This is a genomic window from Streptomyces prunicolor NBRC 13075 (assembly GCF_000367365.1).
GTDB lineage: Bacteria > Actinomycetota > Actinomycetes > Streptomycetales > Streptomycetaceae > Streptomyces > Streptomyces prunicolor.
In genome coordinates, this window is the sequence record NZ_BARF01000085.1 from 113,297 (window position 1) to 169,881 (window position 56,585).

A 56,585-nucleotide genomic window follows, 5' to 3' on the forward strand; every position below is an offset into this window, starting at 1 on the left:
CCTTGCTCGGCCCGTCCACGACGTCCACGGTGAGTTCGAGAGGCAGACCGGGGGTGGTCTTCACCCCGGAGGCCGCCGAGAAGGAGTTGGTGACCTGGAGACACACGGTCTCCGCCGGGGCGTTGTCGTCGTCGCTCTCCGCCTTCGGGTAGCGCAGCCCGGTGGAGACGACGTCCGTACGGCCGTTGCCCGTGCCCTCGCCGCGCACGATCTCGCGGCCGTGCACGGTGACCGCCCGCAGCAACACCCCGTAGTCCGGGTTGACTTCACGGTCGGCGCCCACGCTCACCGAAGCGCGCAGCTCCTGGCCGGGGTTGACGTCCACGCGGTAGAAGCGCTGCTTGCCGAACTCCTCGCGGTCCGTGTACAGACCGGACTTGAGGGTCGGGGCGCTGGTGCATTGGGCGGTGCCCTCGGTGGCGACCGGGGTCACCACCGGGTCGGCGGCGCGGTCCACCAACTGGCCCACGCGGTCGGAGAGTTCCTCCTTGTGCTGCACGGAGGTGTACGTGCCGCCGGTCGCGTCCGCGATGCAGCTGAGCTGGTCGCGGGTCTTGGCGTCCGGCACCAGGCCCAGCGTGTCGATGGTCAGGCCGATGCCCTTGGCCGCGATCTCGCGGGCCACCTCGCACGGGTCCAGCGGCTGGCAGGTGTCCTCGCCGTCGCTGATCAGGACGATACGGCGGGTGCCGTCACCGCCGTCGAGGTCGTCCGCCGCCTTCAGCAGCGCGGGACCGATCGGGGTCCAGCCGGTGGGCTGGAGCGTCGCGACCGCGGTCTTGGCCTCGGTGCGGTTCAGGGTGCCCACCGGGTAGAGCTGCGCGGTGTCCTTGCAGCCCGTCTTGCGGTCGTTGCCGTGGTAGTTGGCGCCCAACGTGCGGATGCCGAGCTGCACTTCCTCGGGTGTGGCGTCGAGCACCTCGTTGAACGCCTGCTTCGCCGCTGCCATCCGTGAGCCGCCGTCCATGTCCTTGGCGCTCATGGATCCGCTGACGTCCAGCACGAGTTCGACCTTGGGGGAGGCCGTGGAGTCCGTCTCGTCGGCGACCGCTCCGGCAGGGAAGGCGACCCCGGCCGTGAGGGTGGCGAGCAGGGCACAGATCCCCGCCGCCAGCCGTTGTCTTGTGATCATCGCCGGATCCTATTGATCAGATGGACCGGGCTCCAAAACGAGCGGGTTCGGCAGCCCGGTCCACTGGTCCCCGGGCAGCTCCGGCGACAGCCGCATCAGCGTCAACGCCTTGGCCGGCAGCGGCTGTTCGAGCAGCGCCAGGAGGTCGGGCGTCCGCGGCAGATCCGGTACGACGGCGGCCAGCGTCGCCCTGAGCGCCGTACCGGAACCCGCCGTACCCGCGAGTGCTCCCGCGACGAGAGATCCGAACAGCTTGCGGCGGAGGGTGACTTCGTCGTCGGTGACGATGCGTCCGCTCAGTTCGGGGATCGGAATGCCTTGCTCCGCAAGGCGCTTGGGGCTGACGCGAATGTCGGCGAGATCGCGGTAGACCAGGCGCACGGGGGCACCCGTCCGGTCCAGCACCACCAGCAGGTTCTGACCGTGCGCCTCCAGGGCCACACCGGACTCCAGCAGCCGCAGACAGACGACGAGGGCGAGACGCGTGAACTCGGCCAGCCAGGCGGGCGATCGGGGCAGGTCGGTGACCGCGAGGGCGGCCACCGGCAGGACCCGCTCGCCCGCTTCCGTGTCCGCGTACGTCTGCGGCGACTCGCGCAACACGGCGGCGAGATCGGGGGAGTCGGCGGTGGCCGCGCCCAGCGTGCGGGTGACGTGCAACAGGCCGTCCGAGCGCGCCGCCAGTGTCTCCCCGAACGCCGACAACGTCGCCGACAGCCCGATCGAGTAGACGGAGATGTCCCGTACCGAGGAGGTCAGCCGGGCGCTCAGCGCGGTCTTGATGTGCGATCCGGTCGGCAGGGCGAGGGTGCGCAGGGACATCAGCGGATGCGCGCCGACCGGGGCGTCCCCCGTCCGCTTCAGCACATGGGCCGCCTGCCACGGGTGCACCGGGATCAACAGCCGTCCGGCGTCCCGCAGTTCGTCCGGCCACACCCCGGTCAGCAGGCACTCCTCCGCTCGCACCGGCACCGACCCGAGCGCCACCACGGGCCGGTGCTCGGGGCCGTACGCGAGCTGCTCGGCCACCGAGAACCCGGGCCGGGAGCGGCAGTTGGGGTGGAAGGGATGCCCGTCGACGATCCGCTGCTCCCACTCCCAGTCGTGCACCGGCCAACCCTCAGAGCGGGCAGGCTGGTTGGCCCGCGACAGCGCCAACGAGGCGACGCTGTGCCCGAGTTCGGCCGCGAACGCAGTCCCGTGCGGCACGGCGAGGTCGGTCATCAGGCGCGCCGGATCGTCGTGGGCGAGGTCGTCGAGGTGGACGACGGTGACGTAGGCGTCGGTCGCGTACGGGTCCCCGCGCGGCCCGCGCAGCCGTCGGCCGTCGGAGAGCCGTAGGACCGGGCCGGGCGCCCTGTCGACGATCCACGGCAGCGGTTCGAAGGCCAGCGCCCGCCACAGCCGGGTGAGCACCGCCGCACGGGCGCCGGGGAGTTCGGCCGCGTACCGTTGCACGAGGTCGGGCCGTACGGCGGCGAGTTCCTCGGCGACCTCGGCCTCGGGAAGCGGGGTACGGTCCACGGTCGACTCCTCGGGTGCGGACGGGGCGTCATGGTCGGTGACGACGAGAGACGGAGCGGGGAAAGGCGGAGGGGCGAGAGACGGGGCGGCGGGACACTGTGCGACGAGAGACATACTGATCGCGATCGCAGGACACGGACTGAGGGAACGTATGGATCGCGTCGACTTCACACCCCCGGGCGACGACGTGGCGGAGCGCGCCGACGCGTACGCGGCCGCGCCCCTGCTCAACTGTCTGCTCCGGGAAGTGGCCCAGCCGCTCCCGGACCCGGGGGAGCGACCCGTGTACCGGCTGCCGGGCAGCGGCCGGCTCCTACGGGTGCGCGGCGAGCGGCGGCCCGCCGAGCCCGAGGTGTACGCGGACGGCGACTGGCGGCGCGTCGACCACACCGAACTCGTGAAACTCGTCGCCGAGGAACTGACCCGGCACACCGGGGTGTCCAACCACGAGCTGCCCGCCGAGATGACCGACAGCCGCGACGCGGTCGCCGCGCTGCTCACCGCGCGCGAGGGGGCGACGGCGCCGGACGACCCGTATCTCCGCTCCGAACAGTCCTTGATCACCGGCCATCCCTACCATCCCGCGCCCAAGGCCCGCGGCGGCGGCCCCGTCGCGGGCTGGCTGCCCTACGCCCCGGAGGCGTACGCCCGTTTCCCGCTGGTGCTGCTCGGGCTGCGCGAGGACGCGGTGGTCGAGGAGGGGGACGTCTCGGCGCTGGACGCCTTCGGGGAGGCACCGCCCGGTTATCGGCTGCTGCCCGCGCACCCCTGGCAGCTGGACCTCGTCGGCACCGGCCTCGCGGACGCCTTCGCCGACGGCCGGTTGATCCGGCTCGGCACGACCGGGGCGGAGGTGTGGCCGACGGCCGCGATCCGCACGGTGTACGACCCCGTTGAGGATCTGTTCCTGAAGTTCAGCCTCGATGTGCGCATCACCAATGACGTACGCCGACTCTGGCGCCACGACCTGCTGAAACTCCAGCGCACCGACACGGCCGTCCGGGACGCCTTCGCCGCGATGGCCGGCCCCGCGGCCTGGCTGAGCGACCGCGGCTACCGCACCGCCGACTTCGCCTTCGAGGAACTCGCCGTCCTGGTCCGCGACGGTCTGCGCGACCACCTCCTGCCCGGCACGACCCCGCTGCTCGCCGCGGGCCTGGTCGAGGGCTTCGCGGGCGACCCGCTCGACGGTACGGCCGACCCGGCGGCCTGGTGGGAGGCGTATCTGCGCCAGGTCGTACCGCCCGCGCTCACGGCGTTCGCGGACCACGGCGTCGTACTCGAAGCGCATCTGCAGAACACGCTGGTCGCCGTCGACGCGGACGGGATGCCCGCGCAGGCGCTGTACCGGGACGCGGAGGGCGTGAAACTGCTGACGGACGTGGACTGGGGCGCCGGGTGGGAGCGGCTGGTGTACTGCCTGGTCGTCAACAACCTCGTCGAGATCGCCGGAGCCCTCGCCGAGCGCCACCCGGAGCTGGACCCGTGGCCTTCGGTTCGCGCCGAACTCGCCCGGCACGACCTCCCCGAGGTCGCCGAACTCCTCGCCTCACCCACCCTGCCCGGCAAGACGAACCTGCTGCTGCGCTGGACCGGCGCGGACGGCGCGGACGCCCGCTATCTGCCGTTGCCGAACCCGCTGGTGAACCCGCCGGCGAGGTGACGGGAACCGTCCTTCGAGGAGCCGGAGAAGTTCGCCCGCGTCCGGTGCGTTCGCGGGGATCGACGGTCGCCCGAAGACAAGAAGTAGGCCTGGGCGCAGGGGACTTGAGGCCGCAGCTATTCGGACAACTCCTGCCGCCTCCGGAACCGTCCGTCCTCGCCTGCCCGTCTGCCCCAACGGTATGTCCTGGGGGCGGACGTACCACGGGGAGCGTGGGGACATGCTGCGTATCGGCTTCGGCACGGACGACCTCAGCCGGCTGCGGGTGGCGGCGGGCAGCGACTTCATGTGGGAGGTGGTCCTCAGCCTCCACCTGCTCCAGAACCGGCACGCGGCCCTGGTCTTCGACCCCTGGCGCAGACAGGTGCGCGAGGATCTCGCGCGAGCGGGGCTGATCCGGACGACCCGGGCGCTGATCGAGGTGAACCCGTGCGCCTCCTACTTCCCGGACTTCCTCACCCCCGGCATCGGCAACCCCGACCCGGACACCGGACTGGACGCGGTGCTCTCCACACCCCGCAGACGCCTGCGGTACGAACTCGCCCGGCTCTACCCGGACCGGCCGATGCCCTCGGGCGCCCGACGGCTCGCGGAGGGCGGGAGCGAGGCACTGCACCGGCTGGGGCGGGCGGTGCGCGCGTATCACGCGGTGGCCGTGGCGCCGTACCGGACGGTCATCGACCGGGCCGTCGACGCGGACCTGGCCAGGCGCGCCGAATCGGCGCTGGCGGCGGGGGCGGAAGGGCTGCTGGGCAGCTACCAGCCGGACCTGCTGTCCTGGCGGGACGGCCGGCTCGAATGCGGCTACCCCTTCGACCGGGGCCTGGAGCTGAACGGCCGCCCGCTGACCCTGATCCCGTCCTTCTTCTGCGTCCGGCGGCCCGTCGCCCTCACCGCCCGCGAACTCCCTCCCGTACTGGTGTATCCGCTACCGCGCGCGCCGGGCTGCCTCGCGGTGGCCGAGCCCGGCGGCGCATCCGGCCTGCACCGGCTGCTGGGCCCCACCCGGGCCCGCGTGCTGGAACTGCTCGGCCGCCCGATGTCCACCAGCGGCATCGCGGCCGCGCTCCACCTCTCACCGGCCAACGCCAGCCGCCACGCCACCGTGCTGCGGGAGGCGGGTCTGGTCGGCTCGTTCCGGGACGGGCACCGGATGCTGCACCGGCGCACCGGGCTGGGGGAGGCACTGCTGAACGGGAATTGAGGAGTGTGAGGGGGCACGGGAGCGCCCGCCGCGGGCCGGTGTGCGGCCGTGCGGCGGGCGCTGTGTGGTGCGTTGTGCGGTGCGGTGTGTGGGTCAGCAGTTCTTGATCTTCCAGATCGGGCCCCAGTCCCACCCCGCGGGGGCGATGCCGTACGCGGTCGAGCTGTAGACGACTCCGCCGCTCTGGTTGTAGAACCGGGCCACCGTGCCGGTGGTCTGGTTGTTGAAGAAGCCGCCGTCGGTGCCGTTCCAGTAGGACAGCGAGTAGGTGTGGCAGGCATACAGGTCGAACACCTTGTACGAGCCGACGGTCGGGTCGTACACGCGGACGCACAGCCGCTCGTACGGGCAGTCGTAGCTGCTGCCGGACACGTACCGGACGCGCTCGGCGGCCGGCGAGATCCCCGGCGAGTTCGCGAGCGCGCTCGCCTGAGCGTGCTGTGCGGTGGAACTGACCGCCGGGGAAGCCGAGTCCGCCGCCTGCGCCGCCTGCGCGGGTGCCGCGCCCAGCCACATGGTGAGCACCAGACCCGCCCCCGCGACGAGTCCCGCCAGCTTTCTGGGGATCAGATGTGTTCGGGGTAAGGGCATAACTGTCCTCCGTGTCCTGGTTGCGCTCCGCGAAGCGAACGGCCGTCCGCTTCGCGCCCCATGGTGGGGCGGTCGGCACCGGGCGGACGAAACATTCGACGGATACGCAATCAAGGCGGCGGCGGACACGAGGCCGTCGACGACAATCGGGGCACTCCTCGCCGGTGATCACCCTCGCTTACTATGCTCACTTCGAGCCGAAGGGCCGGAAGGGCTGAAGAGTGAGGTGGCCCGAGGACATGCTGAGAGAGGTCACGGCAACCCGCTACGTCGCCCCCCTGCGCTCCGGCGGTTCCGTCCCCGGAATCGTCGAGGCCGACGACCTCGGCACCTACGTCGTCAAGTCGTCCACCATGCGGCCTTGACCTGCGGAGGCGTGGTCGACTGTGTCTCTGGCCTGCGTAGGTGGATCTTTCAGCGCCTATCAGGTTCGTGTCGGTTTACGTCGCCGATCCTCCCCACGCGCTCCCCAGCGGCCGCGGTACCCCCCAGATTCTCCCCAGGGAGCGCCTCCGCTATGGGCAGCGGTGATACGAAGGCCACCGCTGTCCATCGCACGCTGAGTGACCATCGTGGGTGGGTGCTCTGAAACAGCCAGCTTCGCCATGGTCAGTTGTCCCGGAAGAGACCCGGCGGCCTGGTGAGTTGGCACACTGGGCAGATTCGCGTTCCTGGCCTGAGTAGATGGCCTTTCGGCTGTAGGCCCTGGAACCTGGGTGTCGAGTGACTGGCACTCGGCCGGTGCCTTGCGGGATCGTGGGCTCTTGATGATCGACGACGATTCTGCGGTCGTCGGCGGCAGTGAGCCGGTGGTGCCCGCCAAGCCTCGGACCCCTTACAGCGAGCGGCCCGTCGGGCCGCTACGTGGCATCGGTGGACGCCCGCGGAGGACGAGGGACACTGCCGTGACGTGCCTCAGGGTGTGTGAATCGCGGACGTCCGGCGAAAACCGCGATCACACTCTGGGCGAGGGCGACGGTCACGACGGCCAGGACCACCGGGGTCCAGCGACCTGTGGCCTGGGAGAGCAGCCCGGCGCCGCTGGGCCCGGTCGCCGCGAGCAGATAGCCCGCCCCCTGTGCCATCCCGGACAGCCGACTGGTGTCGGCGGCGGTGCGAGCGCGCAGGCCCACCAGGGTGAGCGCGACGACCAGGGCGCTGCCGGAACTGAGGCCGGACAGGATGACCCAGAGCAGGGCCAACCGGGGCTCGGCCAGGAGTCCGAGCATCGAGGTGGCCATCAGCAGGCCGGTTCCGGCGCCGATGAGCCGCAGATCGGCGCGGCGGCGCATGAACGCGGTCACTCCCAGACCGGCGAGGATGCCGCAGCCCTGGAACGAGAACAGGTGCCAGCCGGCCGCGACAGCCGGCACGTCGACGCTCGTCTCGATCGACGGCAGCCAGGTGACGAGGAGGTAGAACGTGGTGGACTGCGCGCCCATGAACAGAGCCACCTGCCAGGCGACGGGCGATGTCCACATGGCGCCTGAGGGACGGGACGCGAGGCCCTGCGAGTCCGGTGCGGCGGGAGCGGCGGGAGCGGACGGGGCCGGATCACGGAATCGGGTGGCCCAGAGCGCTGCGGCGATGACAGCGGGAACGGCCCACACACCGAGGGCGGCCGGCCAGCCCGCCGCTGTCGCGATGGGCATCGCGAGGCCGGACCCCAGGGCGGCGAAACCGCTCATCACGGTGGTGTACGCCCCTGTCATCGAGGCGATGTTGTGCTCGAACTCCCGTTTGACGAAGGTCGGGACCAGGACGTTGCAGACCGCGATGCCCACTCCGACGAGCGCGGTGCCGATCCACAGGTGGAGCCCGGAGCCCGGCCAGGACCGCAGGGCGGTTCCGGCGATCAGCGCCAGCAGGGCCTGGAGGACGGCCCGTTCCGCGCCGACCCGGCGGCTCAGGATGTGTACGAAGGGGGAGACCGCGGCGAAGGCCAGCAGCGGCAGCGCGCCGAGCACACCGAGTTCGGCGGCGGAGAGGCCGGTATGGCGGGCGATGAGGCCGACGACCGGTCCGAAGGATGTGATGGCCGGGCGCAGGTTCGCGGCGACCAGGAAGATCGTGCCCGCCATCAGGGCGCCGGAACGGTGAGGACGCGATATCGCGGGGCTGGTGGTGATGCTCGGCTCCGTTCTTCTGCTGGCACTTCGCCGGGCGACCGATGTGACACGGCTGAGCATCCCTCTCGTACCACGTCACACCGGCCGCCGTCGGGATCAGACAGAAACAGCGCTCCTCTGAAGGCTGAGCTTGTCGACGATCGTCGCGGCGGTCGCGACCTGCGCGAACGCCATGGCCAGCGTCGCGCAGACGGACTGCTGGATCTGCTCGGCGGTGACCTCGGGGAGGTCGAAGGTCGCCGTCGCGTCGCTCGCGAACAGGACCTGGAGGTCTCGCATGTTGGCCTCGCGGGCGGTGGTCTCGCAGCAGACATTCGTGGTGATGCCGGTGACGATGACGGTCTCGATGCCGCGGTTCTTGAGGATGACGTCGAGTTCGGTCCCGTAGAAGGCCCCGTAGCGCGGCTTGTCCATGATCACGTCCGCAGGGGCGACGACCACGTCCTTGTGCAACTCCGCGGCGGGGTTGCCCTTGAAGAGCAGCCCCGCCTTGATTGCGGCGTTGAACTCGCCCATCACTCCCGTCGTGCTGCCGTCCGGCCGGACGACGTGCAGGGTGTGTACGACGAGCCCGCCGTTGCGGCGCACGGCCTCGGCGATGTCGTTCACCAGGGGGATGATGTCGGGGCCATGCTTGGCGGCCACCGGCGAGTTCTCGACGAAGCAGTTCTGGACGTCGACGTTGAGGAGGGCGGTGGTGCGGGGGTCGATCGTGAAGTCAGGCATGGCTACTCCTGTTGTGCGGGTTTTGGATGGGTGTTTCTGCGCCGAGGGGAGCTGTCTCGTACGTCATCGACGCGAGCGCGACAGCGACAGTCGGCCGTCCAGCGCGAGGGCGCCGATGATGATGGCGCCCTTGATGATCCCCTGGTAGTAGGAGTTGATGTGGAGCAGGTTGAAGCCGTTCTGCAGGGTCGCGAGGATGGCGAGGCCCACGGCCGTACGCCAGATCGCCCCGACTCCACCGGCCAGGGAGGTGCCGCCGACGACCACCACGGTGAGGACGTTGAACACCAGGTCTGAACTGGCGTTGGCCTGGGCGTAGCTCAGCTGGGAGGTGGTTATGGCGCCGCCGAGGGCTGCGCAGAACCCGGAGATGACGTAGGCGCTCACCGGCGTCCAGGTGACGCGCAGGCCGGCCAGCCTGCTGGCCTCCGGGTTCCCGCCGACGGCGTAGACGGACTGGCCGTACGCGGTGTACGCCAGTGCCGCACCGGCGATCAGCATGAGCGACACCAGCAGGATTCCCGAGTAGGGGATGCCCGCGACGCGTCCGGCGCCGAGGATCCTGAACGGCGGGAAGTCGACCACGAACGGTTGGTTGTCCGTGATCACCAGGCCGATTCCGCTGAAGACGAGGGAACTGCCCAGAGTGGCGATGAAAGCGTTCACCTTGAGGACCGTGATCACGACGCCGTTGACCAGGCCGGCCGCGATCCCCACCGCGAAGGCCGCGAGGAAGGCGACGACCGGAGCCTGCGTCGATCCGAGCGCGGCCGCGGTCACTCCGGAGACCGCGTAGATGGAGCCCACCGACAGATCGAACCCACCGGTGATCACGACGTACGTCATGCCGATCGCCATCACCCCGACCGGCGCCCACTGGGACAGGATGTTGGCGATGTTGCCCGGGGCGATGAACTCCGGCTGAAGGACAGTCACCAGGGCGATCAGGGCGAGAGCCACGAAGACGATGCCGTACGACTGCGCTCGGGCGAGCCACCAGCCGGACCGGATGCGCAACGCTGCCGCCGTCGGCGACGGGGCGACGGGGGAGGTTGTCATGAGCTGAGGGCTTCCTGTCGGGTGGGAGGCAGGTCGAAGACCGCTCTCAGGATCGATTCGACGGAGTCGACCGCTTCGGCCGGCTCGACGAGCTGGTGGCGCGCCATGAGCACGACCCGGTGGCTGTGGGTGACCACCTCTTCGAGTTCGCTGGAGACCCACAGGATGGAGACCCCCTCGGCGGCGAGGTCGGACATCAGCTCGAAGATCTCCGCCTTCGCGCCGATGTCGATGCCGCGGGTGGGTTCGTCCAGCAGCAGCACCGGCGACTGCGCGTGGATCCAGCGGGCCAGCATCAACTTCTGCTGATTGCCGCCGGAGAACGTGCCCGCGCCCGATGCCAGCCGGGACGGCGGGAAGTTCACCCTTCCGGCCATCGGCCCGGTCGCGCTCAACAGACGGCGGGCGCTCACCACTCCGCGACCGAGCGACGGCAGCGCGATGTTCCACGCCGCGGACCGGCCCAGGACCAGTCCTTCCGTCTTCCGTTCCTCCGGCGCGAATCCGAAACCCAGCCGCTTCGCCGCGCGAGGTGAAGCCGGCCACCTCACCGGGCTGCCGTTCAACCGCATCTCGCCGCTACTGACCGGATCCGCGCCGGCGAGCGCACGGAGGAACTCCGACCGCCCGGACCCGACCAGTCCCGCGATGCCGACGATCTCGCCCTTGCCCAGGTCGAAGCGGGGTACATCCACCGTGCCCGATCGCACACCGGAGACGCTGAGGGCGATCTCCTCGCCCTGGTAGGCGGGGAGGCGACGCCGATATCGCCGCGCCTGGGCGGCGGGACCCAGCATGGCGTCGACCAGCGAACCGTTCGTCCAGTCCGACACCTCGGCGGTGCGCTGCACCGCTCCTTCCCGCATCACCGTGACCTGGTCGGCCAGTTGGAGGACTTCGGCGAGATCGTGCGAGATGATCACAACGGTCCTGTCGGCCTCACGGAGCCGGCCGATCACCCCGTGCAGGTTCTCCCGGTCGCGGGGGCCCAGCGAGGCGGTGGGCTCGTCCATGATGATGACGTCACTTCCCCGGGCCAGGGATCTCGCGATTTCCAGCAGTTGCTGTTGCGCCACCGAGAGCCGACTGCATCGGGCGTCGGCGGGAACGGTGCATCCGATGAGTTCCGTGGCCCGCCGGTAGGCGTCGAGCGCTGCCCGGCGTCGCACCACGCCCGCCCGGGTGGGGAGATTGCCCAGCAGAACGTTCTCCAGGGCTGATCGCTCGGGGACGATCGTCAACTCCTGGTAGATCATCGCGATGCCCGCGGCGGCAGCCTGGCGTGGGTTGTGGGCGGTGGCCTCGGTCCCCCCGATGAAGAGCCGGCCCGTGGTCGCCTGGACGGCGCCCGAGGCGACCTTCATCAGGGTGGACTTTCCCGCGCCGTTCTCTCCGACGAACGCGTGCACGGTCCCCCGCCCGATCGAGACGGTCACCCCGGCGAGGGCTCGGGCTCCGGCATAGTCCTTGGTGATGTCCACGAAGGAGAGTGCTGCGGTGGTGGTCATGGGGTGTCCGTTCTCCTTCGTCACCACTGCGGCGTGAACCGCGACACCTTGTCGGAGGTGATGAACACCGTTCCGGGGCCGTCGACGATCGCCGGGGCCTTCGCCAGGTAGGCGAAGCCGGGGGTGTCCTTGCCGGTGTCGAGCTTGCGCATCAACTGCGTCACGCCGTAGTACGACTCGTCGTACGGCAGCAGTGCGGAAGTGCCGTTCCAGGTGCCCGAGGCGACCCGCTTGACCGCCTTGGCCGAACCTCCGACGCTGTAGATCTTCACCTTGTCGCCCGGGGTGAGTCCGGCTTCCTTGACGGCCTGTTCCGCCCCGAAGGTCATGTCGTCGTTCGCGGACAGAATCATGTTGACCGACGGCGTCGCGCGCAGGGCGTCCTGCACCACGCTCAGTGCCTGGCTGGGGTTGAAACTCGCCGGCTGGGCATCGGCGATGGTCACCTCGGGGAATTCGGCCTTGACGGCGTCGAGCGCCTTCTTCCAGCGTCCGTAGAGATCGGATCCGAGATAGCCGCCGACCGCGACGACCGTGCAGGAGCCGTCGCAGGTCTTGAACGCGTTCCGGAACGTCTGCTTGAAGTAGTCGGTCGTCTGCATCCCGACGAAACCGACCGTGCCGGTCGTGTAGTCGGGGTTCCCGCACATGGGGCTGTTGATCGTGGCGACCGGCTTTCCGGTCGCCTTGAGGAGCTTCCAGTCCGAGCACCCCGAGGCGTCGGTCACGGGGGAGAAGACGTACCCGTCGTATCCCTGCTGGATGGCGTCCTGCACCTGCCGAAGCTGCGCCGCCGAGTCGAAGTTCGCGTCGAACAGCTGAAGGTCCGCGCCGAAGTGGGAAGCGGCTTTACGGGCACCCTTCAGGCGTGCCTGGCAGTAGGCGAACGCCGAGGCGCACTCGGCGATGTACGCGATCTTCGGCTTGTCCTTCGCCGCCGAGCCCTTCGTCGCGTAGCCGACGGTCTGGGTCATCGCGTCGTCGGATGCCTGTGCGGACGTGGACGACTTGGCGGTGGACGTGCTCGTCGCGGACGGGGCGGAGCAGCCGGCCAGGAACAGCGCCGTCAGCGCGGCGAGAAGGGTGGGAGAGTGTCTGTGTCTCATGTGCGTGGTCCGCTCAGTCAGATGTACTGTGAGGGTGGAACCGAACGTCTAATGTTGGACATTAGGATCCCGGTGTTACCGGCGATGAGCGGATGCTTTTCGTACTCATTACGGCGTGGGGGACGTACATGACAGCGGACTGGAAGGCGGCCAGCGCCTCCTTCGTCCTTCGGCACCATGACGCGGCCGGTCAGATCGCCACCCATCTGCGGCACCTGATTTCGAGCGGGGTCTGGCAGCCCGGCGAGAGGCTGCCCTCCGAAGCCGAACTCGCCGCAGGGTTCTCCGTCGCCCGCGGGACGGTCCGCGAAGCCCTCAAGAACCTGAGTGCCGCCGGGATGGTGCGTTCCGTCCGCGGCAACACCGGCGGGACCTTCGTCTCCCTGCCCACTGTCGCCCGGCTCACCGAGACGTTGAGCGAGAGCATCCGGATGCGTCAGGCGTCCGGCCCGATCACAGTCTCCGAGATCGACGAGGCCCGCCTCCACCTGGAGAGATCCTGTGTGGCACTCGCGGCCGACCGCCGCACCGACGAGGATCTCGAGCGCATGCGGGAGTGCATCGACCGATCCCGGGACCTGTCGATCAGCAAGGCCGAACGCCTTGAGCTGGACACCATGTTCCACTCCGCGGTCGCCACGGCGGCCAGGAACGAAATCCTGGACATCGCGATGACGGCGGTGCACATTGCCCGCGGTTTCGCCGACTCCACCCTGACGGAGGCCGCGTTCGAGCCGGAGCACCGGCTGCACGCCATCGACCAGCACATGGCGATCCTGGAAGCGATCGAGAACCGCGCCCCGGCGTCGGCGATCAAGGCACTCGACGACCACGTGAAGTTCATGCACTCGTTGAGGATCGAAGAGTCGCCCGAAGACGCCTGAGGAGTGGGTGGGGAGCTCGCCGCCCGGCATGTCATCCGGTCCGGTAGGGCCGGCCGACGGCGGCGGGTGGACGGACCCGGCCGACGAAGCTCGCGACGGCGACGATGGTGGCGAGGTAGGGCGCCATCAGCAGGAGGTTGGGGTCGATCGGGGGGCCGGCCTGCGCCAGCAGATACTGGAGTTCGGTGGCGAAGCCGAACAGCAGGGCGGTCAGGACGGCGCCGCGCGGGGTCCAGCGGCCGAAGATGACGGCGGCCAGCGCGATGAAGCCGTTGCCGGCCGACATGTTCGGTGAGAACACGCCCTGTTGCCCCACTCCGATCACCAGCATCGCTCCCGCGAGACCGGCGATCACTCCCGCGAGGAGGACGGCAAGACCACGGGTGCGGTTCACCTTGATGCCGACGGTGTCCGCCGCGCGGGGATGTTCCCCGACGGAACGCAGGCGTAGACCCCAGCGGGTGTGGAAGAGCGCGAAGTGCACGACCGCGACAAGAGCGTAGGTGAGGTAGAGGAAGAAGGTCCCCTCGAACAGCACCGGGCCGACCAGAGGGATGTCACCCAGCAGCGGAACCTTCCAGACGTGGAAGAACGGGGCGGCGTTGTATCGGTCGGAGGCGGGAGCGATGATCTGCTTGAACAGGAAGTTGGTCATGCCCAGGACGAGCACATTGAGCACCACGCCCACGATGACCTGGTCCACGAGATAGCGGATCGCAAGCACCGACAGCAGGACGGCGACCAGCACCCCGGCGGCGGCTCCGCCGATCAGCCCGCCCCAGACGCTGTGGGTGAGGGAGCCGACGAACGCGGCGGCGAAGGCACCGAGGAGCAACTGCCCTTCGAGGGCGACGTTGACCACGCCGGAGCGTTCACCGATGACGCCGGCCAGCGCGCCCAGGATCAGCGGGACGGCGGAGGGGAACAGCGTGCCCTGCAGCAGGGAGACGATGTTCATGCCGGTGGGGTCCCCGGCGATCGACCAGGTGATGAACGACAGCAGCAGACAGAAGATCGCGACGGCCGTGCACCACCGCGCCGGCAGCCGCTCGGTGAGACAGAGCACCCCGGCGGCCAGGACGACGGCGCAGAGCACGATCACCAGCGGCCGGGACGGGGCCGACCAGGCGGCGCCGTCTCCGGAGAGAGAGAAGTGGAACAGCGCGGGTCGTGCCGTACGGCCGCTCAGTGCGAAGCCCGGCAGTGCGAGCAGACCGAGTACGACGATCGTCACGCCGGCGGCCACATGCCGCGGGTAGCGCGCCCGACGTACGGTGGTCGCCGTGACGGCGAGGCCGTTGGACAGACCTGACCATGCGGAACGCCCGCGGTCCTTGAGCCGGAAGATCGCCCGGGTGAGCCGGGGCGCGGCGACGAAGATGACGATGAGCGCCTGGATGACGGTGACGATGTCGCCCGAGACGCCCGCCTGGGCCTGCACGGTGGGCGCGCCCTGACGCAACGCGCCGAGCAGGAGCCCGGCCGCGACCGTCCCGGCCGGCGAATTCCGCCCGAGCAGCGCGACGGTGATCGCGTCGAAGCCGACGTTGTTGTCGATCTGCGGTGTGACCGTGTACTGGGCGGCGCCCCCGAGCGCCAGCAGGGTTCCGGCGAGGCCGGTGAGGGATCCTGCCAGGGCCATCGCCGTCATCGTCGTCCGGGGGACGTTCATGCCGGCGGTCCGTGCGGCCGCCGGGTTGGCGCCGACCGCCCGCAGCCTGAAGCCCAGTCCGCTGTGGGCGAGCAGCCACCACACGCACGCCGTGGCGGCCAGGGCGAGGACGATGCCGAGGTCGACCGGGAGGCCGGAGCCGAGAAGACGGGGCAACCGAGCCGACCCGAGGATGAGTTTGCTGGTCTGCGGATTGTCCGGGGACTGGACCGCGCTGGTCTGGATCAGGAAGGCCAGGCCGTAGAGCGCGACGTAGTTGAGCATGATGGTCGTGATGACCTCGTGCGCTCCGGTGCGGGCCTTGAGGAACCCGGCGAGGAAGCCCCACAGCGCACCGGCCGAAATCCCGGCGGCCAGCGCGACGACCAGGTGCAGGCCGACGGGCAGGTGCCAGGCGAACCCGACGTATCCGGCGGCCATGGCACCGGCGATCACCTGGCCCTGGCCACCGATGTTGAACAGCCCGGCCCGGAAGGCGAGCGAGATGCCCAGGCCCGCGCAGATCAAGGGGGCCGCCGTGTAGACCGTGCCCGCGATCGGCGCGAACGAACCGGTCCCGTCGTATACGGCGCCCTGGAACAGTGCCAGGTAGGCGTCGCGGACGGTGTACCAGGCGTCCTGGAAGGTGTCGGTGGGATGCTGGAAGAAGTAGCCGAGGTCGGTCCGCACGACGGGGGCGGAGAGCGCGATGAACAGCCCCCCGATGAGCAGGGCCAGCACTACCGCGAGCACGGTCACCAGCCAGCCGTCGCCTCGTGGCGTCCACGGCAGCCGGGCGCGGATCCGCCGGGGCCGGAGCACGAGGTCGGGCGTCGCCTCAGGCGTCGTCTCGGTCGTCATCGGGGATTCTCCTGTTCGGCCGTGCCGCCGGCCATCATCAGACCGATCTCGTCGGACGAGGCGCCGGCCCCGAACTCCCCGATGATCCGGCCGCGGTACATGACGGCGATCCGGTCGGCGAGCGCACGGACCTCGTCGAGCTCGGTGGAAACGATCACTACCGGGGTGCCCCGGTCCCGTTCGGCGACGATCCGCCGGTGAATGAACTCCTGGGCGCCGACGTCCACGCCCCGGGTGGGCTGCGAGACGACCAGCAGCCGCAGGGGTCTGGACATCTCGCGTGCCAGGACGACCTTCTGCTGGTTGCCGCCGGACAGGGTGCTCGCCGGAGCCGTCGCGTCGGCGGGCCGGATGTCGTACTCGGCGATCCGCGCTTCGGCGTTGGCGCGGACGGCGCCCAGCTTCAGGCGCGGCCCGCGCGCGTACGCGGCGGAGTCGGTGAGGTCCAGGACCAGGTTCTCCGCGATCGTGAACGACCCGACCAGTCCGTCGTGCTGACGGTCCTCCGGGACGAATCCGACCCCCGAGGCGAGCACCTCGTGCGGGTTGCGCCCCACCAGTTCGTCGCCGTCCAGCAGGACCGAGCCCTCGGTCGGCGTACGCAGGCCCAGCAGCGCCTCGACCAGCTCCTCCTGGCCGTTGCCCTGGACGCCGGCGAGTGCGACGATCTCGCCCGCCCGGACGTCCAGGTCGACGCCGTCCACGCTGACGCGGCCCCGGTCGTCCCGCACCGACAACCCGGCGATGCGCAACGCGATCCCGCCCGGCGCGGCCTGTGCCTTGGACACCGTCAGCCGGACGTCCCGGCCGACCATCATCGCGGCCACGTCCTGTTCGGACGCGGTGACCGGCGCTTCGCCGATCACCCTGCCCCGGCGGATGACCGTGATCCGGTCGGCCACCGCGCGGACCTCACGCAGTTTGTGGGTGATGAACACCACCGACGTGCCCTGCGCACGCAGCGTCCGCATGATCCGGATCAGGTCGTCGATCTCGCGTGGGGTGAGCACCGCCGTCGGCTCGTCCAGGATCAGCACCCGGGCGTCTCGCATGAGGGCCTTGAGGATCTCCACCCGCTGCTGCACACCGACCGGCAGGTCCTCCACCAGGCTGCCTGGGTCGACGTCCAGGCCGTACCGGTCGGAGAGTTCGCGGACCTTCGTGGCGGCCTCGGCGCGGGACAGCCGCCCGAAGGGGCCCGAAGTCTCCTCGTGCCCGAGCATCACGTTCTCGGCGACGGTGAAGACCGGGATCAGCATGAAGTGCTGGTGGACCATTCCGATCCCGGCGGCGATGGCATCCGAGGGGCCGTGGAAGGTCCGGGCAACGCCGTCGATGAGGATCTTGCCCTCGTCCGGCTCGTACAACCCGTAGAGGACGTTCATCAGGGTGGACTTCCCGGCCCCGTTCTCGCCTAGCAGGGCGTGGATCTCACCGGGTTCCACCGTCAGGTCGATCGCGTCGTTGGCGGCGAGCGGGCCGAACCGCTTGGTGACGCCGCGGAGTTCGAGCCTCACGGCTGCGACTTGGACGTGATCGTGATCGCCCCGGAGCGGATGTCCTCGCCGACCTTGGCCACCTCGTCCTGGAGCGCCTGCGGGACCTTCGAGGCGAAGTCGTGGTACGGCGACAGGCCGGTGCCGCCGTTGGCGAGCGTGCCGACGTAGTCGCCGGTGCCGTAGTTGCCCGCGGCGCCCCCCTTCACCGCGGTCTGCACGGCCTTTGAGATGCCTTTGTAGGTGGTGGTCAGGAAGACATCGCAGTACTGGGGTGCGGCGACACAGCCGTCGGTGTCGACCCAGATCACGGCAGCCTTGCCGCCGGACGCCTGGGCGGCGGCAGCCGTACCGAGGCCGGTCCCGCCCGCGACCGGGTAGATCACGTCAGCGCCTGCCTGGATGAAGTTCTTGGCCAGCTGCGAGCCCTTGGTCTGGTCGGTGAACGTCCCGGCGAAGCTGCCCTTGCGCGTCTTCTCGTCCCAGCCGAGCACGTGCACGCTCTTGTGGTGCGCGTTGTTGTAGTACTGGACGCCCTCCCAGAAGCCGTCCATGTACGCGGTCACCGGGGCCAGATCCTGCCCGCCGTAGGTGGCGACCTCGCCGGTCCTGGAGTATCCGGCGGCGAGGTAACCCGCCATGAACGCGGACTGCGTGGTGTTGAACAGCAGCCCCTGGACGTTCTTTCTGTCCCCGGTGTTGTCGATGATCGCGAAGTGCTGCTTCGGCGACGCCTTGGCCGCGCCGGTCGTCGCGTCGGCCATCGCGAAACCGACGGTGAAGATCAGGTCGCACTCGGCGGACTCGAGCGCGGTGATGTTCCTGGCGAAGTCGCTGGAGGTGGCCGAGGACAGGTACTGGACGTCGGCGGTGCCCGCCTGCTGAGTCTTCCGCAGGCCCTGCCAGACCGACTGGTTGAACGACTTGTCGTCGACACCGCCGGTGTCGGTGACCATGCACGCCTTGTATCCCGAGGTGCTGCCGGTCGATCCGGCCTGGGTGGTGGTCTGCTTGGTGCCGCAGGCCGCGAGCGTGAGTACGAGGCTCGCGATGCCGATGGCTTTCGTGGATGTCGGTCGCATGGTGGTAAGTCCCTCGGGTTGCAGGTGTTCTGCGATGGTTACGGCGGCTTGGGCGCCTGGCTTGGTGACGGCCGGGGCCGCGGGGCGGCAGGCGGCGACGAGGGCGTCGGTGAGGGAACGGGTGGCGAACCGGGCAGTAGGCACCCGGTCGCGGCCGATCACGAGGCCGACGTTGACGCTGCTCACAGTGCTGATCCGGGTTATCGACGTGCCCTCGGCCGAAGGAGCGCATCCATCAGACGTCCGCGCAGCGCGTCCTCGTCGACCGACCAGACGACTGTGACGGCCGACCACGAGGTGTCGGTGTAGGGCGGCAGGTCCTCGTCGGCCCGGCGGTCCACGACGCTCATGCCCCGGGTGTACGCGCCATGGAGTTCGACCGTCGTGCGGTGTGCGGAGACCTGGGCCAGCTCGGGCCAGACCGCGACGAGGAACGCACCGGTGTCGCCGAGTACGGGGTCCACCCGGTTCCAGGTTTTTCCCATCCCGGTCAGCAGGTTGCCGGCGAGCCGGGCGGCCGGTTCGGTGTGCTCGACGAGCTTTCGGACGTGTTCGGCGGGGACGGTCACGCTGTTGAACACGTCCAGCCCGTACAACCAGACGTTCGGCCCGGTCCGCAGGACGATCTCCGCGGCCTCGGGATCGTGGAAGAAGTTGAACTCGGCCGTAGCGTCGGAGTTGCCGCCCACGGCCGCGGACCCGCCCATCACCACGATCCGCTCGATCTTTTCCTTGACCTCGGGATAGCAGGTGAAGAGCACGGCGAGGTTCGTCAGGGGGCCGGTCGCCACCACGGTCACCGGACGGTCGGCGGCGGTCAGCGTGGTCCGGAGCAATTCCACCGCGTGGAGCGGCACGGCCGCCCGCGAGGTCTCCGGCAGCTCTATCCCGCCCAGCCCGTTGTCGCCGTGCACCCAGGACGCGTCGGGGGTCGGCTGGGCGAGCGGTACGGGGCAGCCCCGAGCGACGGGCACATCCGGCGCGTCGGCGGCGTCCAGGACACCGAGGGTGTTGCGTACCACTGCGTCCACGCCGACGTTGCCGTCCACGCATGTCACGGCCAAGACCCGGACCCCGGGGATCCCGAAGGCCGTGAGCAGCTCGACCGCGTCGTCCGTCCCCGTGTCGCAGTCGATGATCACGTCGAGATCGGGGTGTTCCTGGTCCTGGATCGGCATTGGCGTGTCCTTGTTCGGCCTCGACGTTGCTGCAGCGAAGAGGCGGTCGTCAGGGGTGGATGGGAGAAGAGATAACCCTGTCCGACACGTCCAGTCAAGCGCTTAACTGGACTCGTCTCATGGTCCGGGACATGCCGACGCGGCACCGGTGATCGTGACGCGGGCCTGCGGGCAGCGCGGGGCGGGTACGGTCCGAGCCATGCGGGGCCGAAAACTGCGAACACCAGCCGGAAGAATTGATTGTCCGCCAGAAAATGCGCCGTCAATTAGCCTTGATATTCATGATGATCAGAATTAGGAAACCATCTTCTGAAATAGGCAATAAAGGACCCAACGGGCAGCGTGTGTCCACGGAAATTAGTTCCAACGAGAGGACTCCGCCACCCCTGTAGCTGGACGAATGAAGGTTTGATCAGGTCAAGTGCCGGAATGAAGTAATTGGCGATCATTTCAGTGCATGCGAATTTCATCGCATGCATGGTAAAATGCGCCAGTGGAGATCGTACGGAACTGCACAAAAGCTGTATCCGGAAATGCTGAGTAGAAATCGAAGGGGGGGCGGGGAAACGGGTCCGCACGGACACCGCGTCCCTGACGACCAATGGGCGGGCGAACCAAGGGCGTACGAAGGGTGACCGCGGCGGACGTGGCGAGTGCCGCCGGAGTCTCGACGGCGACCGTTTCGCTGGTGGTCAACGGGAAGGACGCGGGCCGCGTCCTTCCCGAGACCCGGCAGCGAGTCCTGGAAGAGGCCAACCGGCTTGGCTATGAGGTCGACCGACGGGCCAGGAGCCTGGCCACGGGCCGGTCCGGGATCGTCGGCTTCGTCTCTACCGGCCTGTCGAACCCGTTCTTCGCCGCCGTCCAGATGGGGCTGCTGGAGGAGTTCGACGACCGGCTCCAATTGCTGTCGATCGCCACGGAGATCGGACACACGACCGCGCGGCGGAATGTTGCCGCGCTGTTCGCCATCGGTGTTGACGGCATCATCATCGACGCGAGCGCGCTGGAGGCACTCGGCGAACAGCCGTCCGTCCCGGCCGTGCTGCTCGACTCGCCCAGAGGCCCTTCCGGCCTGGTGCGGGTCAACTTCGACCTCGTGTCAGGCGCGGAGGCGCTGGCGGCACACCTGCTGGAGCGCGGGCATCAGCGGATCGGCTACCTTCAGTCCGACCAGCAGACCGACACATTCGCCCTCCGATACGAGGCGTTCGCGGTACGAATCCACGCCGGTGGCGGGGTTCTTTCGAAGGCTTCGTCGGGCAACACCATCGAGGCTGCTTCTGAGCGCTTGCTCAAACTGTGGGGCGAGTGGGATGCCCTGGGCGTAACGGCGATCGTATGCGCCAGCGATGTCATGGCTTACGGCGCGCTCCAGGCGCTCCGAACACTCCAGGTCGCCGTACCCGGCAGGGCCGCGCTGGCGTCCTTCGACGACCTGCCCACTGCCGCCCTGCTCGAGCCTTCGCTGACCTGTGTCCGGCTGCCCGCGCGCGAACTGGGCCGACGGGCCGCCACCGAGTTCCTCGATGTCCTGTCGGGACGGACCGAGGCCCGCGAAGTGATTCTGCCGACCGAACTCGTCGTTCGCGCCTCCACCCATCGGCGACTTGGAGCTTAGCCTCGCCGTCTCGGTTGTCCGCGACGGCCTCGCCGCCATCGGCGAGCATCACCGCCAGGTCGGTGGCGATCCGGCCCGGATCATGCCCGGCTCCGCGCGGCCGAAGCTGCCTGAGGGCGGCGGAGTACGCGGCGGTCGGCCCGGTGGCATCGGCAAGATCCGCCAGACAGCGTGCCCCGGCCGGCATGACCGACCACCCCCGAACCATCGGCGCGGTACGGGCTTACGGTCGCCGGATGACTCGGCAGCGGCGGTCCGTACGCGGACGGCGGGAGGCCACCCTCATCCAGTAGGGCGCCGACGGCCGCGGGGCGGCACGCGCAGCGCTGTTGGCCGAAGGCGCCCACGGGCCGCCGGTACGGACGCCATGGACAGGTTGACCGCGTCCACGAACTCACCTGTGGGCTCGCGCAGTGCAGCAAGTGCTTTCCGGCGCGCGTCCTGCCGCTCCTGCCGTGCCCGGCGCACTGCTCCTGACACCAAGACTTCCCGAAGTTCCAGGATCCCGAACCGCTGTGAACGGTGGTTGGCCTCGGCATGGAACTCGCGGATGTCTAGCTCTGGCTTCCCTGCTTTCAGGGCCTCGTCCTGCTCCCGGCGGACGGCCTCAAGGAAGTTTGGGGCTTCGCGGTCATCGTCCACGTGCTCAATGCCCAACTCCTCGGCGAGCGCCTCAAATTGCTCCGCGTTTTCCCGGAGGCAGTCCATGATCTTTTCATCGCTTGTCTGGGGCACGACGGCGCTGTACAGCACCGCCATGGCGCGGTGGGCGAGCTCCCTCTTGAGCCTTGCGCTGCTGCTTCGCGGTCCCGGCCTTGCGGCAGGCGTCGACAGCGTCCAGGAAGACACTCGCAGTTTCCAGCCTCTGGTCAGCGTAGGAGCTGTGCACGGCCGTTCGGGAGCTGAGATGAGCGGACCGCAGCGCGTAGACGGACGTGACAAGGCGCCGACCGTGGGCCCGACGATGGTGACGTCTGAGGTCATGTCTGCCATGGTCCGCGCCGGGAGGGTGCGGCTCGTGCCGGTCGAGGTGGTTCAGAGAGTTCCCTCGGGCAATGGCCCCTGACCTGCACAGAAACGCAGTTCAGGGGCTCATTGCAGAAGAGGGTGCAGTCGGGGGCTGTCGGTTTTCGAGGTCGCCTGCACGGATTTTCACGGTCGGCTGCACTCCTGTCCGGGCGCGACGAGACGTGCGCCGGGGAGCGAGCTACGCACCGGCGTTGCCATCGCGCAGGGAACGGATCATGCTCTGCAGGATCCGGAACGCGCCTGACTGCTCGGTCTCGGTCATGCCGGCCAGCATTCTGACCTCGACGGACCGGACCGCTACGGTCGCCTTCTCCAGGCTCCGTCGGCCGCGAGGCGTGAGCCGTGTGGGAAGAACCTTCCCGACGGGTGCCTCCGCGGGCCTGGTCACGTAGCCCTCTCGCTCCAGGGCCTGGAGCAGCACGTTCATCGACTGCCGTGTCACGAACGCGCCACGCGCGAGCTCGGAGTTCGACAAGCCCGGCCGTTGAGCCAGCAGCTCGAGGCAGGAGTAGTGCGTCACGCTCATCCCGAGTGGCCGCAGCACCTCCTCCATGGCTGCGCGCAGGACGCTCGACGCCTCTTTCAGCAGGTAGCCCAGTGACCTCTCCAGGTTGACACCATCTTGATTCATGTCAGCATTCTGACATAGATTGGCATGTGTCAGAAAGCTGACACGAAAAGAAGGAGCATCATCATGCCCGCCACCGGCCCCGACTTCATCTCGCTCCAAGCGCGCAACCTCGACGCTTCGCAGGCGTTCTACGAGCAGTACCTCGGCCTCGTCCGCGCGCAGGCCGGACCTCCGCACGCCGTCGTCTTCGAGACGAAGCCGATCGCGTTCGCACTCCGCGACGTCGTTCCCGGCACCGATCTCGCATCCGTTGCTCAGCCCGGCATCGGTGCCGCGATCTGGCTCCACGCCACAGACGTCCAGGCCATACACGATGCCCTCGTCGCCGACGGTCACACCATCGTCTCCGCACCGATCGACGGCCCCTTCGGCCGGACATTCACCTTCGCCGACCCCGACGGCTACCAGGTCACTCTCCACGACCGCGCCTGATACGCCCAACGCCACCGGACGATCACCGATCCCCGAAGACCGCGGTTGCGCCCGAGGCGCGAGAATCCGGGCGACATTCATCGGCTCTTCGCATTTAACCGCGCAGACCGGTCTGGCGCGTCGGCGCCGGGGGTAGAGGCCGAGGTCTTCCGAGGATGAAAGTTTCTACACCGCTCATCTGGAAGACCTCGACGTGCGCGACGCTACCTTCTGCCCTGCTGATCTGACGACGTTCTGCCGGCTGGATGACCTCGGCTTGGAAGTGGTCGGCCAACAGCTGCATCCCGACCACGCGGTGTTGCTCTGTCGAGTGGTCGACCTTGATGACTGGTGCCATGCCTGCGGCCGTCCGGGGGCGCCGTGCGACAGTGTGCTGCGCCGACCGGCGCACGTCCCGCTCGGCTGGCGGGCAGCGATCCTGCACGTCCGCATCCGCCGCTACCCCGCTGTTCGGGCTGCGGGCAGGTCTGGCACCAAGACACGACCGCGGCCGCCGCGCCGAGGGCGAAACTCTCGACGCAAGCGGTGATGCGGGCGCTGAAGAGTGTCGTCATCGACCGGATGTCGACCGCCCGGATCGCCGCCGGGCTCGGGGTGTCCTGGCACACCGTCAACGACGCCGTCCTGACGACCGGCCACCAGTTACTGATCGCCGACCCGACCCGCTTCGACGGTGTCCAAGTCCTAGGCGTGGATGAGTACGCGTGGATGAGCACGCATGGCGCCACACCCGCCGCGGGGACAAGTTCGTCACCGTCATCATCGACCTCGCCCCGGTCTGCGACGCCACCGAACCGTCGAGACTGCTGGACATGGTCGAAGGCCGATCCAAGCAGGTGTTCAAAACCTGGATCGAGGCCCAGACACCAGCGGTACAAGGCTGCCGGCATACCCGGGGTGCGGGACCGATCCTTCGAGGTCCTGGAGGATGCCAGGGCGTGGCTTCGGCGGGCAGCTACGGACGAGGAGCGCGGCGAGTTCGTTGACCCGCGCGACGGATCCATCACGCTGGCGGACTACATCGCGATGCACTGGGCGCCGGGCAGAGGTGGTGTTCCGAAGACCCAGGACAACCAGGAGCGGAGAGCGCGCCTGCACATCATTCCGCACCTGGGCCGACTGCCCCTGAGGAACATCACGGCGGCGGATCTGCGCGCGTACATAGCCACGTTGGAGTCAACCGTCTCCTCGGTCGACTACCAGCGCGGCATCCTGTCCGAGCTCTCCTCCATTCTGGAGGCGGCTGTTGACGACAAGCGGCTCGCGAGCAACCCGATGCACGCGAAGTCCGTGCGGTGGCCCAAGGCGACTCAGGAGCGCCGTGAGGCTTGGCTGCTGGGGACAGCGCTGCGAGTCCGCGACGTCATCAGCCCGCGCAACCGGATAACCGTCGTCCTCGGTCTGGGGTGCGGACTTCGCCAGGGCGAGGTGTTCGGCTTGAGCCCGGAGGATATCGACTACGCGAGAGGTGTCCTCCATGTCCGCCGCCAAGTCCAGGCGATCAAGGGGAGGTTGTACTTCGCCTTGCCGAAGGGGAAGAAGACCCGCGTCGTCGACATGCCCCCCTCAGTGGCCGAGGAACTCAAGCGTCATGTCGAAGTGTTTCCGCCGGTGGAGGTGGAACTCCCGTGGGGGAAGCCGGAGGGGCAGCGGAGGAAGTTCTCCCTTTTGCTCACCACGCGATTTGGCAACGCCATTGCGGTGAACACGTGGAACACCTACACGTGGAAGCCCGCGTTGGCCAAGGCCGGCATCATCCCGCCACGCGCCAAGGGGGCGAAGAAGTGGCAGTGGGAGGCGGCGCCGAAGGACGGCTTCCACGTGCTGCGGCACACCTATGCCTCCATCATGCTGGAGGCGGGAGAGTCCGTCGTGACCCTGGCTCGGTGGCTCGGACACTCGTCGCCGGCGATCACCCTTGGTTACTATGCTCACTTCATGCCGGAGGCCGGAAGCAAGGGCCGCACGGCCATCGACGGACTGCTGGGGAGGCAGGGAGATCCGCATGCCAGTCGAAACTCCCCAGATTCTCCCCAGGGCTGAGGGCGGGCAATATCCACTCCTCGGCACCCCGCGGGTCGACTGTGGATTGCAAGGGTGAAGAGTGAGGTGGCCTGAGAAAGTGCTGAGAGAGGTCACCGCGACCCGCTACGTCGAGCCCCTGCGCTCCGGCGGTTCCGTCCCCGGACTCGTCGAGGCCGACGACCTCGGCACCTACGTCGTCAAGTTCACCGGCTCCGCGCAGGGCCGCAAAGCACTGGTCGCCGAGGTGATCGTCGGGGAGCTGGCTCGTGCCCTGGGGCTGCGCTTCCCCGAGCTGGTGCTCGTGGACTTCGACCCGGAGATCGCCGACGAGGAGCCCCACCAGGAAGTACGGGACCTGCACGGCGCGAGCGCCGGCCTGAACCTCGGCATGGACTTTCTGCCGGGCGCCCAGGACTTCACCCCGGAGGTCGCCGCGCGCTGTACGGTCGACCCGCTGGAGGCCGGGAAGATCGTCTGGCTCGACGCGCTGACCGTCAACGTCGACCGCACGGTGCACAGTTCGAACCTGATGATCTGGCCCACGCTCGGCATCGCACCCCCGCGCCTGTGGCTCATCGACCACGGCGCCGCCCTCGTCTTCCACCACCGCTGGGACGCCGCCGACCCCACGAAGGCCTACGACTTCCGCCACCACGCCCTCGGCCACTACAGCCCCGAAACCCGGGCCGCCGACGCCGAGTTGGCCCCCAGGGTGACCGAGGACCTGCTGCGCCGCATCGCGGCCGAGGTACCGGACGCCTGGCTCGCCGGCGAACCGGGCTTCGCGACACCCGAGGCCGTACGGGAGGCGTACGTCGCCTACCTCCACGCGCGCGTGAAGGCCTCCGCTGCCTGGCTCCCCACCGACTTCCCCAGCCGGGAGGAACGCGCCGCCGAGGATGCCCTCCGCGCGGCGAAGACACAGCAGGGCCGCCCGAGTTGGCTCAAGCGGGTCCCCGACCTGCACGGCAGACCGGCGGCGGAACAGGATTGGTCGGTACACCTCGGATGATGACGGGAAGACGACTCGGATGACCCAACGAGTTCAGATCGAATACTGCACCCAGTGCCGCTGGCTGCCCCGCGCCGCCTGGCTGGCGCAGGAGCTGTTGACCACCTTCGAGACCGAGTTGACGGAACTGTCCCTGAAGCCCGGCACCGGCGGTGTCTTCGTCGTCCGCGTCAACGACGAGATCGTGTGGGACCGCCGCGTACAGGGCTTCCCGGAGCCGACGGCCGTGAAGCAGCTCGTACGCGACCGAGTGGCCCCGGACAAGTCCCTGGGCCACTCGGACAAATGAGCTTCTCCTTGCGGAAGTTGATCCTCAGCCCTTGAGCTGCTCGTACGCCGGCAGGGTCAGGAAGTCCGCGTAGTCGTCGTCGAGCGCGACCTCCAGGAGCAGGTCGTGGGCCTGCAGCCAGTGGCCCGCGGCGAAGGCGTCCGGGCCGATCTCGGCGCGGATGTTATCCAGCTCCTCGGCGGCAATCCTGCGTGCCAGCTCGGGAGTCGCCTTCTCGCCGTTCTCGAACTCGACGCCCGCGTTGATCCACTGCCAGATCTGCGAGCGCGAGATCTCGGCGGTGGCCGCGTCCTCCATGAGGTTGAAGATGGCGACCGCACCGAGCCCGCGCAGCCACGCCTCGATGTAACGGATGCCCACCTGAACGGCGTTGACGAGCCCCGGGTTTGTCGGCTTGGCGTGCAGCGAGTCGACGGCGATCAGGTCGGCGGCCTTGACGTCGACGTCCTCGCGCAGCCGGTCCTTCTGGTTCGGCTTGTCGCCGAGCACCGCGTCGAAGGAGGCCATGGCGATCGGCACCAGGTCCGGGTGGGCGACCCAGGAGCCGTCGAAACCGTCGCCGGCCTCACGGTCCTTGTCCGCCTTGACCTTCTCGAACGCGACCTTGTTGACCGCCTCGTCACGGCGCGACGGGATGAACGCCGCCATGCCGCCGATCGCGTGCGCCCCGCGCTTGTGGCAGGTGCGGACGAGGAGTTCGGTGTACGCCCGCATGAACGGGGCCGTCATCGTCACGGCGTTGCGGTCCGGGAGGACGAACTTGGGCCCGCCGTCACGGAAGTTCTTCACGATGGAGAACAGGTAGTCCCAGCGCCCCGCGTTCAACCCCGAGGCGTGGTCGCGGAGTTCGTAGAGGATCTCCTCCATCTCGTACGCGGCGGTGATCGTCTCGATCAGCACGGTCGCGCGGACGCTGCCCTGCGGGATGCCGACGTAGTCCTGCGCGAAGACGAACACGTCGTTCCACAGCCGGGCTTCGAGGTGCGACTCGGTCTTCGGGAGGTAGAAGTACGGCCCCTTGCCGAGGTCCAGCAGTCGCTGCGCGTTGTGGAAGAAGTAGAGCCCGAAGTCCACGAAGGCGCCCGGGACTTGCTCGCCGTCGACCAGGAGGTGCCGCTCGTTGAGGTGCCAGCCGCGCGGCCGCATCACCACGGTCGCCAGCTCGTCCTCGGCCTTCAGGGCGTACGCCTTGCCGGAGTTGGGGTCGGTGAAGTCGATCGCGCGGGTGTAGGCGTCGATCAGGTTCAGCTGGCCCGTGACGACGTTCTCCCAGGTCGGCGCGGAGGCGTCCTCGAAGTCCGCGAGCCAGATCTTGGCGCCCGAGTTGAGGGCGTTGATCGTCATCTTGCGGTCGGTGGGGCCGGTGATCTCGACCCGCCGGTCGTTCAGGGCGGCGGGAGAGGGGGCCACCTTCCAGGAGTCGTCGGCGCGGATCGCGGCGGTCTCCGGGAGGAAGTCGAGGGTGGAGGTGCGGGCGATCTCCGCACGGCGCTCGGCCCGGCGGGCGAGGAGTCCGGCCCGGCGGGGCGTGAACCGGCGGTGCAGCTCGGCCACGAAGGCGAGGGCCCCGGGAGTGAGGACCTCGTCCTGCCGGGGCAGGGGTTCGGCGTCGACGACGACCGGCGAGGACGGCGCTGGTGCGGACATGAACTGTCACTTCCTTCAGCGAGCGAGGCACCGGGTGCCAGGTGACCCGGGTAGGACGGGGAGCACCCGAGGGGCCGTCGGGCGCTTCTGAACAGTGGATACTAGTTTCCTCATCGTGGAAGTTCAATGGTTTGTTGACGTCGAGATTCTCCGGATCAAGCCAAAGTGGCGCTCAGTGCCACTCCGCTCACTCAAGGTGGACGAGGTCCGCCTCAGTGTCGATGTCGTACGGCTCCGCCGCATCCCCGCACTCGACGAGCGCCACCGCGTCCGCGTGCGCCTTGAGGTACGCCCGCGCCCCCCGGTCCCCGGTCGCGCTCTCGGCGATACCTGCCCAGTGCGCGGCCCCGAACAGCACCGGATGTCCGCGTACCCCGTCGTAGGCGGCCGAGACGAGCGAGTCCTGGTCCGTGAACCCGGCCAGCACCCGCGCCACCGCCTCCGCGCCGATTCCGGGCTGGTCGACGAGCGACACGAGCGCCGCCCGCGCCCCCGTACCCGCGAGCGAGTCGAGCCCCGCCCGCAGCGAGGACCCCATCCCCTGCTCCCACTCCGGGTTCTCCACGAGCACACACCCGGCCAGCTCCGCCCGCTTCCGTACGGCGTCGGCCTGCGCTCCCAGGACCACGTGGACGCGGGTCAGGCCGGCCGCGCGCAGGACCCCGACCGCGTGCTCCACAAGGGGCCGCCCCCGGTGTCGTAGCAGCGCCTTGGGTCGCCCGCCGAGCCGTCGGCCGCCGCCCGCGGCGAGCAGCAGCCCCGCGACCTGGTCTTCGTTTCGCGTCATGTCTCCTGCATACCTGACCGGGCGGCGACCGCAGGGAATCCTCAGACTTAATTTCGGTCCGTGGAGTGGCGCACCCCGTACCGGGTGGCGTTTACTGGCCCGCGTCCCTCGGCGCCCGACCAGTGTTGCGGGGTGCGCGCGGCGGGATCACAAAGTTCTTGCGCACGACGACGTGCGAGGGGGGAGAGCTGTGTTGCGGAGCTTGGGGCAGAGGTCATTGACCGGCAGCGACGAGGATCCGAGGGTGGCGGAACTGCGGACCGCGGTGTCCCGGTTGCGCCGCGAACTGGCCGCGCATCCGGCCGAGTTCCCCGACCGTGTCATCGCCGAGGACGAACTCGCGGCGCTGGCCGCGATGACCATCGACGGCACCCCCGAAATCCCGCGCCTGCGCCGCTCGTTGCTCCTGATCGCCGGCGCGATCGGCTCGGTGAGCGCACTCGCCAGGGGTCTGACGGACGTACGCAACGCCGTGGACCTGTTCGGTCAACCCCGGGGCGGGCAGGGCTAGTTCACGACAAGGGGCGCGCCGGGAACGATCCCCGGTAGCCCGTGTCCCCGGCCCGGTGCTCGAACTCCCCGCACAGCCAGGTCTCTTGGACGAACTCGGTGAGTTCCTGCCAGACGGCGAAGATGCCCGTCGGGCCGTGCTTGCCGTCGACCTGGCGGTAGCGGTCCTTGGCGTCACGGAAACAGGCGAGCCCCGCCATGAGCCCGTTGCCCGCCGGGCTGTAGTCGGACCAGGCGCACGCGACGCAGGCCCGGAGCCGTACGCCTGCGGGGAGGAGCCAGCGCTGGAGGTCGTTCAGGGCTTCCTCGAAGGTGCCATGGTCTTCCGTGGTCAGGTGCTCCTGCCCGTCCAGGCGCAGGATGGTGAACAGCCTCTCGTATTCCAGGCCCTTGCCCGGTCCGGCCGGCGCCCCGAGCCACAGCGCGCAGTCCAGGGCGGCCGTCCGTACGCCCTGCCCCTCGACCGTGACGGGCATCGGCACCTCCCACTCCAGGAGGCAGGCGCACAGCGCCCCGTCGAAGAAGGTGAACGGGGCCTCCGGTGGCTCGCCGCCGAGCGCGCCGAGGTCGTCCATGCTGTCGCCCTCGAAGCGGACACCCCGGATCGTCGTGCGGATCGACTCCCTGCCGTCCGACTCGAAGACGACGGCCTCGTTGCCGTGCCGGTCGGTGTACCGGCCCGGCCAGAACTGCACGGCGCTCACGCGGGGTTCTGGCTGGCCAGTGCCTCCGACAGCTCGCCGGCCACCTGCTGGAGCACCGGCACGATCTTGTCGGTCGCCGCCTCGGTGACCCGGCCCGCCGGACCCGAGATCGAAATCGCCGCCGCCGTGGGGGAGTTGGGCACGGACACGGCGAGGCAGCGGACGCCGATCTCCTGCTCGTTGTCGTCGATCGCGTAGCCGAGGCGGCGCACGTCCTCCAGCGCCGCGAGGAAACCGTCCGCCGTGGTGATCGTCTTCTCGGTCGCCGCGGGCATGCCGGTCCGGGCGAGCAGTGCGCGCACCTCGTGGTCCGGGGTGTTGGCGAGCAGAGCCTTGCCGACGCCGGTGGAGTGCGGCAGGACGCGCCGGCCGACCTCGGTGAACATGCGCATCGAGTGCTTGGACGGCACCTGCGCGACGTACACGATCTCGTCGCCGTCGAGCAGCGCCATGTTCGCCGTCTCGCCTGTCTCCTCGACCAGCCGGGCGAGGTAGGGGCGGGCCCAGGTGCCGAGGAGCCGGGACGCGGATTCGCCGAGGCGGATCAGGCGCGGGCCGAGGGCGTACCGGCGGTTCGCCTGCTGACGGACGTAACCGCAGACCACGAGCGTGCGCATCAGGCGGTGGATGGTGGGGAGCGGCAGTCCGCTGCTCGCGGAGAGCTCGCTCAGGCCGACCTCACCGCCCGCGTCGGCCATCCGCTCCAGCAGGTCGAAGGCGCGCTCCAGGGACTGGACACCGCCCGTGGTGGACTTGGTGGAGTCGGTGCTGCTCACGCTGGACGGCGGCACGGCGCGTTCCTTTCGGCACGGGCGGGAAGGGCTGAAGCCTACCCGGGGGTCGGTTGACTCCCCGCCTGTGCGTAGCTACGTTCTGCTTGCCGGAAGTTTAATTCCGCTTTGTGGAAACGTCCAGAGTGTGCGCGTGTGGCGCATCGTGGAGATGTGTGCCCTTGACGGTACGGGAGCGGAAGTGAAGACTCCTTCAACAGAACGTTGAATTCCGTTACGTGGAAGTAAATCCCGTTTCCCGGAAGCAACGGAAGTGACGACGGCGGCAGAGAGAGGGGTCCGGGTGTCCGACGCTGAACTGGTGGTGCGCTCCACACGTGTCATCACTCCCGAGGGGACACGCGCTGCGGCGGTCGCGGTCGCCGGGGGAAAGATCACGGCCGTCCTCCCGTACGACGCCCAAGTCCCGCCCGGGGCACGGCTCGAGGACTTCGGCGACGACGTCCTGCTGCCCGGCCTGGTCGACACCCATGTGCATGTGAACGACCCCGGCCGCACCCACTGGGAGGGCTTCTGGACCGCCACGCGCGCGGCGGCGGCCGGCGGCATCACCACGCTCATCGACATGCCGCTCAACTCCCTCCCGCCGACGACGACGGTCGACAACCTCCGTACGAAGCGGCAAGTCGCCGCGGAGAAGGCCCACATGGACGTCGGCTTCTGGGGCGGCGCCCTGCCCGACAACGTCAAGGACCTGCGCCCGCTGCACGACGCCGGTGTCTTCGGCTTCAAGGCGTTCCTGTCCCCGTCCGGCGTGGACGAGTTCCCGCACCTGGACCAGGACCAACTCGCCCTGTCCCTGGCCGAGATCGCCGGTTTCGACGGCCTGCTCATCGTCCACGCGGAGGACCCGCACCACCTCGAAGCGGCCCCGCAGCAGGGCGGCCCCAAGTACGCCGACTTCTTGGCCAGCCGCCCGCGCGACGCCGAGGACACGGCCATCGCGGGGCTGATCGCGCAGGCGAAGCGCCTCAACGCGCGCGTGCACGTCCTGCACCTGTCCTCGTCGGACGCGCTCCCCCTCATCGCCGCCGCCAAGGCCGAGGGCGTCCGCATCACGGTGGAGACGTGCCCCCACTACCTGACCCTCACGGCGGAGGAAGTCCCGGACGGGGCAAGCGAGTTCAAGTGCTGCCCGCCGATCCGCGAGTCCGCCAACCAGGACCTGCTGTGGCAGGCGCTGGCCGACGGCACGATCGACTGCGTGGTGACGGACCACTCGCCATCGACGGCCGACCTGAAGACCGACGACTTCGCCACCGCGTGGGGCGGCATCTCCGGCCTCCAGTTGAGCCTCGCGGCGGTGTGGACGGAGGCCCGCAAGCGCGGCCACGACCTGGCGGACGTGGTCCGCTGGATGTCGTCAAGGACCGCACAGCTGGCGGGACTTGAGCAGAAGGGCGCCATCGAGGTGGGCCGTGACGCCGACTTCGCGGTCCTCGCGCCCGACGAGACGTTCACCGTCGACCCGGCCGCCCTCCAGCACCGCAACCGCGTCACGGCGTACGCCGGCAAGACCCTCAGCGGCGTCGTGAAGTCGACCTGGCTGCGCGGCGAACGCATCGTGCTGGACGGCGAGTTCACCGACCCGAAGGGCCAACTCCTGACCCGTACCCCCTGATTCACCCCTCCCGCACCCGCAGCGGCCCACTTCCGAAAGGCAGACACAGCAGTGACGGCGATTCCGAGTTTCACCGGCGACGCGAATCCTTACGGAGGCGGTGACCCGTACGCGGACTACCGCACGGCCGACTTCCCCTTCACCCAGTACGCCAACCTCGCCGACCGGCAGTTGGGCGCCGGTGTCATCGCCGCCAACGACGAGTTCTTCGCCCAGCGAGAGAACCTCCTCGTACCCGGGCCCGCCGAGTTCGACCCCGAGCACTTCGGCCACAAGGGCAAGATCATGGACGGCTGGGAGACCCGCCGCCGCCGAGGCGCCTCGGCGGACCACCCCTGGCCGACGGCGGAGGACCACGACTGGGCACTGGTCCGCCTCGGGGCCCCCGGCGTCATCCGGGGCATCGTGGTGGACACGGCCCACTTCCGGGGCAACTACCCGCAGGCGGTGTCGGTGGAGGGCACGTCGGTACCGGGTTCTCCGTCCCCCGAGGACCTCCTTTCGGGCGACGTGAAGTGGACGCCCTTGGTGCCGCGCACGCCGGTGGGAGGCCACGCGGCGAACGGCTTCTTCATCTCGACCGAACAACGCTTCACCCACCTCCGCGTCAACCAGCACCCCGACGGCGGCATCGCGCGCCTGCGGGTCTACGGCGAGGTCGTCCCCGACCCCAACTGGCTTGCGGCGCTGGGTACTTTCGACGTGGTCGCCCTGGAGAACGGCGGCGGCGCCGAGGACGCGTCCAACCTCTTCTACTCGCCCGCGAGCAACACCATCCAGCCCGGCCGCTCCCGCAAGATGGACGACGGCTGGGAAACCCGCCGCCGCCGCGACCAGGGCAACGACTGGATCCGTTACCGCCTGGCCGCCCAATCCCAGATCCGCGCCGTGGAGATCGACACGGCGTACCTGAAGGGCAACAGCGCGGGCTGGGCGTCGGTGTCGGTACGGGACGGCGAGACCGGCGACTGGACCGAGATCCTCCCGCGCACCCGCCTCCAGCCCGACACGAACCACCGCTTCGTCCTCCCCACTCCGGCGATCGGGACGCACGCACGCGTGGACATCTATCCCGATGGCGGGATCTCGCGGTTGCGGTTGTTCGGCTCGCTGACAGAGCAGGGTGCGGCGGGGTTGGCGGCGAGGCACCAGGAGCTGGGCGGCTGACGCACGCTGCCACATGCCGGAGGGGCTGATCTTCAGCCCGTCCGGCGCCTCTCCAACGCAGGCCGCCACAAGCCACCCGCACTCGGAACCGAGACGGCCACCCGCTACGTTCTTCCTTCGTGACCCTTCAGCAAGAGATCGTCGGCAACGCCATGCAGATGGCGGTCGTCAACCTGAACCCCGGCCAGACCGTGTACTGCGAGGCCGGAAAGTTCCTCTTCAAGACGACGAACGTGACCATGGAGACCCGCCTCGGCGGCCCGTCGAGCGGCGGCGCCCAGCAACAGGGCGCCGGTGGCGCAGGCGGCGGCATGGGCGGCATGCTCCGGCAAGCCATGGGCACGGCCATGCAGGTCGGCCAGCGCGCGCTCGCCGGTGAGTCGCTGGCGTTCCAGTACTTCACCTCCCAGGGCGGCGAGGGCACCGTCGGCTTCGCGGGCGTGCTCCCCGGGGAGATGCGCGCCCTGGAACTGGACGGCACGCGCGCGTGGTTCGCGGAGAAGGACGCCTTTGTGGCCGCCGAGTCCACCGTCCAGTTCGGCATCGCCTTCCAGGGCGGCCGCACCGGCATGAGCGGCGGCGAGGGCTTCGTCCTGGAGAAGTTCACCGGCCACGGCACGGTGATCATCGCCGGCGCGGGCAACTTCATCGACCTGAACCCGGCCGACTTCGGTGGCCGCATCGAGGTCGACACCGGCTGCCTCGTCGCCTTCGAGGAGGGCGTCCAGTACGGCGTCCAGCGCATCGGCGGCCTCAACCGCCAAGGCCTGATGAACGCAGTGTTCGGCGGCGAGGGCCTGTCCCTGGCCACCCTGGAGGGCAACGGCCGCGTCATCCTCCAGTCCCTCACCATCGAGAGCCTCGCCAACGCCCTGAAGAAGGCCCAGGGCGGCGACAAGCAGGGCCCGACGGGCGGCATGTTCTCGACCCACGCGGGCTGAGATGCCGTAGCGAAGACCGAGAGACGCCGTAGCGAAGACTGATGAGAAGACCGATGAGTTGCGGGGGCCCGCGGGGTCTGAGCTGATGACACCATCCGCTCCCGCACCAGGAAGCAGGCACCCGACATGGGCAAGCTCGTCTCCACCCTCTTCATCACCCTCGACGGCGTCTACCAAGCTCCCGGCGGCCCCGAAGAGGACACCCGCGGCGGCTTCGAGCACGGCGGCTGGAGTTTCGTCTACGGCGACGACGACTTCGGCCGCTTCGTGATCGAGGTCTTCGACCGCTCCGGCGCGTACCTGCTCGGCCGCCGTACGTACGACATCTTCGCCGGGTACTGGCCGCACAAGACCGACCCCGCCGACCCGATCGCCGCCAAGCTGAACGCCCTGCCGAAGTACGTCCCCTCCGCCACCCTCACCGACCCCTCCTGGGCCGGCACCACCGTGCTCAGCGGCGACCTCGCCAAGGAGGTCGGCGACCTCAAGGAGCGAACCGACGGCGAACTCCAGGTGCACGGCAGCGGCGCCCTCGTCCGGTCCCTCCTCGCGCTCGGCCTCGTCGACACGCTCCACCTGGTGACCTTCCCGGTCGTGCTCGGCAGCGGCCTGCGCCTGTTCCCCGAGGGCACCGCGCCCATGGCCTTCCGGCACACGGGAGGGCGCGTCACCAGCACCGGCGTCTCCATCCAGTCGTACGACCTGGCGGGCCGCCCGACCTACGGTTCGTACGCGGACGAGGATGCGGGAAACGCCTAGTCAGCGGGGATCCGCGCCGGTACGGTGATCGTTCCGTGTGGCAGCCACCGAGGTCTCCACCCCTTCACCGGAGACCGGGAGAGCCGCCCCCATGTCCTCGATCGCCGTACCGTGCACCGCCCTGCCCCGCCGCGCCTGGCTCACCGACCTGCCCGTCCTGCTGGTCGCGGTGGTCTGGGGCGCCAGTTATCTCGCCGCCAAGGACATCACCACGGCCCGCACGGTCCTCGCCGTCCTGGTCCTGCGCTTCGCCCTCGTCCTGCCCGTCCTCGCGGTCGTGGGCCACCGCGCGCTGCGCGCCCTGACGGCCGCCCAGTGGCGCGGCGCGGCCCTGCTCGGGCTGATCCTCGCCGGGATCTTCCTCCTGGAGACCTACGGCGTCGTCCACACCTCGGCGACCAACGCGGGCCTCATCATCAGCCTCACCATGATCTTCACGCCGCTCGCCGAGGCCGCCGTGACCCGCACCCGGCCACCCCGGGCCTTCCTCGGCGCGGCAGCCCTCTCCGTGCTCGGCGTCCTGCTGCTGACCCAGGGCGCGGGTTTCTCCCGCCCCTCCCTCGGCGACCTCCTCATGCTGCTCGCCGCCCTCGCCCGCACCCTGCACGTCCTGGCCATGTCCCGCACCAAGTCGGTCCAGGACGCCGACGCACTGCCCCTGACCACCGTCCAACTCGCCACCGCCGTCGCGGTGTTCGCGATCCTGTCGACCGGCGCCGACACCACCCCGTGGGCCACGGCCGCCGACTTCGGGCCACGCGAATGGGCCGGGCTGCTGTTCCTGTCCGCGTTCTGCACCCTGTTCGCCTTCTTCGTGCAGATGTGGGCCGTACGCCGGACCTCGCCCTCCCGGGTCAGCCTGCTGCTCGGCACCGAGCCCCTGTGGGCCGCCGCGGCCGGTATCGCGCTCGGCGGGGAGCGGCTCGGGGCGTTCGGGCTGGCAGGCGGTGTGCTCGTACTTGTGGGGACGGCATGGGGGCGCGGGGCAGCACGGTGACTCCCGGAAGACTCAACGGTATCGGCCAGTCATCCGACAAATAGCCCGGACCGGTGTCGCCGGTGGCGGCCTCGCCGCCTTCGGTGGCCGGAGCGTCGGGGGGACGGAGACCGAGCTCCGCGCCGGGAAGGTGCGCAGGAAGATCTCCCTCAAGCCCGGGGCATCCGTGAAGATCGACCTCTCCTGAGCGGGAACACACGGCGATGCGAGTCCGCGCGGGACTCGCATCGCCTGGCTGTGTACGGCTCCGTCGGTTCGGTCGGTGCCGTACGTCGGTGCTACTTGGTGGCGAGGAACAGGTAGTCGGCCGTGTAGGGGACGCGGGCGGTGGGCTGCTCGGCCGGGTCGCAGGTGCCGGCCGGGGCGACGCCGCCGGCGGTGTTGAGTCGGAGCACCGATGTGGTCCTGGACAGGAGTCCTTCACTCTTGCCGGTCTGCCGCGCGCGGAGCAGGAGTTGGGGGATGTTGCCCTTGCCGTTGTCGAACTTGTTGAGGACGGTGCCGGTCACCGAGGAGCCGTCGGGAGCGATCCACTGCGGCGGGCCGGCGGGGCCGTGCTGGGCGAAGCTGTGCTGGATGCCGCCCTGGAGGGTGGCGTCGACGTTGTCCTGGGTGAAGGCGTAGGAGCCGTCGTCCTGCTTGGTGCAGGCGTAGATCTGGGCCCCCTTGACGACGCCGGCCAGGGACGAGTGCCGGATGGCGGCGGGCAGCGAGACGGCGCCCGGCAGCGCGACGGCCTGTCCGCGGACCGCGCCGCCCGGGAACTCGGCGGTGTGCAGGTTGAAGTAGAACTGGTCGGGATGCGCCTTGATGCTCCGCAGCAGGTCCGCGTCCTTGACCTTCACCGTGCCGAACACGAACGGCGTGCCGCCCTTGAGCTTCTCCATGAAGAACGGGATCTTCACGTCACCGTTGGTGCCCCGCGCACCCTGGTGGAGATGGGCCATGGTCGGGGTACCGATACCGGTCCACGCGAACGCGAAGGACACCTCGTCGCCCTGGACCCGCATGAGGGCCACCGCGCTGCCGTCCTTGTCACCCACCGCCGGCTTGCCCTTGACGGGCACCTCGTTGTCACCGGTCAGGATCGAGGTGAAGTACCGCGCCCCCGGCGCGTTCTCGGAGTAGCGGCCGATGGCCCCCGCCGCCTGCGTCGCCCCCGCCGCCGGATGCGACACGGTGGCGTCGGCCGCACCGTCCGCGCCGTTGCAGGCGGTCAGGAGCAGAGTGCCGGTGAGCGCCGTCGCGGCGATGGTCCCGAATCGCTTGAACTTCATGTGTCTCGTTCTCCCCGTGATGGCCGATCCGCGGCTGGCCCGCGGTCGTTCTCCCTCCATCACGGGGCCCCTGTGGCGATCCCTCAGCCGATGACACTCCTGAGACACGCCTGAGAAGGGATGGCATCACTGAGGACACGATCTTGACATTACGACGCTCACCGACGCGCTGTGAGTGGCAGGGCGCGTGCGGTGCCCGGCCCGGGGAGGGCGGACGGGACCCGCTCCAGGACACCGCCCGCGAAGACGTCGTACAAGGGCAGGGACTCCAGGTGGACGTAGCCGATGTGGCAGTCGCAGACGGCCAGCGGACACGCGCGCGGTCGCAACGCCGCCCGGTAGGAGCCGTCGTACAGGTTCCCCAGCTCGTCGCGGACGAAGTGGCAGCGGCGGACCGTGCCCGCGCCGTCGACCGAGATCACGGACTCGCCGGTACGGCACGGAAGTCCGGCGCTGCGGTGCGGGTGCCGGCTGTACGGGAACAGGGGGTCGAGCGCGGTCCAGTCGTTGGCCTCGGCGTCGTCGTAGGTGTGTCCCTCGGCGGCGTTGATCCAGAGGTAGACGTGCGGGGGCAGGTCGTCGCGGAGTCGGCGGGCCGCCGCCAGATGGGCGGGCAGGCCCACCACGCCGACACTGAAGCGCACCCCGCGGTCGGCCAGTTCACGGCACTTGGCGAGGAAACGGTCGTACGGGGTCTGGCCCGGGTGGTACGTGCACCACAGGGCGAGCGTGTCCAGGTCGGCCTCGGCGAGCCAGCCCGTCCGGCAGCTCAGGTTGGTCTGGATGGCGACCCGGCGCACGTGCGGCAGCCGGGACAGCTCGGTGAGGGTGCGCCGGTACCAGGAGCGGACCAACCCCTCGCCCCACGGTGTGAACAGGAGCGACAGGTCGTCCTCGCTGTCCGTCGCCCACCGCGCGAAGCGCTCCAACGCCGCCCGGTCCGCGCGGAGTTGGGCGGTCGAGTCGCGGCGCTTGGCGAACGGGCAGTAGGGGCAGTCGTAGTCGCAGGACGCGAGCGGCCCCCGGTACAGGACGGTGAGATCCATGACGGTCCGTCACTTCCGTTCGTAGGCGGCCATCGCGGACCGCACCTCGGGGGAGAACAACTCCGGGCCCACGGCGTCGGAATGGGCCAGGCCCTCCGGGGTCAGCACGAGCGACTCGCCCGCCGCGTCGGTCAGCCAGCCGCGCCCGGCCAGCCGGTCGAGCTCTGTCCCGAAGTCGTCGTCGGGTGAACTCCCGAAGCGGGCGCGGTAGTCGGCGACGGACAGCCCCTCGGCCTGGAGGAGGGACTGGAGGAGATGACGGCGACGTGCCTCGTGTCCGTCAACGTCGTAGCCGACCTCCGCGTGCGCGAAGTCGGTCGTCGTGACGTAGTCGTCGATGATGCCGCGGATCTTCTGCATGCCGACCGCGTAGTCGAAGGAGTAGTGCAGCGTCGACGTGTACGAGCGGGCTCCGCAGCCGAGCCCGATCATGCCGTCCGTCTGGCAGGCGTAGTCGTCGGCGCCCTGGGGCGGGGCGTCGGCCCGGCGGAACATCCGCATCGACTGCTGGACGTAGCCGCGAGCGAGGAGGTGGTCACGTCCCGCGCGGTACAGGCACAGCCGCTGCGCGTCCCACTCCGGGTCGGTTCCGGCGTCCCCCTGGTGCCGGCCGAGGCCGGTCAACGGGCGGACGTAGAGCGGGTACAGGTACAGCTCCTCGGGCCGCCAGGCCAGGGCCGCGTCCAGCGAGGCGAGCCAGGTCCGCTCGGTCTGGCCGTCGATGCCGTAGATGAGGTCGATGTTGAGCGCCGGGATGGTGGTGTCCCGGATCCGGCCGAGCGCGGCCTCCACGTCGGCACGGCGCTGCGGGCGTACGGCGGCCCTGGCCTCGGAGTCGACGAAGCTCTGGACGCCCAGGCTGAGGCGGGTCGCGCCGCGCTCCGCGAGGACGGCGAGCCGGTCCGCGGTGGCCGTGGCGGGCGAGGCCTCCACGGAGAGCGGGACCGCGCGCAGGTCGGCGCCCATGCGCCGCTCGGCGAGGTCGCACAGGCGCTCCAGCTCGGACGCGGTGAGGAAGGTCGGGGTGCCGCCGCCGAACGCCGCGGTGGCGAACCGCACCGGCTCCGCGTCGCCGAGTGCCGCCCGGACGGCGTCCGCCTGACGTTCCAGGGCGTCCAGATAGGCGCCGGTCAGGCCGTCCGGGGCACCGATGCGGGTGAAGAGGTTGCAGAAGCCGCACCGGACCTCGCAGAACGGTATGTGCACATACAGCGAGAGGGCGCTTCGGTCCTGCGCCGCCCACAACTCCCGCAGCGCGGGCCGGTCTTGGAGGCGGCGGTACGCCGTCTTGTGCGGATACGCGTACACGTAGTGCTGATAGGGACTGGTCTGCTGGACGGTGGTCATCGGACGGCCTCGGCGGGGTCGAGGAGGAAGTGGGCGTACGGCACGGTCCACACGGACTCGTGGCCCAGACGGTGGCCGGTGTAGCCGTCGTCGCCGTAGGCGGTGCCGTGGTCGGAGCAGACGATGACGAAGCAGGGGCGCCGGGAGCTCACCGCGGCGAACAGCCGCCCGATGTGCCGGTCGACGTACTCCAGCGCGGCGGCGTGCGTCTCCCGGGTGTCTCCCGCCTCGCGGGTCGCGCCCGGCAGGTGGAACCAGTTGGGCTGGTGCAGTGCCGACACGTTCACGAAGAGGAACAGGCGCTGTTCGGCGGGCAGTTGGTCCACCACCTGTTCCACGCGGTCGATCTGGTTCTCGAAGGAGTGCGGCGAGGTGACGCCGAACTCCTCCTCCCAGTGCGCTTCTTGGAACAGGCCGGGCAGTACGGAGCCCAGCGGACCGCGCCGGTTGAAGAAGCCCACGCCCCCGACGCAGACGGTGCGGTAGCCGGCCGCCGCCAGTCCGGACACCAGGTCGGGGGTGTCGTAGACGAAGGTGCCCTCGGCGGTGGTCTCGCTGCCGGCGAAGCTCGCCGCGAACAGCCGTGGATGCGGGCCGGGTTGGGCCGGAGTGGGCAGGAACCCGGCGAAGATCGCCTGGTGCGAGGCGTAGGTGAAACTGCCCGGGGCGTGCCTCTTCTCCCAGCGTCCGCCGGGCAGTTGGCGGGCGAGCTGCGGGATGCGCCCCGTGGCCGCCAACTCGACGGCCACGTCGTGCCGCAGCGTGTCGAGGGTGACCAGCAGGATGTCGTGGTCGCCGACGATCGCGTTCATGTCGGGCTCAGGCATGGGCTGTTCCTGTTCTGTACGGGTGCCGCGGGCCGCTGCCGGCCGGTGCGCGCAGGACGGCCGCCACCTGCGCGCCGTAGGTGTCCAGACCCTCGGCGCCGCTGCCGGGCAGTCCGGTGAGCCGGGGCAGCAGGTCGCCGAAGGCGTTGACCTCGCCGACGAAGCTGCGGCGCCAGTCCACGGCCGGCAGCAGGTCGACCCCGACGCACAGGGTGCGCGGGAAGCAGGACGCGGCGCGCTCGCACACGTCCAGGACGTCGGACCACCGGGCGCCCGCGGCGGTGACGGCCCGCCGGACGCCGTCGAGGTCGCCGCGGCTGCCGCCCAGATGCAGATTGGTCAGCGGCCCGCGACTGGTGCGCACCACCGCGTGGGTGGCCCGGCCGGCCACGACGACCACCCGGAGGTCCGCGGCCCGGCCCGCCTGGGATGCCTTCGGTACCCAGCGTTCGAGATGCAGCCCGTCCGGGGCCAGCGCGTCCACGATGCGGGCGACGTCCCGCTCGTCGTGATACCGCCGCACCCGAAGGGAGTTGTGCAGTGCGCCGTCCGGACCGGTCTCGACGGACGTGGTCGCCCTGATCCGGCCGCCGCCGGCCGTCTCGACCGCGAGGACGCCCGAGGCCGAGGACCCGTGGGCGGGCTTGACGAACAGCCGGGGCATCCGGTGTTCGCGCATCAGCGCCCGTACGTCGTCCCAGCCGTGCACGCGCGCGCCGTGCGGACCCGACGTGGGCGAGTCCGGGACGGGCACACCGGCCGAGTCCAGTACGGCGTGACACGCCCGTTTGTCGAACAGCGCCGCCAGGTCGTCCGGGTCGGCGAGGGGGATGCCGCCGCGCAGCGTGCGCAGCGCGGCCGTGAACCGCGTGTACCAGCGGGCCGAGCCCTCGACCCGGGTGGGGTCCGTGGCGTCCCGCAGCAGCCGGTCGACCTCGGGGTTCTCACCGGGGGAGTCGACCCGCACGAACTCGTCGGCGGCGAAGTCCGCTCCCCGCGCGCGCAGGACGTCCGCCCAGGCGACGACGCGGGGTGCGGGCAGCCCGGCCGCGCGCACGGCCTCCGTGAAGAGGGACACCCTGCGGTTCTCAGGGTTGCCGACCACCGCGAACCGGGGGCCGGTGCGGGCGGACGACGCGGTGCCGGCCGGCCGAACCGCTGCGGACGCGGTCACTCCCCGACGGCGACGTAGCGCCAGACCGTGCCGTCGTCCTCCGTGTCCTCGTCGGCGTCGTCACGGTCCAGGTCGACCTCCACACCCGCCGCCACCAACGTCTGCCGTATCCGCTCCGCGACGGCCTCGCTGAGGTAGTTGTGGTGCAGGTCCAGCTTCTTGAGATGCGTCAGCGGCTGCCCGCTCAGCAGCGCTACGGCGCCCTCGTCGGTCAGCACGCCCATCGACAGGTCCAGCACCTCCAGGCGTTCCACCACCGGGGCGGCGGCGACCGCGGCGGCCACCGCGTCCTGCATCTCGCTGTTGCGCAGGGCCAGCTGACGCAGGCGCGGCAGCCGCGCACCGGACAGGATCGGCTCCAGGTCGGCGGCCTCGCTGTCACCGCCGTAGTCCGGCGTGCCCAGCCACAGGTCCAGGTGCTCCAGGGCGGGCAGGTCACTGGCGCCGATCCCGCGCACCACCCCGACGGGCAGCCCGCCCGTCTCCGCCACCAGCCGGCGCAGCGCACCGTGCCGCAGCGCGGTGAACTCCAGGCCGGTGCCGCCGCGCACACCGAACTCCTCCAGCGCCGGGTAGGCGTTGAGCAGCGGTGCGACATCGGTCTGGTGGATCCAGGAGATCTCGCACTCCTCCATCACCAGGTCGCCGACGAACAGTGCGCGCAGTGCGGGGAAGGCGTCCCGGGCCTCCACCAGCGCCTCGAAGATCTCGGTGGGCGCCCTGTCGTAGGCATCTCCCCAGGCGCCGATGATCAGCGCCCGGACCCGGTTCGTGTCGACGGCGGCGCGGAAGCGGGCGAACGTGTCGGCCCACGCCTCGTCGGCGCCGTACACGCCGCTGTTCAGGCGCCAGGCGACCGAGTCCGGCTCGGGCAGCCGGTCGGTCGGGGCGCCCGGCCCGGGAAAGGTGAACGCGGGCAGCCCGTGCAGCGCGTCGAGGTGCTCACCGATGGTCATGCGGCCGCTCCTGAGAAGGAAGTGTGCGTGGTCTGTGGTGCCGCATTTCTACCAACCGCCACTGACAGTGCCCGTCGGCGGGGCGGGCCAGGGGGCGTTGTCAGTGGTGGCCCCTAACGTCGTGGTCATGAAGCCGGTGCGCGGCGCACCCGGCGGTGAGGGGACAGCCATGTACCGACAGGGAGACGTGCTGATCGTGCCGGTCGCGCAGGACGCGGTGCCCGCTCACGCGGCACACGCCCCGAGCGAGCGGCGCGACGGACGCGGGCGGCTCGTGCTGGCGCTGGGAGAGGTGACGGGGCACGCCCACGCGGTCGTCGGGCCGGGGGAGTTGGTGCGCGAGCCGGGTCCGTACGGGCCGTTGCTGCTCCATCTGCCCCAGGGCGGGCGGGTGGTGCACGAGGAGCACGCGGTGATCGTGCTGCCCAAAGGGTGGTTCCGGGTCGTCAGACAGCGGGAGTACGTGCCCGGGTCCGTACGGATCGTGGCCGACTGAGCGACCGGGACGCACCGGCAGCACGACAGAACTGGGCGGGGCGCGGAGGAAGTGCACGTGAGCGGGACGGACACAGGGGTGGACAGGATGACGGACCTGAAGCCGGGCGGCACACCGGACTTGGCGGCGGGGAGCGTGGTGACCGGGTCCTCCGGTGACCTCGCGGAGTGGCGGGCGTGGGCCTCGGCGACGGGCCCTGCGGACCGGGCGCGCGCCGAGGAGGGCGTCCGGCGGGCCTACCGGCTGGCGGGACTCGCGGAACCGGAGCGCGTGGTGTGGGTGGGTTCGCCCCGCGCGGCGGTCGCTCTCCTCCGGGAGCAGGCGGACCGGGGCCCGAGCGTCCGGGACGCGGTGCGCAGTGCGCCGTGGGCGGCGGCGAGACGGCGGCTGCACGCCGAGTTGGGGCCCGCGGGGTGGTCGGCGCACTGGGCGGCGACCGGCGGACGGCTGTGGCCGTCGACGCAGGCCCTGGTGGACCGGATCCGTACCGGCGTGATCGAGGAACTGGCCGGAGGCGACACCGGAAAGGAGGCCGCGGAGGTCCGGCTGATCCTGCTGGACGCCGTGCTCGGGCAGCACGACGCGCCGTGGCTCGCGGCGTTCCCCGCCGACGACGGCCCGATCGACGCGCTGTCCGCGGTGTGCCGCGGCGCCGGCTGGTGGTGGCCGTTCGCGCGGGTCGCCGTGCTGTCGGAGCGCCCCTCGGCCCTCCACCGCGACGAGGCCGGACGACTGGACCACGGGGACGGCCCGGCGCTCGCCTACCCGGACGGCTTCGCCCTGCACGCCTGGCGCGGCATGCCGGTTCCGGCCGCCTTCCTGGCCGAACTGCCCACCTTGACCCCGGAACGCATCCGCGCCGAGGAGAACGCCGAGCTGCGCCGCGTGATGCTGGAGTACTACGGCTACGACCGGTACCTCACCGATTCGGGCGCCCGCCCCCTGCACCGGGACGAGACGGGCACCCTGTGGCGGATCGACCTGGCCGCCGACGAGCCCGTGGTCATGGTGGAGGTCCTCAACTCCACCCCGGAACCCGACGGCACCCACCGCACGTACTGGCTACGGGTCCCCCCGTCGACGCGCACGGCCCGAGCGGGGGTGGCCTGGACCTTCGGCCTGGACGCCGAGGCGTACGCACCCGAGCGGCAGACCTGAGAGTCCCCGGGCGGCGGGACGTGCCTCGCCCCGCGACCCATGAACGTGGGGGGAGCCGCGGGGCGAGGGGTGAGCGATGGTGCAGCCGGTGGGGGCCGGACGCCCGGGTGGTTACGGGCCGGACCTACGCCCGGGCACGTCGTTCCTTCAGGCGCCGAACCTGAACGATCGGCTCAGCAGCCGAAGTTGATCAGGTTGAAGGTGACGTAGTGGTCCGCGGTGTAGTAGTCCTCCTGGGTCTCCTCGCCGGTGACGATGCGGCGCGCTCCTCGCGTGGACGAGCCAGGAGTCTTGACCGTGTACTCGTGGTAGTACCCGGACGCCTGGCTGGGGAGGACGCCTTCCTGGTTGCGGAAGACGACGCCGTCCTGCGAGTAGGGGAAGGGGCCGTTCGTGGCGATCAGGTCGAGCGTGTCGTACGCCTGGGAAGGCAGGGCGCTGTAACAGATGCTGCCGACCGCGGCGGCGGCCGGAGTCGCGGTGGCGACGGTGCCGCCGATGAGGAGAGTGGACAGGACGGCGGCTGCCGCGCCGATGCCGGTGATCCGTGGGGGGAATCTCATGCCCTCATGATGACGCGCGTAGATAGTGGCATGTCAATGACAACAGCGGAGATTTTCCCGCCAAGTCCGATGAGTTTTCAGGGAGTTAACCTGGCGCGCGCCGTCTCCACACGGTCTGCGCACGGGCAGGGGGCCTTGTCCCTGAACCGCCCGTCCGAAGGGTGCGGGGCGAGGCGTGTCCGCCGAAAGTCTGTGATCGCGCGACTTTGGTCGCCGTTCCCCCGCACGGGGTGGGTGACCGGGCCCGGCGCCACATAGATTTGTCGACCGTGACCGGAGACAGGACCGCGAAGGTGCCGCAGGTGTTCGCGGGGCGCCGATGGCTGCTGCCGTCCGCCGTGGCCGACGAACTCGACCCCGACGTCGAACGGCGCGGACGGCCCCGCCGTACCGCACGCGACTGGGTCGTCGACGTCTGCTGCTTCCTGCTGGCCGTGGCCATCGGGCTCGCGGCCGCGCAGTCCCTCGACGGCGACACCGCTACCCCGCACTCCCTCGCCGTCGTGGACCAGCTGTTCGGGGTCCTCGCCTGCGGCGCGGTGTGGCTGCGCCGCCGCTGGCCGGTCGGTCTCGCGGTCGCGATGATCCCCGTCGGCTTCGTGTCGAACACGGCGGGCGGCGCCGCCATGGTCGCCGTCTTCACCCTCGCCGTGCACCGCCCCTTCCGCTACGTCGCCTGGGTCGGGGGTGCCCAACTGGTCCTGGCCCCGCTGTTCTTCTGGCTGCGGCCGGACCCCGATCTGTCGTACGCCGCCGCGGTCGTGTTCACCGAGCTGCTCACCCTCACCGTCATCGGCTGGGGCATGTTCGTCCGCTCCAAGCGGCAGCTCATGCTGAGCCTGCGCGACCGTGCCCGGCGGGCCGAGACGGAGGCGGAACTGCGGGCCGAGCAGGCCCAGCGGCTCGCCCGCGAGGCCATCGCCCGCGAGATGCACGACGTGCTCGCGCACCGGCTGACCCTGCTGAGCGTGCACGCGGGCGCGCTGGAGTTCCGGCCCGACGCGCCCCGCGAGGAGGTCGCGCGGGCGGCCGGTGTCATCCGCGAGAGCGCCCACGAGGCCCTCCAGGACCTGCGGGAGATCATCGGCGTCCTGCGCGCGGGCGAGCCCGACGACACGGGCCGCCCGCAGCCCACGCTCGGCGCCCTGGACGCGCTGGTCACCGAGTCCCGCGAGGCCGGCATGAAGGTCACCCTCGCCAACCGCGTCACCGACCCCGCCACCGTCCCCGCCTCGGTCGGCCGCACCGCCTACCGCATCGCCCAGGAGGCCCTCACCAACGCCCGCAAACACGCCCCCGGTACGGAGGTCACGGTGACGGTCACCGGCACCCCGGGCGAGGGCCTGGTGATCGTCGTACGCAACCCGCCCCCGGAGGGGGAGGTGCCCCATGTCCCCGGTTCCGGCCAGGGGTTGATCGGGCTGACCGAGCGGGCGACGTTGGCGGGGGGACGGTTGGAGCACGGGCCGGAGGCGGGCGGGGGGTTCCGGGTGCGGGCTTCGCTGCCGTGGGGATGAGGCTCGTTCGGCGCCACGGGTAACTCCCGTTCTGGGCAAGGGGGATGGAGGTCGCTCAGGGAGTGTGGTGAGGGAGTGCGCGCCGCGCGGCTCTGTCCGCTCCGGCGCCGCCCACGTGGACTCTGGCCAACTCGCTGACTCCGCTGAGGTGTTGGCACGGGACAGCAGCCGGGGCCGGGTGTCCGGGGCGCTTTCGTGGAGCACCGATCGCGCTGCTGCCCCGCCGCCCCGGAGCCGCTCCCCGAGGATCAACCCGCTCGCGGTGTCGACGGCACGGCCGCCCGCCTCGGCGTGGGCAGCGAGGATGCGCGTACGACTCCTCGGGTGCCCCGCCCGGCACCGAGGACCACGCCACCACCCGCCGCGTCGCCGTGGTTACGTAGCCCCATGACTGCGATCAGACTGCTCCTCGTCGACGACGACCCGCTGGTGCGGGCCGGGCTGTCCTTCATGTTGGGCGGCGCCGCCGACATCGAGATCGTCGGCGAGGCCGCCGACGGCAGCGAGGTCGAGGAGCTCGTCGACCGGGTCCACCCGGACGTCGTCCTGATGGACATCCGCATGCCGTCGGTGGACGGACTCACCGCCACGGAGCGGTTGCGCGCCCGCGGTGACGCGCCCCAGATCGTCGTCCTCACCACCTTCCACGCCGACGAACAGGTGCTACGGGCCCTCCGCGCGGGCGCAGCCGGCTTCGTCCTCAAGGACACCCCGCCCGCCGAGATCCTCGACGCCGTACGCAAGGTCGCGGCCGGTGATCCCGTCCTCTCGCCCGCGGTCACCCGCCAGTTGATGGAGCACGCGGCGGGCACCGCCACCGACACCCGTCGGGCACGCGCGCGTGAGCGCATCGCCGCCCTGGGGGACCGTGAACGCGAGGTCGCGGTGGCCGTCGGCCAGGGACTCGCCAACGCCGAGATCGCCACCGGCCTCTTCATGAGCGTGGCCACCGTCAAGACCCACGTCTCCCGCATCCTGGCCAAGCTGGACCTCAACAACCGTGTGCAGATCGCCTTGTTGGCGTACGACGCGGGTCTGCTCGAAGAGGACGGGGAGGGTGGGCACTAGCCGTCGGCGCCGCGCGTTCTCACTGAACTGGGAGACCTCGGGGATCGTCCGGGAGGGGCAGGCATGACCGAAGTGGTCGATCTGGGGGAGTTCGGCGAGGAGTTCCGGCGGGACCCGTATCCGGTGTACGCCATGCTGCGGGAGCGGGGCCCGGTGCACCGCGTGCGGATGCCGGCGTCGGACCAGGGCCACGAGACCTGGCTGATCGTGGGGTACGAGGAGGCACGCTCGGCGCTCACCGACCCGCGGCTGGCCAAGGACGGCAACAGGATCGGGGTGACGTTCCTCGACGAGGAGCTGATCGGCAAACATCTGCTGTCCACCGACCCACCGCAGCACACCCGGCTACGCGGCCTGATCAGCCGCTCGTTCACCGCACGCCGGGTCGAGGAACTGCGGCCGCGCGTCCAGCAGATCACCGACGACCTGCTCGACGCGATGCTGCCGGCCGGCCGCGCCGACCTGGTCGAGTCGTTCTCCTACCCGCTGCCGATCACAGTGATCTGCGAGCTGCTCGGCGTGCCCGAGATGGACCGCACGGAATTCCGCGAGCTGTCCATGGAGGCGGTCGCACCCACCGGTGCGGACAGCGGGTACGACGCGATCGTGCGGCTCGCCCAGTACCTCCGCGATCTGATCGAGGACAAGCGCTGCGCCGGTCACAGCGGTGATCTCCTCAGTGACCTGATCCGCACCACCGCCAAGGACGGCGACCGACTCTCCCCGCAGGAGTTACGGGGCATGGCCTTCATCCTGCTCATCGCCGGCCACGAGACGACCGTCAACCTCCTCACCAGTGGCGTCCACGCTCTGCTCACCCACCCCGACCAACTCGCCGCCCTGCGCGCCGACATGACCCTGCTCGACGGCGCGATCGAGGAGATGCTGCGCTACGAGGGACCGGTGGAGAACGCGACGTTCCGGTTCGCCGCGGAGCCCCTGGACGTCGCCGGCACCTTCATCGAGAAGGGCGAGTCGGTCAGGGTCTGCCTGAACGCCGCCGACCACGACGCGGGCCGCTTTCCCGCTCCGGACCGCTTCGACATCCGCCGCGACACCCGCGGCCACCTCGCCTTCGGCCACGGCATCCACTACTGCCTCGGCGCCCCCTTGGCCCGCCTCGAAGCACGCACGGCGATACGCACCCTGTTGGAGCGCGCCCCCGCCCTCACCCTGGCCGGCCCGCCCGGCGACTGGCTCCCGGGCATGCTGATGCGCGGGATGCGGGCCTTGCCGGTGCGCTGGTAGAACGGCTGGACCCGTAGGAGGCCCAAGGAGACCCGAGGGGGCTCGCCCTCGTGACCGCATCGCCGAGTTCGCCGAGTTCGACCTGACCATCCAGTACATCCGCCAGGGCACGGTGCTGCCGGTCCGTACGTCCTGAGCGCCCCTGAAGCGCCCTGACGCCTGAGGAGGGATCCCGTCTACGACACAACTGCTCAGCTGTAGGGGAGGGCGCCCGCGATCTCCGCCAGGCGGACCGGTCTGTGTTCGCGTCTGGAGACTTCGCAGGCCTCGGCGATACGCAGCGCCTGAAGGGCCTCGCGCCCGTCGCACGGGTTGGTGCGCTGGCCGACGACGACCTCGACGAAGGCGATCAACTCGGCCTCGTAGGCGGGCGCGAAGCGCTCCAGGAAGCCGGTCCACGGCTTGGTCGCGGCCGGTGGACCGCTCGGCTCGGTGGACGCGATCGGCGTGCGGTCGTCCAGGCCGACGACGACCTGGTCCAGCTCTCCGGCGAGCTCCATGCGGACGTCGTAGCCCGCCCCGTTCAGGCGCGCGGCCGTCGTCGTGGCCAGCGTGCCGTCGTCCAGCGTGAGGACCGCCGCGGCCGTGTCGATGTCACCGGCCTCGCGGAACATCGCGGGCCCGGCGTCCGAACCGGTCGCGTACACGTCGACGACCTCGTGCCCGGTCACCCAGCGCAGCATGTCGAAGTCGTGGATCAGGGTGTCGCGGTACAGCCCGCCGGAGATCGGCAGATAGGCGGCCGGGGGAGGCGTCTGGTCGGAGGTCATCGCGCGGACCGTGTGCAGCCGTCCCAGCCGCCCCGAACGCACCGCTTCCCGGGCGCCCGTGTAGCCCGCGTCGAACCGGCGCTGGAAGCCCATCTGAAGGATCGTTCCCGCCGTCTCGACCTCGGCGATCGCCTGCAACGAGCCCGGCAGGTCAAGGGCGATGGGCTTCTCGCAGAACACCGGGAGCCCGGAGCGCGCCGCCCTGCCGATTAATTCGGCGTGCGCCGAGGTCGCCGTGGTGATCACGACGGCGTCCACGCCCCACTTGAAGATCTCCTCCGTGCTCGGTGCCGCCGTTTCCCCCAGCCGGTTCGCCAGCTCCTGGGCCCGAACCGGGTCCACGTCCGTGAGGATCAGCGAACCGACCTCGCGATGACGACTGAGCGTCCTGGCATGGATGGTCCCGATGCGGCCCGTACCGATGACTCCGATGCGCATGGGAACAAACTGAGGGCCGACCAGGCACGCTGTCAATGCGTATGTCCGGACAATCGAACTACATCACTTCCCGTCAACCATTCACACAGCTACGCTCGGCCCCGTGCCGAAACCAGATGTGGACCCGACAGTGCCGCTCGAGCTCAGCGTGGACCGGAGCAGCCCGGTGCCGTTGTACTTCCAGCTGTCCCAACAGCTGGAGGCCGCGATCGAACACGGCTCGCTCACCCCCGGCAGCCTGCTGGGCAACGAGATCGAACTGGCGGCCCGGCTCGGCCTGTCCCGGCCCACGGTCCGCCAGGCCATCCAGTCACTGGTCGACAAGGGCCTCCTGGTGCGCCGCCGGGGCGTCGGCACCCAGGTCGTGCACAGCCAGGTCAAACGCCCGCTCGAACTCAGCAGCCTCTTCGACGACCTGGAGGCGGCCGGACAGCGCCCCGCCACGAAGGTCCTCGTCAACAGCATCGTCCCGGCGTCCGCCGAGGTGGCGGCGGCACTCGGCGTGGCCGAGGACAGCGACGTACACCGCATCGACCGGTTGCGCCTCGCGCACGGTGAGCCGATGGCGTACCTGAGCAACCACCTGCCGCTCGGCCTCCTCAACCTGGACAGCGCACAGCTGGAGGTCACCGGCCTGTACCGGATGATGCGCACCGCCGGAATCACCCTGCACAGCGCCCGCCAGTCCATCGGCGCGCGCGGAGCCACCGCCGAGGAGGCCGAACGCCTCGCCGAGATCGAGGGCGCCCCACTCCTCACCATGCAGCGCACGACGTTCGACGACACGGGGCGCGCGGTGGAGTTCGGCAGCCATACCTATCGGCCGACGCGCTATTCGTTCGAGTTCCAGCTTCTGGTACGTCCCTGAGCGCACCCCCGTCCGCGATATTTGTCATAATGTCCGGACAACTGGGCTGGGTTGTTCTTCCTGGTCGAAATGCGCTGGACGATTTACGCCGTGGAGCGCAACGAGGCTAGGGGCGCGGGGAACTGCGCGACCAGCCACGATGCACCCGCACCGCACAACGATCCGCACCCCCCTTCAAGCCCCCGCACAGCACCTAGTGTCACGGTGAGGCAGAATCGGGCCCGATGAGCACCTACGGCAACTTCAGCGCCCCTATAGGCTCCCGGCGTGCCCCCGCACTGAGGACGGTCGGCACCCGCGAGCGGAGGTCGCACCTCACGGCCCCCCGCGTGCCCACCGTCGGCATCGACATCGGCGGCACCAAGGTCATGGCGGGCGTCGTGGACGCCGACGGCAACATCCTGGAGAAGCTCCGCACGGAGACCCCGGACAAGTCCAAGAGCCCCAAGGTCGTCGAGGACACCATCGTCGAACTGGTCCTGGACCTCTCCGACCGCCACGACGTGCACGCGGTCGGCATCGGCGCGGCCGGCTGGGTCGACGCCGAGCGCAACCGGGTCCTGTTCGCCCCCCACCTGTCGTGGCGGAACGAGCCCCTCAGGGACCGCATCACGAGCAGGCTCTCCGTGCCGGTCCTGGTGGACAACGACGCGAACACCGCCGCCTGGGCCGAGTGGCGCTTCGGCGCCGGCCGCGGCGAGGACCACCTCGTCATGATCACGCTCGGCACCGGCATCGGCGGCGCGATCCTGGAGGACGGCCAGGTCAAGCGCGGCAAGTGGGGCGTCGCCGGCGAGTTCGGCCATATGCAGGTCGTGCCAGGCGGCCACCGCTGCGCGTGCGGCAACCGCGGCTGCTGGGAGCAGTACAGCTCGGGCAACGCCCTGGTCAGGGAGGCGCGGGAGCTGGCCGCGGCGGACTCCCCGGTGGCGTACGGGATCATCGAGCACGTCAAGGGCAACATCGGCGAGATCACCGGGCCGATGATCACCGAGCTGGCCCGCGAGGGCGACGCGATGTGCATCGAGCTGCTCCAGGACATCGGCCAGTGGCTCGGCGTCGGCATCGCCAACCTCGCCGCCGCCCTCGACCCGTCCTGCTTCGTGATCGGCGGCGGTGTCTCGGCCGCCGACGACCTGCTGATCGGCCCCGCGCGGGACGCGTTCAAGCGGCAGCTCACCGGCCGCGGCTACCGCCCCGAGGCCCGCATAGTGCGAGCCCAGCTCGGCCCCGAGGCCGGCATGGTCGGCGCCGCCGACCTCGCCCGGCTGGTCGCCCGCCGCTTCCGGCGCGCCAAGCGCCGCCGGGTCGAGCGGTACGAGCGCTACGAGCGGTTCGCGGAGTTCCGGCGCGGCAGCCAGGACACGGCATGACCGCATCGCTGCCCCGCCAGGCCGTACCCCGGGACGAGTCGCCCCGACCACCCGAGGACCCCCGCCACAAGGCCCGCCGCCGAGCGATCACCCTGCTCATCATCGTGCTGCTCATCGGCGTACCGGCTGTCTATCTGGCGATCTCCGCCAACCAGAGCCGCAACAGCGGCAAGGACAAAGAGGACAAGTACTCTGCGACCGGGCTCACCGTGGGCTGGCCCTCGAAGGTGCAGCGGCGCCTCTACCAGGTTCCGGTCCCGCACCCGGCCGAAGAGGTCGCCTTCTACGAGACCAACAACTGGAAGACCAGCCGCCTCTACGTCCAGTTCCAGACCAGCGACGCGGGCCTGGACACCTTCCTCGCCGGCATAGACGTCGACCGGAACACGCTGAAGAAGAACGACATCACCATCAGCGCCCGCGACCAGAAGATCACCGGCTGGAAGTTCACCCGCCCCGGCCCCTGGTGGGGCGTCGTCAACAAGCAGAAGGACCCGGCCCCCACCCAGGACATCGTGGTGAACCTGTCCGACCCCAAGCTCCCCATGGTCTACGTCGTCTCCCGCACGGTCCCCTAGCGGGTGGCCCCGGCCGGTCGCCGGGGCCGATTGTCAGACCCCGCCCGTAGAGTCGAAGACAGCTGACACGACTGACGGGCGGGAGGTGACAGGACGTATGACGGACACGGCATTGACGGAGCAGATCTCCGTACGACTGGCCGCGGTCTTCCTGCCGTCCGCCGTCGTCCCGCGCGAGGGCCGCGTCGCCTTCTGGGACCCCGACGGCGAGCGCGCACTCCCTGAAGCGGAAGTGGGCGTGGAACAGACCGAGTTGACCGTCGTACGACGACAGGGCACCGCAGTCCGCCGCAGGTCCGCCCCCGCACTGACCCTGCCGATCGAAGCGGCCCTGCCCCTGCTCGTGCGCGCTCGCCGTGACCCCGCCGCCCATCCCGCCACGGCCTGCTGGGGCGCCGCCGCCCTGCACGCGCTACGGCTCGCGGCCCGCGGCCGACTGCTCCCCGGCCTCACCGCGACAGGCAACGACGCGTGGCGTGCGGGCCCCCTGGAGCCGGAGGACATCGCACACGTCCGCGCGGTGGCGGCCGCCCTTCCGTACGAGGGCCATGCCGTTCCGCTGCCCGGCCCGGGCCCGCTGCGGCTGCCCGAGCCGGAAGCGCTGATGCGGTCCTTCCTGGACGCGGTCGCGGACACCCTGCCCCGCACCCCGGCCGCGCCGTACACCTCCGGGATGCCCTTCGCGGCCCGCAAGCCGCAGCGGCTGCGCGACGCCCAGGACTGGGCCGCGGAGGTCGCCGCCGGCATGGACGCGGGCGTGCGGATCTCGCTCCGGCTGGACCTGTCGGCCTACGACCTGTTCGACGACGGTGGACGGGTGCGCAGCGCGGGCGCGGCGATCGTCCAGGTGCACAGCCTCGCCGACCCGACCCTCGTGGTCGACGCGGCGGCCCTGTGGGCGGGCACGGCGGACACCGCCTTCGGCCCCCGCGCACGCGTGGACGCCGCGTTGGCGGTACGGCGGGCCGCGCGCGTCTGGCCCCCGCTGGACCGTCTCTCCGAGCTGGACGTGCCCGACGTACTCGCCCTGTCCGAGGAGGAGTTGGGCGACCTGCTCGGCATGGCGGCCACGCGGCTCGCGGCGGCCGGGGTCGCCGTCCACTGGCCCCGGGACCTGGCACAGGACCTGACGGTGTCCGCCGTGGTCCGGTCGGCGCCGGGTTCGGCCACCGACGGCACCGGCTTCTTCGAGAGCGAGGAACTGCTCCAATTCCGCTGGCAGTTGGCGCTCGGCGGCGACCCGCTCACCGAGGCCGAGATGGACATGCTGGCCGAGGCCCACCGCCCGGTCGTACGCCTGCGGGACCAGTGGGTGCTGGTCGACCCGGCCCTCGTCCGCAAGGCCCGCAAGCGCGAACTGGGCCTGCTCGACCCGGTCGACGCGCTCTCCGTCGCGCTCACCGGCACGGCGGAGGTCGACGGCGAGCGGGTGGAGGCGGTCCCGGTGGGCGCGTTGGCGACCCTGCGCGACCGCCTCACCGTAGGCATCCAGCCCGCGGAGCCTCCCCCGGGCCTGGACGCCACCCTCCGGGACTACCAACTCCGGGGCCTGGCCTGGCTCGACCTCATGACCTCCCTCGGCCTGGGCGGCTGCCTCGCCGACGACATGGGCCTCGGCAAGACGATCACCCTCATCGCCCTGCACCTGCGCCGAGCCCACCGCGCCCCCACCCTCGTGGTCTGCCCCGCCTCCCTCCTGGGCAACTGGCAGCGGGAGATCACCCGCTTCGCCCCCGGCGTCCCCGTCCGCCGCTTCCACGGCACGGACCGCACCCTGGAGGACCTGACCGGCGGCTTCGTCCTCACGACGTACGGCACGATGCGCTCGGCGGCTCCCACCCTCGCCCAGCAGCCGTGGGGCATGGTGGTCGCGGACGAGGCACAGCACGTCAAGAACCCGTACTCGGCGACGGCGAAGGCACTGCGCACGATCCCGACCCCCGCGCGCGTGGCGCTGACCGGCACCCCGGTGGAGAACAACCTCTCAGAACTCTGGGCCCTGCTGGACTGGACGACCCCCGGACTCCTCGGCCCCCTGAAGTCCTTCCGCGCCCGGCACGCGCGCGCGGTGGAGAACGGCGAGGACGAGGAGGCGGTGACCCGACTCGCCCGCCTGGTCCGCCCGTTCCTGCTGCGCCGCAAGAAGTCGGATCCCGGCATTGTCCCCGAACTGCCGCCCAAGACGGAGACAGACCACCCGGTCCCGCTCACCCGCGAACAGGCCTCGCTGTACGAGGCGGTGGTGCGGGAGTCGATGCTCGCGATCGAGACGACGGAGGGCATCGCCCGCCGGGGTCTGGTCCTGAAGCTCCTCACCTCCCTCAAACAGATCTGCGACCACCCGGCGCTGTACCTGAAGGAGGAGCACGCGGCAGCACAGGCGACCGGAGACCGCCTCGCTGCCCGCTCCGGCAAACTCGCCCTGCTGGACGAGCTGTTGGACACGCTGCTGTCCGAGGACGGTTCCGCGATCGTCTTCACGCAGTACGTCGGCATGGCCCGCCTGATCACCGCCCACCTGTCCGCCCGCGCGGTCCCGGTGGAGCTGCTCCACGGCGGCACACCGGTCCCGGAACGGGAGCGCATGGTGGACCGCTTCCAGGCGGGCGCGACCCCGGTCCTGGTCCTCTCCCTGAAGGCGGCGGGCACCGGCCTGAACCTCACCCGCGCGGGCCACGTCGTCCACTTCGACCGCTGGTGGAACCCGGCCGTCGAGGAACAGGCCACCGACCGCGCGTACCGCATCGGCCAGACCCAGCCCGTCCAGGTCCACCGCCTCATCACCGAGGGCACGGTCGAGGACCGCATCGCCGAAATGCTCGAATCCAAGCGGGCGTTGGCGGACGCGATCCTCGGCTCCGGCGAGTCGTCGTTGACCGAGCTGTCGGACCGGGATCTGTCCGACCTGGTGTCGCTGCGGAGGCCGGAGTGACCGGGGGTGCGGGGCGGGGTGCCAAGGGGGGTCGTCGGGGGGCTGCGGCCGCCGAGGGAGCTGAGGTGACGGCGCCGGCGCCGGTGGAGGACGAGCAGCGAGTGGACGTGGCGTCGGCCGGTGAAGGGGCGGAGGTGTCGCGGGGGTCGGTGGGTGGCGCGGCGGAGGTGCAGCGGCGCCCGGCGGGGGAGG

49 protein-coding genes and 3 pseudogenes (1 of these 52 cut by a window edge) are annotated in these 56,585 nt (G+C 70.3%); 25 read left to right on the forward strand and 27 right to left on the reverse strand.

Features of this window, described 5'->3' with window-relative positions; genetic code table 11:
- Positions 1-1,132, reverse strand: the 5' portion of a protein-coding gene (locus SPR02S_RS36390) for a VWA domain-containing protein (protein WP_019061945.1). It extends 134 nt beyond the left edge of the window; only the first 1,132 of its 1,266 coding nucleotides appear in the window; it begins with the start codon at positions 1,130-1,132; its stop codon lies beyond the left edge, outside the window.
- 9 nt (positions 1,133-1,141) lie between these two features.
- Positions 1,142-2,656, reverse strand: coding sequence for an IucA/IucC family protein (locus SPR02S_RS36395; RefSeq protein WP_019061946.1), 1,515 nt, complete (start codon positions 2,654-2,656; stop codon positions 1,142-1,144).
- A gap of 151 nt (positions 2,657-2,807) precedes the next feature.
- Between SPR02S_RS36395 and SPR02S_RS36400 the strand changes: the two genes are divergently transcribed.
- Together SPR02S_RS36400 and SPR02S_RS36405 are read left to right on the forward strand one after the other, a co-directional pair.
- Entirely contained in the window at positions 2,808-4,319 is a 1,512-nt protein-coding gene (locus SPR02S_RS36400; protein ID WP_019061947.1) for an IucA/IucC family protein, read from the forward strand.
- 220 nt (positions 4,320-4,539) lie between these two features.
- Entirely contained in the window at positions 4,540-5,523 is a 984-nt protein-coding gene (locus SPR02S_RS36405; RefSeq protein WP_019061948.1) for an ArsR/SmtB family transcription factor, read from the forward strand.
- Between the two features lie 93 nt (positions 5,524-5,616).
- On the opposite strand, the gene SPR02S_RS59205 is transcribed toward SPR02S_RS36405, so the two are convergent.
- Positions 5,617-6,114: a hypothetical protein gene (locus tag SPR02S_RS59205; protein ID WP_020684245.1), complete on the reverse strand. Its 498-nt coding sequence runs from the start codon at positions 6,112-6,114 to the stop codon at positions 5,617-5,619.
- Positions 6,115-6,353: 239 nt separating this feature from the next.
- On the opposite strand from SPR02S_RS59205, the pseudogene SPR02S_RS65825 reads away from it, so the two are divergent.
- Positions 6,354-6,458: pseudogene (locus tag SPR02S_RS65825) on the forward strand (HipA family kinase); the annotation flags it as partial.
- Positions 6,459-6,974: 516 nt separating this feature from the next.
- Here the strand turns inward: SPR02S_RS65825 and SPR02S_RS57170 are convergent.
- The 5 genes from SPR02S_RS57170 to SPR02S_RS36440 all read right to left on the reverse strand — a co-directional run bounded on the left by SPR02S_RS57170 (position 6,975) and on the right by SPR02S_RS36440 (position 12,642).
- Positions 6,975-8,195, reverse strand: a complete 1,221-nt coding sequence (locus SPR02S_RS57170) for an MFS transporter (protein WP_019061951.1) — start codon at positions 8,193-8,195, stop codon at positions 6,975-6,977.
- Positions 8,196-8,339: 144 nt separating this feature from the next.
- The gene (locus SPR02S_RS36425; protein WP_019061952.1) at positions 8,340-8,969 is read right to left on the reverse strand and encodes a cysteine hydrolase family protein; all 630 of its coding nucleotides are present in this window, start codon (positions 8,967-8,969) and stop codon (positions 8,340-8,342) included.
- A 63-nt stretch (positions 8,970-9,032) separates the two neighbouring features.
- Positions 9,033-10,028, reverse strand: coding sequence for an ABC transporter permease (locus tag SPR02S_RS36430; protein WP_019061953.1), 996 nt, complete (start codon positions 10,026-10,028; stop codon positions 9,033-9,035).
- Positions 10,025-11,536: a sugar ABC transporter ATP-binding protein gene (locus tag SPR02S_RS36435; protein WP_019061954.1), complete on the reverse strand. Its 1,512-nt coding sequence runs from the start codon at positions 11,534-11,536 to the stop codon at positions 10,025-10,027. Before SPR02S_RS36435 ends, SPR02S_RS36430 begins: the two co-directional genes overlap by 4 nt.
- A 20-nt stretch (positions 11,537-11,556) precedes the next feature.
- Positions 11,557-12,642, reverse strand: a complete 1,086-nt coding sequence (locus SPR02S_RS36440) for a sugar ABC transporter substrate-binding protein (protein WP_019061955.1) — start codon at positions 12,640-12,642, stop codon at positions 11,557-11,559.
- Positions 12,643-12,770: 128 nt separating this feature from the next.
- On the opposite strand from SPR02S_RS36440, the gene SPR02S_RS59210 reads away from it, so the two are divergent.
- Positions 12,771-13,526 (forward strand): FadR/GntR family transcriptional regulator, encoded by a 756-nt coding sequence (locus SPR02S_RS59210; protein WP_158697946.1) that lies wholly within the window; start codon positions 12,771-12,773, stop codon positions 13,524-13,526.
- Positions 13,527-13,557: 31 nt separating this feature from the next.
- On the opposite strand, the gene SPR02S_RS61910 is transcribed toward SPR02S_RS59210, so the two are convergent.
- The 4 genes from SPR02S_RS61910 to SPR02S_RS57190 are packed head-to-tail and all read right to left on the reverse strand — an operon-like array spanning position 13,558 to position 19,794.
- Positions 13,558-16,038 carry an ABC transporter permease subunit gene (locus SPR02S_RS61910; RefSeq protein WP_019061957.1) on the reverse strand — a complete coding sequence of 827 codons (2,481 nt, stop codon included), beginning with the start codon at positions 16,036-16,038 and terminating at the stop codon, positions 13,558-13,560.
- Positions 16,035-17,555 (reverse strand): ABC transporter ATP-binding protein, encoded by a 1,521-nt coding sequence (locus SPR02S_RS57185; protein ID WP_019061958.1) that lies wholly within the window; start codon positions 17,553-17,555, stop codon positions 16,035-16,037. The genes SPR02S_RS61910 and SPR02S_RS57185 overlap by 4 nt, the downstream gene beginning before the upstream one ends.
- Complete coding sequence (locus tag SPR02S_RS36465) at positions 17,552-18,802, reverse strand: BMP family lipoprotein (RefSeq protein WP_019061959.1); 1,251 nt, start codon at positions 18,800-18,802, stop codon at positions 17,552-17,554. Before SPR02S_RS36465 ends, SPR02S_RS57185 begins: the two co-directional genes overlap by 4 nt.
- Before the next feature lie 14 nt (positions 18,803-18,816).
- A complete protein-coding gene (locus SPR02S_RS57190; protein ID WP_019061960.1) occupies positions 18,817-19,794 on the reverse strand; it encodes a nucleoside hydrolase in 978 nt (325 codons plus the stop codon).
- A 631-nt stretch (positions 19,795-20,425) separates the two neighbouring features.
- On the opposite strand from SPR02S_RS57190, the gene SPR02S_RS36475 reads away from it, so the two are divergent.
- A complete protein-coding gene (locus SPR02S_RS36475) occupies positions 20,426-21,415 on the forward strand; it encodes a LacI family DNA-binding transcriptional regulator (RefSeq protein WP_019061961.1) in 990 nt (329 codons plus the stop codon).
- A 16-nt stretch (positions 21,416-21,431) separates the two neighbouring features.
- On the opposite strand, the pseudogene SPR02S_RS60810 reads toward SPR02S_RS36475, so the two are convergent.
- From SPR02S_RS60810 to SPR02S_RS36490, 3 genes and pseudogenes are all read right to left on the reverse strand, one after another.
- Positions 21,432-21,605, reverse strand: a pseudogene (locus tag SPR02S_RS60810) (IS1380 family transposase); the annotation flags it as partial.
- Between the two features lie 92 nt (positions 21,606-21,697).
- A complete protein-coding gene (locus SPR02S_RS36480; protein ID WP_158697947.1) occupies positions 21,698-22,174 on the reverse strand; it encodes a hypothetical protein in 477 nt (158 codons plus the stop codon).
- A gap of 448 nt (positions 22,175-22,622) precedes the next feature.
- Positions 22,623-23,075, reverse strand: a complete 453-nt coding sequence (locus tag SPR02S_RS36490; protein ID WP_019061964.1) for a MarR family winged helix-turn-helix transcriptional regulator — start codon at positions 23,073-23,075, stop codon at positions 22,623-22,625.
- Positions 23,076-23,138: 63 nt separating this feature from the next.
- Between SPR02S_RS36490 and SPR02S_RS36495 the strand changes: the two genes are divergently transcribed.
- From SPR02S_RS36495 to SPR02S_RS36515, 5 genes and pseudogenes are all read left to right on the forward strand, one after another.
- A complete protein-coding gene (locus SPR02S_RS36495; protein ID WP_019061965.1) occupies positions 23,139-23,507 on the forward strand; it encodes a VOC family protein in 369 nt (122 codons plus the stop codon).
- Positions 23,508-23,700: 193 nt separating this feature from the next.
- Positions 23,701-24,361: pseudogene (locus tag SPR02S_RS65170) on the forward strand (transposase); the annotation flags it as partial.
- A gap of 172 nt (positions 24,362-24,533) precedes the next feature.
- Positions 24,534-25,550, forward strand: coding sequence for a tyrosine-type recombinase/integrase (locus SPR02S_RS57195; protein ID WP_245607678.1), 1,017 nt, complete (start codon positions 24,534-24,536; stop codon positions 25,548-25,550).
- Positions 25,551-25,629: 79 nt separating this feature from the next.
- Positions 25,630-26,544, forward strand: a complete 915-nt coding sequence (locus tag SPR02S_RS36510; protein WP_019061967.1) for a HipA family kinase — start codon at positions 25,630-25,632, stop codon at positions 26,542-26,544.
- Positions 26,545-26,563: 19 nt separating this feature from the next.
- Positions 26,564-26,833, forward strand: a complete 270-nt coding sequence (locus tag SPR02S_RS36515) for an Rdx family protein (protein WP_019061968.1) — start codon at positions 26,564-26,566, stop codon at positions 26,831-26,833.
- 24 nt (positions 26,834-26,857) lie between these two features.
- Here the strand turns inward: SPR02S_RS36515 and aceB are convergent, their stop codons facing one another.
- Positions 26,858-28,480 (reverse strand): malate synthase A, encoded by a 1,623-nt coding sequence (aceB, locus tag SPR02S_RS36520; protein ID WP_019061969.1) that lies wholly within the window; start codon positions 28,478-28,480, stop codon positions 26,858-26,860.
- 187 nt (positions 28,481-28,667) lie between these two features.
- Positions 28,668-29,267, reverse strand: coding sequence for a nucleotidyltransferase family protein (locus SPR02S_RS36525; protein WP_019061970.1), 600 nt, complete (start codon positions 29,265-29,267; stop codon positions 28,668-28,670).
- A gap of 190 nt (positions 29,268-29,457) precedes the next feature.
- On the opposite strand from SPR02S_RS36525, the gene SPR02S_RS36530 reads away from it, so the two are divergent.
- Complete coding sequence (locus tag SPR02S_RS36530; RefSeq protein ID WP_026151181.1) at positions 29,458-29,778, forward strand: DUF5955 family protein; 321 nt, start codon at positions 29,458-29,460, stop codon at positions 29,776-29,778.
- Position 29,779: 1 nt separating this feature from the next.
- Here SPR02S_RS36530 and SPR02S_RS36535 read toward each other — a convergent pair whose 3' ends face one another.
- Positions 29,780-30,481, reverse strand: a complete 702-nt coding sequence (locus tag SPR02S_RS36535) for a DUF6304 family protein (protein WP_019061972.1) — start codon at positions 30,479-30,481, stop codon at positions 29,780-29,782.
- The gene (locus SPR02S_RS36540) at positions 30,478-31,272 is read right to left on the reverse strand and encodes an IclR family transcriptional regulator (RefSeq protein ID WP_019061973.1); all 795 of its coding nucleotides are present in this window, start codon (positions 31,270-31,272) and stop codon (positions 30,478-30,480) included. Before SPR02S_RS36540 ends, SPR02S_RS36535 begins: the two co-directional genes overlap by 4 nt.
- 283 nt (positions 31,273-31,555) lie before the next feature.
- Here SPR02S_RS36540 and allB point away from each other — a divergent pair, with 283 nt between their 5' ends.
- From allB to SPR02S_RS36565, 5 genes are all read left to right on the forward strand, one after another.
- On the forward strand, positions 31,556-32,893 hold the full coding sequence (allB, locus tag SPR02S_RS36545) for an allantoinase AllB (protein WP_019061974.1): 1,338 nt from the start codon (positions 31,556-31,558) through the stop codon (positions 32,891-32,893).
- Positions 32,894-32,944: 51 nt separating this feature from the next.
- Positions 32,945-34,060: an allantoicase gene (gene alc / locus SPR02S_RS36550; RefSeq protein ID WP_019061975.1), complete on the forward strand. Its 1,116-nt coding sequence runs from the start codon at positions 32,945-32,947 to the stop codon at positions 34,058-34,060.
- Positions 34,061-34,179: 119 nt separating this feature from the next.
- Positions 34,180-35,001 (forward strand): AIM24 family protein, encoded by an 822-nt coding sequence (locus SPR02S_RS36555; protein WP_019061976.1) that lies wholly within the window; start codon positions 34,180-34,182, stop codon positions 34,999-35,001.
- A 126-nt stretch (positions 35,002-35,127) separates the two neighbouring features.
- On the forward strand, positions 35,128-35,760 hold the full coding sequence (locus SPR02S_RS36560; protein WP_019061977.1) for a dihydrofolate reductase family protein: 633 nt from the start codon (positions 35,128-35,130) through the stop codon (positions 35,758-35,760).
- Between the two features lie 91 nt (positions 35,761-35,851).
- Entirely contained in the window at positions 35,852-36,757 is a 906-nt protein-coding gene (locus SPR02S_RS36565; RefSeq protein WP_019061978.1) for a DMT family transporter, read from the forward strand.
- Positions 36,758-37,035: 278 nt separating this feature from the next.
- Here SPR02S_RS36565 and SPR02S_RS36570 read toward each other — a convergent pair whose 3' ends face one another.
- From SPR02S_RS36570 to SPR02S_RS36595, 6 genes are all read right to left on the reverse strand, one after another.
- On the reverse strand, positions 37,036-38,034 hold the full coding sequence (locus tag SPR02S_RS36570; protein ID WP_019061979.1) for a CHRD domain-containing protein: 999 nt from the start codon (positions 38,032-38,034) through the stop codon (positions 37,036-37,038).
- A gap of 158 nt (positions 38,035-38,192) precedes the next feature.
- Positions 38,193-39,080, reverse strand: a complete 888-nt coding sequence (locus tag SPR02S_RS36575; RefSeq protein WP_019061980.1) for an STM4011 family radical SAM protein — start codon at positions 39,078-39,080, stop codon at positions 38,193-38,195.
- A gap of 9 nt (positions 39,081-39,089) precedes the next feature.
- Complete coding sequence (locus SPR02S_RS36580; protein ID WP_019061981.1) at positions 39,090-40,427, reverse strand: STM4012 family radical SAM protein; 1,338 nt, start codon at positions 40,425-40,427, stop codon at positions 39,090-39,092.
- A complete protein-coding gene (locus SPR02S_RS36585) occupies positions 40,424-41,239 on the reverse strand; it encodes an STM4013/SEN3800 family hydrolase (RefSeq protein WP_169389443.1) in 816 nt (271 codons plus the stop codon). The genes SPR02S_RS36580 and SPR02S_RS36585 overlap by 4 nt, the downstream gene beginning before the upstream one ends.
- Positions 41,240-41,246: 7 nt before the next feature.
- A complete protein-coding gene (locus SPR02S_RS36590; RefSeq protein ID WP_019061983.1) occupies positions 41,247-42,428 on the reverse strand; it encodes an STM4014 family protein in 1,182 nt (393 codons plus the stop codon).
- On the reverse strand, positions 42,425-43,384 hold the full coding sequence (locus SPR02S_RS36595; RefSeq protein WP_019061984.1) for an STM4015 family protein: 960 nt from the start codon (positions 43,382-43,384) through the stop codon (positions 42,425-42,427). Before SPR02S_RS36595 ends, SPR02S_RS36590 begins: the two co-directional genes overlap by 4 nt.
- Before the next feature lie 169 nt (positions 43,385-43,553).
- Between SPR02S_RS36595 and SPR02S_RS36600 the strand changes: the two genes are divergently transcribed.
- Both SPR02S_RS36600 and SPR02S_RS36605 read left to right on the forward strand, forming a co-directional pair.
- Entirely contained in the window at positions 43,554-43,880 is a 327-nt protein-coding gene (locus tag SPR02S_RS36600; protein WP_026151182.1) for a DUF8820 family protein, read from the forward strand.
- Between the two features lie 87 nt (positions 43,881-43,967).
- On the forward strand, positions 43,968-45,038 hold the full coding sequence (locus SPR02S_RS36605; RefSeq protein ID WP_043258742.1) for a DUF6745 domain-containing protein: 1,071 nt from the start codon (positions 43,968-43,970) through the stop codon (positions 45,036-45,038).
- 173 nt (positions 45,039-45,211) lie between these two features.
- Here SPR02S_RS36605 and SPR02S_RS36610 read toward each other — a convergent pair whose 3' ends face one another.
- Positions 45,212-45,601 (reverse strand): ribonuclease domain-containing protein, encoded by a 390-nt coding sequence (locus SPR02S_RS36610; RefSeq protein ID WP_019061987.1) that lies wholly within the window; start codon positions 45,599-45,601, stop codon positions 45,212-45,214.
- Positions 45,602-45,870: 269 nt separating this feature from the next.
- Between SPR02S_RS36610 and SPR02S_RS36615 the strand changes: the two genes are divergently transcribed.
- The 3 genes from SPR02S_RS36615 to SPR02S_RS36625 all read left to right on the forward strand — a co-directional run bounded on the left by SPR02S_RS36615 (position 45,871) and on the right by SPR02S_RS36625 (position 49,434).
- On the forward strand, positions 45,871-47,118 hold the full coding sequence (locus SPR02S_RS36615; RefSeq protein ID WP_043258743.1) for a sensor histidine kinase: 1,248 nt from the start codon (positions 45,871-45,873) through the stop codon (positions 47,116-47,118).
- Between the two features lie 387 nt (positions 47,119-47,505).
- Positions 47,506-48,186 (forward strand): response regulator transcription factor, encoded by a 681-nt coding sequence (locus SPR02S_RS36620; protein ID WP_019061989.1) that lies wholly within the window; start codon positions 47,506-47,508, stop codon positions 48,184-48,186.
- A gap of 63 nt (positions 48,187-48,249) precedes the next feature.
- Positions 48,250-49,434, forward strand: coding sequence for a cytochrome P450 family protein (locus tag SPR02S_RS36625; protein WP_019061990.1), 1,185 nt, complete (start codon positions 48,250-48,252; stop codon positions 49,432-49,434).
- A gap of 191 nt (positions 49,435-49,625) precedes the next feature.
- On the opposite strand, the gene SPR02S_RS36630 is transcribed toward SPR02S_RS36625, so the two are convergent.
- Positions 49,626-50,642 (reverse strand): Gfo/Idh/MocA family protein, encoded by a 1,017-nt coding sequence (locus SPR02S_RS36630; protein WP_019061991.1) that lies wholly within the window; start codon positions 50,640-50,642, stop codon positions 49,626-49,628.
- 130 nt (positions 50,643-50,772) lie between these two features.
- Here SPR02S_RS36630 and SPR02S_RS36635 point away from each other — a divergent pair, with 130 nt between their 5' ends.
- From SPR02S_RS36635 to SPR02S_RS36650, 4 genes are all read left to right on the forward strand, one after another.
- On the forward strand, positions 50,773-51,510 hold the full coding sequence (locus SPR02S_RS36635; protein WP_174447584.1) for a GntR family transcriptional regulator: 738 nt from the start codon (positions 50,773-50,775) through the stop codon (positions 51,508-51,510).
- Positions 51,511-51,734: 224 nt separating this feature from the next.
- Positions 51,735-52,883, forward strand: a complete 1,149-nt coding sequence (locus SPR02S_RS36640; protein WP_026151184.1) for an ROK family glucokinase — start codon at positions 51,735-51,737, stop codon at positions 52,881-52,883.
- Complete coding sequence (locus SPR02S_RS36645) at positions 52,880-53,461, forward strand: hypothetical protein (RefSeq protein ID WP_019061994.1); 582 nt, start codon at positions 52,880-52,882, stop codon at positions 53,459-53,461. The genes SPR02S_RS36640 and SPR02S_RS36645 overlap by 4 nt, the downstream gene beginning before the upstream one ends.
- A 97-nt stretch (positions 53,462-53,558) precedes the next feature.
- A complete protein-coding gene (locus SPR02S_RS36650; RefSeq protein WP_019061995.1) occupies positions 53,559-56,393 on the forward strand; it encodes an SCO1167/SCO6262 family helicase in 2,835 nt (944 codons plus the stop codon).
- Positions 56,394-56,585: the final 192 nt, after the last annotated feature.

Bases quoted from the DNA above. Each gene is read 5' to 3' on its own strand.
- SPR02S_RS36400 (WP_019061947.1), top strand. From the start codon at position 2,808: ATGGATCGCGTCGACTTCACACCCCCGGGCGACGACGTGGCGGAGCGC.
- SPR02S_RS36405 (WP_019061948.1), top strand. From the start codon at position 4,540: ATGCTGCGTATCGGCTTCGGCACGGACGACCTCAGCCGGCTGCGGGTG.
- SPR02S_RS59205 (WP_020684245.1), bottom strand. From the start codon at position 6,114: ATGCCCTTACCCCGAACACATCTGATCCCCAGAAAGCTGGCGGGACTC.
- SPR02S_RS57170 (WP_019061951.1), bottom strand. From the start codon at position 8,195: ATGGCGGGCACGATCTTCCTGGTCGCCGCGAACCTGCGCCCGGCCATC.
- SPR02S_RS36425 (WP_019061952.1), bottom strand. From the start codon at position 8,969: ATGCCTGACTTCACGATCGACCCCCGCACCACCGCCCTCCTCAACGTC.
- SPR02S_RS36430 (WP_019061953.1), bottom strand. From the start codon at position 10,028: ATGACAACCTCCCCCGTCGCCCCGTCGCCGACGGCGGCAGCGTTGCGC.
- SPR02S_RS36435 (WP_019061954.1), bottom strand. From the start codon at position 11,536: ATGACCACCACCGCAGCACTCTCCTTCGTGGACATCACCAAGGACTAT.
- SPR02S_RS36440 (WP_019061955.1), bottom strand. From the start codon at position 12,642: ATGAGACACAGACACTCTCCCACCCTTCTCGCCGCGCTGACGGCGCTG.
- SPR02S_RS59210 (WP_158697946.1), top strand. From the start codon at position 12,771: ATGACAGCGGACTGGAAGGCGGCCAGCGCCTCCTTCGTCCTTCGGCAC.
- SPR02S_RS61910 (WP_019061957.1), bottom strand. From the start codon at position 16,038: ATGACGACCGAGACGACGCCTGAGGCGACGCCCGACCTCGTGCTCCGG.
- SPR02S_RS57190 (WP_019061960.1), bottom strand. From the start codon at position 19,794: ATGCCGATCCAGGACCAGGAACACCCCGATCTCGACGTGATCATCGAC.
- SPR02S_RS36480 (WP_158697947.1), bottom strand. From the start codon at position 22,174: ATGGCGGTGCTGTACAGCGCCGTCGTGCCCCAGACAAGCGATGAAAAG.
- SPR02S_RS36490 (WP_019061964.1), bottom strand. From the start codon at position 23,075: ATGAATCAAGATGGTGTCAACCTGGAGAGGTCACTGGGCTACCTGCTG.
- SPR02S_RS36495 (WP_019061965.1), top strand. From the start codon at position 23,139: ATGCCCGCCACCGGCCCCGACTTCATCTCGCTCCAAGCGCGCAACCTC.
- SPR02S_RS57195 (WP_245607678.1), top strand. From the start codon at position 24,534: ATGCACTGGGCGCCGGGCAGAGGTGGTGTTCCGAAGACCCAGGACAAC.
- SPR02S_RS36515 (WP_019061968.1), top strand. From the start codon at position 26,564: ATGACCCAACGAGTTCAGATCGAATACTGCACCCAGTGCCGCTGGCTG.
- aceB (WP_019061969.1), bottom strand. From the start codon at position 28,480: ATGTCCGCACCAGCGCCGTCCTCGCCGGTCGTCGTCGACGCCGAACCC.
- SPR02S_RS36525 (WP_019061970.1), bottom strand. From the start codon at position 29,267: ATGACGCGAAACGAAGACCAGGTCGCGGGGCTGCTGCTCGCCGCGGGC.
- SPR02S_RS36560 (WP_019061977.1), top strand. From the start codon at position 35,128: ATGGGCAAGCTCGTCTCCACCCTCTTCATCACCCTCGACGGCGTCTAC.
- SPR02S_RS36565 (WP_019061978.1), top strand. From the start codon at position 35,852: ATGTCCTCGATCGCCGTACCGTGCACCGCCCTGCCCCGCCGCGCCTGG.
- SPR02S_RS36570 (WP_019061979.1), bottom strand. From the start codon at position 38,034: ATGAAGTTCAAGCGATTCGGGACCATCGCCGCGACGGCGCTCACCGGC.
- SPR02S_RS36575 (WP_019061980.1), bottom strand. From the start codon at position 39,080: ATGGATCTCACCGTCCTGTACCGGGGGCCGCTCGCGTCCTGCGACTAC.
- SPR02S_RS36580 (WP_019061981.1), bottom strand. From the start codon at position 40,427: ATGACCACCGTCCAGCAGACCAGTCCCTATCAGCACTACGTGTACGCG.
- SPR02S_RS36585 (WP_169389443.1), bottom strand. From the start codon at position 41,239: ATGAACGCGATCGTCGGCGACCACGACATCCTGCTGGTCACCCTCGAC.
- SPR02S_RS36595 (WP_019061984.1), bottom strand. From the start codon at position 43,384: ATGACCATCGGTGAGCACCTCGACGCGCTGCACGGGCTGCCCGCGTTC.
- SPR02S_RS36600 (WP_026151182.1), top strand. From the start codon at position 43,554: ATGTACCGACAGGGAGACGTGCTGATCGTGCCGGTCGCGCAGGACGCG.
- SPR02S_RS36605 (WP_043258742.1), top strand. From the start codon at position 43,968: ATGACGGACCTGAAGCCGGGCGGCACACCGGACTTGGCGGCGGGGAGC.
- SPR02S_RS36610 (WP_019061987.1), bottom strand. From the start codon at position 45,601: ATGAGATTCCCCCCACGGATCACCGGCATCGGCGCGGCAGCCGCCGTC.
- SPR02S_RS36620 (WP_019061989.1), top strand. From the start codon at position 47,506: ATGACTGCGATCAGACTGCTCCTCGTCGACGACGACCCGCTGGTGCGG.
- SPR02S_RS36625 (WP_019061990.1), top strand. From the start codon at position 48,250: ATGACCGAAGTGGTCGATCTGGGGGAGTTCGGCGAGGAGTTCCGGCGG.
- SPR02S_RS36630 (WP_019061991.1), bottom strand. From the start codon at position 50,642: ATGCGCATCGGAGTCATCGGTACGGGCCGCATCGGGACCATCCATGCC.
- SPR02S_RS36640 (WP_026151184.1), top strand. From the start codon at position 51,735: ATGAGCACCTACGGCAACTTCAGCGCCCCTATAGGCTCCCGGCGTGCC.
- SPR02S_RS36645 (WP_019061994.1), top strand. From the start codon at position 52,880: ATGACCGCATCGCTGCCCCGCCAGGCCGTACCCCGGGACGAGTCGCCC.
- SPR02S_RS36650 (WP_019061995.1), top strand. From the start codon at position 53,559: ATGACGGACACGGCATTGACGGAGCAGATCTCCGTACGACTGGCCGCG.